47 protein-coding genes and 1 pseudogene (2 of these 48 cut by a window edge) are annotated in these 57,671 nt (G+C 70.6%); 15 read left to right on the top strand and 33 right to left on the bottom strand.

The features are described 5' to 3' along the window. Positions 1-305 carry the 3' portion of an FAD-dependent oxidoreductase gene (locus ACIBD9_RS18520; protein WP_396719205.1) on the top strand. 1,093 nt of this gene lie to the left of the window's left edge, so only the last 305 of its 1,398 coding nucleotides appear in the window; its start codon lies off the left edge, out of view; the stop codon is at positions 303-305. 4 nt (positions 306-309) lie between these two features. Beyond that, the gene (locus ACIBD9_RS18515) at positions 310-1,470 is read left to right on the top strand and encodes an epoxide hydrolase family protein (protein ID WP_396719134.1); all 1,161 of its coding nucleotides are present in this window, start codon (positions 310-312) and stop codon (positions 1,468-1,470) included. 63 nt (positions 1,471-1,533) lie between these two features. On the opposite strand, the gene ACIBD9_RS18510 is transcribed toward ACIBD9_RS18515, so the two are convergent. The 7 genes from ACIBD9_RS18510 to ACIBD9_RS18480 form a co-directional block, all read right to left on the bottom strand. Continuing rightward, complete coding sequence (locus ACIBD9_RS18510; RefSeq protein ID WP_238661018.1) at positions 1,534-1,899, bottom strand: YciI family protein; 366 nt, start codon at positions 1,897-1,899, stop codon at positions 1,534-1,536. A gap of 131 nt (positions 1,900-2,030) precedes the next feature. After that, positions 2,031-3,146 carry a serine hydrolase domain-containing protein gene (locus ACIBD9_RS18505; RefSeq protein ID WP_396719132.1) on the bottom strand — a complete coding sequence of 372 codons (1,116 nt, stop codon included), beginning with the start codon at positions 3,144-3,146 and terminating at the stop codon, positions 2,031-2,033. A gap of 178 nt (positions 3,147-3,324) precedes the next feature. Next, entirely contained in the window at positions 3,325-5,031 is a 1,707-nt protein-coding gene (locus ACIBD9_RS18500; protein ID WP_396719130.1) for an AMP-binding protein, read from the bottom strand. 15 nt (positions 5,032-5,046) lie between these two features. After that, complete coding sequence (locus ACIBD9_RS18495) at positions 5,047-6,027, bottom strand: methyltransferase (protein ID WP_396719128.1); 981 nt, start codon at positions 6,025-6,027, stop codon at positions 5,047-5,049. A gap of 54 nt (positions 6,028-6,081) precedes the next feature. Beyond that, the gene (locus ACIBD9_RS18490; protein ID WP_396719203.1) at positions 6,082-9,882 is read right to left on the bottom strand and encodes a type I polyketide synthase; all 3,801 of its coding nucleotides are present in this window, start codon (positions 9,880-9,882) and stop codon (positions 6,082-6,084) included. A 160-nt stretch (positions 9,883-10,042) separates the two neighbouring features. Then, on the bottom strand, positions 10,043-11,917 hold the full coding sequence (locus ACIBD9_RS18485) for a hypothetical protein (RefSeq protein ID WP_396719126.1): 1,875 nt from the start codon (positions 11,915-11,917) through the stop codon (positions 10,043-10,045). Next, positions 11,914-13,287 carry an acyltransferase family protein gene (locus ACIBD9_RS18480; protein WP_396719125.1) on the bottom strand — a complete coding sequence of 458 codons (1,374 nt, stop codon included), beginning with the start codon at positions 13,285-13,287 and terminating at the stop codon, positions 11,914-11,916. Before ACIBD9_RS18480 ends, ACIBD9_RS18485 begins: the two co-directional genes overlap by 4 nt. Positions 13,288-13,684: 397 nt before the next feature. Here ACIBD9_RS18480 and ACIBD9_RS18475 point away from each other — a divergent pair, with 397 nt between their 5' ends. From ACIBD9_RS18475 to ACIBD9_RS18465, 3 genes are read left to right on the top strand one after another with little or no spacing between them, the layout of a single operon-like run. Further along, entirely contained in the window at positions 13,685-15,247 is a 1,563-nt protein-coding gene (locus tag ACIBD9_RS18475) for a class I SAM-dependent methyltransferase (RefSeq protein WP_396719123.1), read from the top strand. A 34-nt stretch (positions 15,248-15,281) separates the two neighbouring features. Next, positions 15,282-16,112, top strand: a complete 831-nt coding sequence (locus ACIBD9_RS18470) for an SAM-dependent methyltransferase (protein ID WP_396719121.1) — start codon at positions 15,282-15,284, stop codon at positions 16,110-16,112. A gap of 11 nt (positions 16,113-16,123) precedes the next feature. Beyond that, positions 16,124-17,353, top strand: a complete 1,230-nt coding sequence (locus ACIBD9_RS18465; RefSeq protein ID WP_396719119.1) for an acyl-CoA dehydrogenase family protein — start codon at positions 16,124-16,126, stop codon at positions 17,351-17,353. Positions 17,354-17,507: 154 nt separating this feature from the next. On the opposite strand, the gene ACIBD9_RS18460 is transcribed toward ACIBD9_RS18465, so the two are convergent. Continuing rightward, positions 17,508-18,278, bottom strand: coding sequence for a DUF2306 domain-containing protein (locus tag ACIBD9_RS18460; RefSeq protein WP_387172886.1), 771 nt, complete (start codon positions 18,276-18,278; stop codon positions 17,508-17,510). Positions 18,279-18,471: 193 nt separating this feature from the next. After that, positions 18,472-19,854 carry an FAD-binding oxidoreductase gene (locus ACIBD9_RS18455; protein ID WP_396719116.1) on the bottom strand — a complete coding sequence of 461 codons (1,383 nt, stop codon included), beginning with the start codon at positions 19,852-19,854 and terminating at the stop codon, positions 18,472-18,474. Between the two features lie 175 nt (positions 19,855-20,029). Here ACIBD9_RS18455 and ACIBD9_RS18450 point away from each other — a divergent pair, with 175 nt between their 5' ends. Further along, complete coding sequence (locus ACIBD9_RS18450) at positions 20,030-21,286, top strand: RNA polymerase sigma factor (RefSeq protein WP_396719114.1); 1,257 nt, start codon at positions 20,030-20,032, stop codon at positions 21,284-21,286. On the opposite strand, the gene ACIBD9_RS18445 is transcribed toward ACIBD9_RS18450, so the two are convergent. The 3 genes from ACIBD9_RS18445 to ACIBD9_RS18435 are packed head-to-tail and all read right to left on the bottom strand — an operon-like array spanning position 21,270 to position 23,930. Then, positions 21,270-21,902: a dihydrofolate reductase family protein gene (locus tag ACIBD9_RS18445; protein ID WP_396719112.1), complete on the bottom strand. Its 633-nt coding sequence runs from the start codon at positions 21,900-21,902 to the stop codon at positions 21,270-21,272. The two genes, ACIBD9_RS18450 and ACIBD9_RS18445, sit on opposite strands and share 17 nt — an antisense overlap. After that, on the bottom strand, positions 21,890-23,137 hold the full coding sequence (locus ACIBD9_RS18440) for a cytochrome P450 (RefSeq protein ID WP_396719110.1): 1,248 nt from the start codon (positions 23,135-23,137) through the stop codon (positions 21,890-21,892). The genes ACIBD9_RS18445 and ACIBD9_RS18440 overlap by 13 nt, the downstream gene beginning before the upstream one ends. A 22-nt stretch (positions 23,138-23,159) precedes the next feature. Further along, the gene (locus ACIBD9_RS18435) at positions 23,160-23,930 is read right to left on the bottom strand and encodes an FkbM family methyltransferase (protein ID WP_387172877.1); all 771 of its coding nucleotides are present in this window, start codon (positions 23,928-23,930) and stop codon (positions 23,160-23,162) included. Positions 23,931-24,137: 207 nt separating this feature from the next. Here ACIBD9_RS18435 and ACIBD9_RS18430 point away from each other — a divergent pair, with 207 nt between their 5' ends. Next, positions 24,138-25,682 (top strand): NAD(P)-binding domain-containing protein, encoded by a 1,545-nt coding sequence (locus tag ACIBD9_RS18430; RefSeq protein WP_396719108.1) that lies wholly within the window; start codon positions 24,138-24,140, stop codon positions 25,680-25,682. On the opposite strand, the gene ACIBD9_RS18425 is transcribed toward ACIBD9_RS18430, so the two are convergent. The 5 genes from ACIBD9_RS18425 to ACIBD9_RS18405 form a co-directional block, all read right to left on the bottom strand. Further along, on the bottom strand, positions 25,666-26,265 hold the full coding sequence (locus ACIBD9_RS18425) for a nitroreductase family protein (protein ID WP_396719201.1): 600 nt from the start codon (positions 26,263-26,265) through the stop codon (positions 25,666-25,668). The genes ACIBD9_RS18430 and ACIBD9_RS18425 overlap by 17 nt on opposite strands. 160 nt (positions 26,266-26,425) lie before the next feature. Continuing rightward, positions 26,426-27,577, bottom strand: a complete 1,152-nt coding sequence (locus ACIBD9_RS18420) for a glutamate--cysteine ligase (protein ID WP_396719106.1) — start codon at positions 27,575-27,577, stop codon at positions 26,426-26,428. Positions 27,578-27,625: 48 nt separating this feature from the next. Continuing rightward, positions 27,626-28,789, bottom strand: a complete 1,164-nt coding sequence (locus ACIBD9_RS18415) for a M20/M25/M40 family metallo-hydrolase (RefSeq protein WP_396719104.1) — start codon at positions 28,787-28,789, stop codon at positions 27,626-27,628. 91 nt (positions 28,790-28,880) lie between these two features. Then, on the bottom strand, positions 28,881-29,456 hold the full coding sequence (locus ACIBD9_RS18410; protein ID WP_396719199.1) for a carboxymuconolactone decarboxylase family protein: 576 nt from the start codon (positions 29,454-29,456) through the stop codon (positions 28,881-28,883). A 301-nt stretch (positions 29,457-29,757) separates the two neighbouring features. Next, the gene (locus ACIBD9_RS18405; protein ID WP_396719102.1) at positions 29,758-31,035 is read right to left on the bottom strand and encodes a low temperature requirement protein A; all 1,278 of its coding nucleotides are present in this window, start codon (positions 31,033-31,035) and stop codon (positions 29,758-29,760) included. A 324-nt stretch (positions 31,036-31,359) separates the two neighbouring features. Here ACIBD9_RS18405 and ACIBD9_RS18400 point away from each other — a divergent pair, with 324 nt between their 5' ends. The 3 genes and pseudogenes from ACIBD9_RS18400 to ACIBD9_RS18390 all read left to right on the top strand — a co-directional run. Beyond that, positions 31,360-31,998 carry a maleylpyruvate isomerase family mycothiol-dependent enzyme gene (locus tag ACIBD9_RS18400; RefSeq protein WP_396719100.1) on the top strand — a complete coding sequence of 213 codons (639 nt, stop codon included), beginning with the start codon at positions 31,360-31,362 and terminating at the stop codon, positions 31,996-31,998. A gap of 75 nt (positions 31,999-32,073) precedes the next feature. Continuing rightward, positions 32,074-32,331, top strand: a complete 258-nt coding sequence (locus ACIBD9_RS18395; protein ID WP_396719098.1) for a hypothetical protein — start codon at positions 32,074-32,076, stop codon at positions 32,329-32,331. Beyond that, positions 32,240-33,010: pseudogene (locus tag ACIBD9_RS18390) on the top strand (AraC family transcriptional regulator); the annotation flags it as partial. The gene ACIBD9_RS18395 and the pseudogene ACIBD9_RS18390, both read left to right, overlap by 92 nt. 148 nt (positions 33,011-33,158) lie before the next feature. Here ACIBD9_RS18390 and ACIBD9_RS18385 read toward each other — a convergent pair. The 4 genes from ACIBD9_RS18385 to ACIBD9_RS18370 all read right to left on the bottom strand — a co-directional run bounded on the left by ACIBD9_RS18385 (position 33,159) and on the right by ACIBD9_RS18370 (position 37,091). Next, positions 33,159-33,689, bottom strand: a complete 531-nt coding sequence (locus ACIBD9_RS18385; protein ID WP_396719096.1) for a hypothetical protein — start codon at positions 33,687-33,689, stop codon at positions 33,159-33,161. 386 nt (positions 33,690-34,075) lie between these two features. Then, positions 34,076-34,672 (bottom strand): NADPH-dependent F420 reductase, encoded by a 597-nt coding sequence (locus ACIBD9_RS18380; protein ID WP_396719094.1) that lies wholly within the window; start codon positions 34,670-34,672, stop codon positions 34,076-34,078. Positions 34,673-34,959: 287 nt separating this feature from the next. Beyond that, on the bottom strand, positions 34,960-35,895 hold the full coding sequence (locus tag ACIBD9_RS18375) for a DMT family transporter (RefSeq protein ID WP_396719092.1): 936 nt from the start codon (positions 35,893-35,895) through the stop codon (positions 34,960-34,962). A 341-nt stretch (positions 35,896-36,236) separates the two neighbouring features. Then, complete coding sequence (locus ACIBD9_RS18370; protein WP_396719090.1) at positions 36,237-37,091, bottom strand: hypothetical protein; 855 nt, start codon at positions 37,089-37,091, stop codon at positions 36,237-36,239. A gap of 98 nt (positions 37,092-37,189) precedes the next feature. Between ACIBD9_RS18370 and ACIBD9_RS18365 the strand changes: the two genes are divergently transcribed. Together ACIBD9_RS18365 and ACIBD9_RS18360 are read left to right on the top strand one after the other, a co-directional pair. Then, the gene (locus tag ACIBD9_RS18365) at positions 37,190-39,886 is read left to right on the top strand and encodes a wax ester/triacylglycerol synthase domain-containing protein (protein ID WP_396719088.1); all 2,697 of its coding nucleotides are present in this window, start codon (positions 37,190-37,192) and stop codon (positions 39,884-39,886) included. Then, on the top strand, positions 39,877-40,626 hold the full coding sequence (locus tag ACIBD9_RS18360; protein ID WP_396719086.1) for an SDR family NAD(P)-dependent oxidoreductase: 750 nt from the start codon (positions 39,877-39,879) through the stop codon (positions 40,624-40,626). Before ACIBD9_RS18365 ends, ACIBD9_RS18360 begins: the two co-directional genes overlap by 10 nt. Positions 40,627-40,654: 28 nt before the next feature. Here the strand turns inward: ACIBD9_RS18360 and hpnH are convergent, their stop codons facing one another. The 7 genes from hpnH to hpnC are packed head-to-tail and all read right to left on the bottom strand — an operon-like array spanning position 40,655 to position 49,234. Next, on the bottom strand, positions 40,655-41,653 hold the full coding sequence (hpnH, locus tag ACIBD9_RS18355) for an adenosyl-hopene transferase HpnH (RefSeq protein WP_387173075.1): 999 nt from the start codon (positions 41,651-41,653) through the stop codon (positions 40,655-40,657). Between the two features lie 2 nt (positions 41,654-41,655). Then, positions 41,656-43,185: a 4-hydroxy-3-methylbut-2-enyl diphosphate reductase gene (ispH, locus tag ACIBD9_RS18350; protein WP_396719084.1), complete on the bottom strand. Its 1,530-nt coding sequence runs from the start codon at positions 43,183-43,185 to the stop codon at positions 41,656-41,658. Continuing rightward, positions 43,182-45,134, bottom strand: a complete 1,953-nt coding sequence (gene shc, locus ACIBD9_RS18345) for a squalene--hopene cyclase (RefSeq protein ID WP_396719082.1) — start codon at positions 45,132-45,134, stop codon at positions 43,182-43,184. The genes ispH and shc overlap by 4 nt, the downstream gene beginning before the upstream one ends. Next, positions 45,134-46,141 carry a polyprenyl synthetase family protein gene (locus ACIBD9_RS18340; protein WP_396719080.1) on the bottom strand — a complete coding sequence of 336 codons (1,008 nt, stop codon included), beginning with the start codon at positions 46,139-46,141 and terminating at the stop codon, positions 45,134-45,136. The genes shc and ACIBD9_RS18340 overlap by 1 nt, the downstream gene beginning before the upstream one ends. Next, positions 46,138-47,514 (bottom strand): hydroxysqualene dehydroxylase HpnE, encoded by a 1,377-nt coding sequence (hpnE, locus tag ACIBD9_RS18335; protein WP_396719078.1) that lies wholly within the window; start codon positions 47,512-47,514, stop codon positions 46,138-46,140. Before hpnE ends, ACIBD9_RS18340 begins: the two co-directional genes overlap by 4 nt. Next, positions 47,511-48,380, bottom strand: a complete 870-nt coding sequence (gene hpnD / locus ACIBD9_RS18330; RefSeq protein WP_396719076.1) for a presqualene diphosphate synthase HpnD — start codon at positions 48,378-48,380, stop codon at positions 47,511-47,513. Before hpnD ends, hpnE begins: the two co-directional genes overlap by 4 nt. Next, positions 48,377-49,234 carry a squalene synthase HpnC gene (gene hpnC / locus ACIBD9_RS18325; protein ID WP_396719074.1) on the bottom strand — a complete coding sequence of 286 codons (858 nt, stop codon included), beginning with the start codon at positions 49,232-49,234 and terminating at the stop codon, positions 48,377-48,379. Before hpnC ends, hpnD begins: the two co-directional genes overlap by 4 nt. Positions 49,235-49,542: 308 nt before the next feature. Here hpnC and ACIBD9_RS18320 point away from each other — a divergent pair, with 308 nt between their 5' ends. Next, complete coding sequence (locus tag ACIBD9_RS18320) at positions 49,543-51,813, top strand: glycoside hydrolase family 44 protein (RefSeq protein ID WP_396719072.1); 2,271 nt, start codon at positions 49,543-49,545, stop codon at positions 51,811-51,813. Between the two features lie 132 nt (positions 51,814-51,945). Here ACIBD9_RS18320 and ACIBD9_RS18315 read toward each other — a convergent pair whose 3' ends face one another. After that, a complete protein-coding gene (locus ACIBD9_RS18315; RefSeq protein WP_396719070.1) occupies positions 51,946-52,863 on the bottom strand; it encodes an NAD(P)-dependent oxidoreductase in 918 nt (305 codons plus the stop codon). Between the two features lie 84 nt (positions 52,864-52,947). On the opposite strand from ACIBD9_RS18315, the gene ACIBD9_RS18310 reads away from it, so the two are divergent. Continuing rightward, the gene (locus ACIBD9_RS18310) at positions 52,948-53,337 is read left to right on the top strand and encodes a winged helix-turn-helix transcriptional regulator (protein ID WP_396719068.1); all 390 of its coding nucleotides are present in this window, start codon (positions 52,948-52,950) and stop codon (positions 53,335-53,337) included. Between the two features lie 101 nt (positions 53,338-53,438). Here the strand turns inward: ACIBD9_RS18310 and ACIBD9_RS18305 are convergent, their stop codons facing one another. The 4 genes from ACIBD9_RS18305 to ACIBD9_RS18290 all read right to left on the bottom strand — a co-directional run bounded on the left by ACIBD9_RS18305 (position 53,439) and on the right by ACIBD9_RS18290 (position 56,902). Continuing rightward, positions 53,439-54,473, bottom strand: a complete 1,035-nt coding sequence (locus ACIBD9_RS18305; protein WP_396719066.1) for a hypothetical protein — start codon at positions 54,471-54,473, stop codon at positions 53,439-53,441. A 170-nt stretch (positions 54,474-54,643) separates the two neighbouring features. Then, on the bottom strand, positions 54,644-54,817 hold the full coding sequence (locus ACIBD9_RS18300) for a hypothetical protein (RefSeq protein WP_396719064.1): 174 nt from the start codon (positions 54,815-54,817) through the stop codon (positions 54,644-54,646). 253 nt (positions 54,818-55,070) lie between these two features. Next, complete coding sequence (locus tag ACIBD9_RS18295) at positions 55,071-56,321, bottom strand: FAD-dependent oxidoreductase (RefSeq protein ID WP_396719062.1); 1,251 nt, start codon at positions 56,319-56,321, stop codon at positions 55,071-55,073. A gap of 89 nt (positions 56,322-56,410) precedes the next feature. Further along, positions 56,411-56,902, bottom strand: coding sequence for a MarR family winged helix-turn-helix transcriptional regulator (locus ACIBD9_RS18290; RefSeq protein ID WP_396719061.1), 492 nt, complete (start codon positions 56,900-56,902; stop codon positions 56,411-56,413). Positions 56,903-56,967: 65 nt separating this feature from the next. On the opposite strand from ACIBD9_RS18290, the gene ACIBD9_RS18285 reads away from it, so the two are divergent. After that, positions 56,968-57,671 carry the 5' portion of a DUF3159 domain-containing protein gene (locus ACIBD9_RS18285; protein WP_396719059.1) on the top strand. Its footprint extends 16 nt past the window's final position, so the window shows 704 of its 720 coding nt (coding positions 1-704); its start codon is at positions 56,968-56,970; its stop codon lies off the right edge, out of view.

Genomic DNA, 57,671 nt, shown 5'->3' with positions numbered 1-57,671 from the left:
CCGAGATCGACTCACCGTGGGACTTCTCGGCCAGCGCCGACCTCGGTTACGCGGGAGTTCAGGGCCGTCGCACCGCGAAGGTCCGCACGATCAACGCCTATGTCGCCCGGTACCAGCGGGCCGCCGTACACGACGCGGAACTGACCAACGGCTTCATCCGGGTGGCCGGCCTGATCGACCCGCCGACCAGCCTGCTCCGCCCCGACCGGATCGTCCGTGTGCTGCGCAAGGCCGGTCGGCCCGTACCGCCGCCGGCGCAGACCCTGGCGGCTGCCCCGGTCAGCCGGCCACAACCCGAGAGGTAGGACGATGCGCCCGTACCAGATCGACGTTCCCCCGTCCGACATCGACGACCTGCGCCGACGGATCGCCGCGACCCGGTGGCCGGACGAGATCCCCGACGTGGGGTGGAGCCGTGGCGTACCGGTCGGCTACCTGCGGGAGCTGGCCGAGCACTGGCACTCCGGTTACGACTGGGCCGCCACCCAGCGTCGGCTCAACGAGATACCGCAGTTCGTCACCGAGATCGACGGCGCCCAGGTGCACTTCCTGCATGTCCGCTCGCAGGTGCCGGGCGCCACGCCGCTGCTGCTCACGCACGGCTGGCCGAGCACCGGCTTCGAGTTCGTCGACATCATCGACGCGCTTGTCGACCCGGCCGCTCACGGTGGCGACGCGGCCGACGCGTTCCACGTCGTCGTCCCCACCATCCCGGGGTACGGCTTCTCCGGGCCGACCCGGCAGGCCGGCTGGGACACCGAGCGCGTCGCCCGGGCGTGGACCAGGCTGATGGGGGACCTCGGCTACGACAGATACGTGGCCCAGGGCGGCGACTGGGGCTCCCCGATCTCGCTGCGCGTGGGTCTGGCCGACCCGGAGCACGTACGCGGGGTGCACCTCAACATGTGCGTGACGTTCCCGCCGCCGGACTTCACCGAGTTCGGCGAACTCAGCCCCGCCGACCAAGCGAAACTGGGCTTCGCGCTGGATTTCCAGCAGGACGGCATGGGCTGGCAGAAGATCCAGTCGACGCGACCGCAGACGCTCTCCTACGGGCTCACCGACTCCCCGGTCGGGCAACTCGCCTGGATCGTGGAGAAGTTCAAGGAGTGGTCCGCCGCCGACAAGGCACCGGAGGACGCGATCAGCCGCGAGCACATCCTCACCACGGTCACGATCTTCTGGTTGACGGCGACCGCGGGATCGAGCGCGCAGCTCTACTTCGAGTCGACGCATCGCGACGCCGACTTCGCGCGGACCTGGGGTGGCCCGTGGCCGCTGGCCATGCCGGTCGGCGTGGCGGCGTTCCCGGAGGACGCGGTACGACCGGTGCGGCGCTTCGCGGAGGGCATCCTGCCGACGCTCGCGCACTGGTCGGAGTATGACCGGGGCGGTCACTTCCCCGCCCTTGAGCAGCCGGCCCTCCTGGTCACCGACCTGCGGACGTTCGTCCGTGGGCTGCCGGACTGACCAGCGGCGCCGGCGAGGGCGCGGGCCGGGCCACAGCGGGGTGGCCCGGCCCGCAGCCCCACCTCACATCTCGGTTCCGCCGATGTCCATGATGGGCCGGACCTCCATGGCGCCGCCCTCACTGGCGTCCGGCCACCGGGCCGCGATGTCGATCGCGCGCTGCTCGCTGTCGGTCTCGACGATCAGGTAGCCGGCCAGGTGCTCCTTGGCCTCGACGAACGGGCCGTCGGTGGTCACCGGGACGCCGCCGGTGACGCGGACGACCTTCGACTGCGACACGTCGGCCAGGACCTCGCCGCCAATCAGCTCACCGGACTCGGACAGCTCCTTGGTGATGGCGTCGATCTCGGCGTAGACCTTCATGGTCTCGGCTTCGGACCGTCCCGTGACAGTTGCGGGGTTCGCGTGGATCAACAGGATGTACTTCACGGAAGAACTCCTTCGAAGAGGCTGTGCCGGATCGGCACCCTTCATAGTGCAGTCGGAGCCGCGCCGCCAAATGTGTCATCGATTCACGGGCTTCTCCACTTTTCCCGTGAGTGGGCCGGTGTCTTGAGGGCTCAGACGAACGCCTCGTCGGCGAGTTCGGTGACCCGCTGCACGATGTTCATCTCGATCGGGTTGAACCGGTTCTTGGTCACCGCGACGGTGACTCCGGTCGCCCGGTCGGCGAACGCGGCGCTGCCGCCGATGCCCACCATGCCGAAGACCGTCGGTCGGTCCGACGGGTCGGAGGTGCCCGGCCAGCCCAGGCAGTAGCCGAGCGCCCAGGTCGAGGTGCCGCCGGTCATCTCGTCGTCGAGGCCGGCGGTGGCCAGCGTGGTGGCCTCGCTCAGCCGTTCCGGGGAGATCAGCCGTACGCCGTCCACCTCACCGATGAGCGCCGCGTACATCTTCGCGATCGCCCGGGCGCTCATCGTCCCGGCGAACGGCATGTCCGAGGTCAGCACGTCCGCCCTGTTGCCGAAATCCGCGTTCGGCACGATCGCCGGTGGAACGGCCTTGAACAGCGGAAATTCCGGTGGCATCGAGGCGAACGCGGCTTTGCCCCCCGGGTCGTCGGTCAGTCGGGCCACCCGGCCGAGTTGCTCCTGCGGCACCCCGAAGAACAGCTCGTCGGCCATCCCGATGGGCCCGGCGACGCGTTCGGCGAGAACTGTCGAGATCGGTTTGCCGGTGGCCCGGCGGACGACCTCGCCGATCAGGTAGCCGAAGGTGGCCGCGTGGTAGCCGACCCGCTCGCCGGGCGCCCACCAGGGCTCCATGCCGGCAATGAGCTGACACATGCCGTTCCAGTCGGTGAGCTGCTCGATCGTGGTGTCCGCGGGGACTGCCGGCACACCGGCCGAATGTGTCAGTACGTGCCGGATCCGCACCTCGCCCTTGCCGTGCGCGGCGAACTCCGGCCAGAGGTCGGCGACGCGGGTGTCGTAGTCGAACACACCGTCGTCGACCAACGCGTGCGCCACGGTGGAGGCCGCGGCCTTACCCGTCGACGCCGAGTAGAAGAGGGTGTCCGGACGAACAGGTTGGCCGGCAGCCGTGTCCGCGACCCCTGCCACCACGTTGACCACCAGGTCACCGTTGCGATAGACGGCGACCTGCACGCCGTCCTCGACGCCGTCGTCCACCAGCCCGTCGACCAGCACCTGCACCTGCTTCTGAAGATCGCTCATCGTCTGCCTCCTACCCGGTCGTCATGGCACTCGAAGCGTGCCCCTCACCCTGTAGGTCGGAGCCACGACCGGCATTTTGCCATCAAAGCCACTTTCTACTCAGATCCGACTCTCCGGCGGGCACGACGACGAAGGCCGGCCGTACGTGAGTACGGCCGGCCTTCGGGTGCTGCGGGTGTCAGGTGCGCGGGCCATCCAGGCGACGCACGATGTCCTCGCGGAGCCACTGCTTGGAGATCTTGCCGATCGGGGTACGCGGCAACGCGTCCACGAACTCGATCCGCTCCGGCCACTTGAACCGGGCCAGGCCGAACTTCTCCAGGTAGTCCCGGACGTCGTCGAGCGTCGGCAGCGGTCCGCCCGGGCGACACACCAGGTAGGCGCAGGCGCGCTCCCCCAGCCGCTCGTCCGGCATGGCCACCAACGCCGCGTCGAGCACCAACTCGTGACCGAGCAGGATCCGCTCCACCTCCTCGGCGTTGACCTTCTCGCCGCCCCGGTTGATCAGGTCCTTGACCCGGCCCTCGATCGAGTAGGCGACCAGACCGTCCAGGTGGTGCGCGCGGACCAGATCGCCGCTGCGGTAGAACCCGTCGGGCGTGAACGCCGAGTCGGTGCCGACCGGGACGCCGAGATAGCCGGGCACGGTGTACGGACCCCGCGCGCACAGCTCACCGATCTCCCCCGGTGGCGTCGGCCGCAGTGTGCCGGGCTCCAGCACGACCACCTCGTCCAGCGGACTGATCGGCACGCCCACCGTGGTGGCGCGCACCTGCGGCGACGCGTCGCGGGGCGTGAACAGGAACAACCCCTCGGTCATCCCGAACGCCTGGGTGACGTGCACCCCGCGCGCCTCGATCGCGTCGAACAGCTCCCGGGACACCTTCGCCGCGGTCAGCACGCAATTGTGGACACTGGCGAAGGCGCCATCGAACCGTGGATGCCGCAGGTACTCGTTCATCAGGCCCGGCGGGCTCATGAACCAGGTGGCCCGCTCGTCGTCCATCAGGGCCAGCAGATCGTCGGCGACGGGTGTGGCGAGCAGCAGCGCGGCGCCCACCGAGTGCGCGGCGTGCACCGCGTTGGTGGCGCCGGCGTTGTGCACCAGAGGCAGGCCGAACCCGAGCCGGTCCTGCGGGGTGAAACCCCACCAGCGGGCGGTGGCGACCGCGTTGTACCAGTATTCCGGGTGCAGCCGGGGGATCACCTTGGGTACGCCGGTGGTGCCACCGGAGAGCTGGAGGACGGCGGGCGCGTCGAGGTCGGTGTTCGCGTCGATCTGCGCCAGCCGGGCCGCCTGCGCGTCGGACAGTGGGCGGTCGACGAGATCCTCGATCCGTTCCTGACCGGAGACGCCGGGACGGCCCCCGATGGTGGCCAGCAACCGGATGCTCGGCACCAACCGGCGGATCTCGTCGGCGAACGCCACCAGGTCGAAGCCGCGCAGGTCGGCCTGCACCAGATGGGCCGAGGCGCGGGTCTGCCGCGCGATCTCCTCGATCTCGTGGCGCCGGTGGATCGCCAGCGTGCACACCGGGAGCAGGCCGGCCTTGAGCAGGCCGTACCAGGTGGCCACGGCGAGAGCGCTGTTGGTGATTTGCAAAATCACCGACTCGCCCGGATGTAACCCGGCATCCAGCAGACCCGCCGCGATCGCGTCGGAGTGCCGGTCGAGGTCCGCGTACGTCCACCGAACGCCCGGCGTGACGACGGCCATGCGGTCCGGGTGGGCGCGTACGGTCTCCCGCAGCGCCCCCGGGATCGTGCGTGGCTGCCACAGACCCTCGGCGCGATACCTGTCCGCGGTGGCGGCCGGGTACGGCACGGTGTCCCACTGCTGACGCACGTCGGACGGCGGCAGTCGGTTGTCCTGTTCTGTGGTCATCGGTTCTCCTGAGCGCTACACGGGGACGGCGACGAGCAGACCGGTCGAGGCCGAGACCTCGCGTGTTTCGGCGAGCCGGAATCCGGCGCGGTCGAACACCGCCCCGAACTCGCGCTCGGTGCGCTCGCGCCCCGGGTGCAGCGCGAGCATGATGATGTCGCGCAGCTTGCCGTCGTGCGGCTGGTCGTCCTCCGGGATGACGGCGTCGACGACGAAGAGGCGGCCGTTCGGGTCGATCACCCGGCGCACGTTTGTCAGCACGGTGACGACCTGCTCGTCGGTCCAGTCGTGCAGGATCATCGACAGGAGGTACGCGTCGGCGCCGGCGGGCACCGCGGTGAAGAAGTCCCCGCTTTCGACGGTCACCCGGTCGGCGACACCGGCCGCGTCGAGCACCGCGCCGGCGTGCGCGACGACCGCCGGCCGGTCCAGGAGCACGGCGGTCAGCGTCGGGTACGACGTCAGCAGAGTGGCCACCAGACTGCCGGTGCCACCGCCAACGTCACAGACCCGGCGCACACCGGAGAAGTCGTACGCGGCGACCGCCTGGGCGTGGAGTTGGCGGGAGAGGTCACCCATGGCATCGCGGAAGACCGCCGCCTGCTCGGGTCGCCGTTCGAGGTGGGCCCACCAGGACAGGTCGTAGATCTGTTCGAACGGCGGACGTTCGTCGCGCAGGCCGAGCGTGAGGGCCGTGAGGGCTGCCTGACGTTCGGGCAGCCCCCACAACCGGGCCCACGCGTGAAGTGAGCCCGGCGCGTCCGTGCGGAGGGTGTCGAGCAACGGCGTCGGACCGTAGACGCCCGGCGCCGGTTGCGCGACCACACCGACGCCGGCCAGCGCCCGCAGAATCCGGTGCAGGGCCTCCGGACGGGCGTCGGTCTTCGCGGCCAGTGCCTCGACCGGTTGGGGCCCGTCGGCGAGCTGGTCGGCGATGCCCAGCTCGGCGACGGCGACCACCATCTGCGTGATCAGCGGCGCATGCAGGATCGCCATCATCCTGCTCTGCGGATCAGGCTCGGGCACGGTGGTCGTTCCCCTCTGTGACTGCTACTTGACGTCGGTGGTCAGTTCGTCGGTCAGGTACTCGGCGACCGCCGCGACGGTCGGTCGGTTCCACAGCAGCGTCGACGGGACCGGCGTGCGGAACCGCCGCTCCAACCGCAGCTGGATAGCCACCGTCATCAGCGAGTCCGCGCCCAGCTCCGCCAGTGGCCGGTGCACGTCGAGGTCCTCCAGCGGGATGCGTACCTCACCGGCGGCCACCTCGCGGACCGCGGTGAGCACGAAGTCCCGCAACTCCGGACCGGACAGCGTCTGCCAGAGCTGTTCCTCGGCGGTCTGCTCCTCCTCGGGACCGAGATCGATGAGCACCTCCTTGCGCACCGCCCCGAACCGGACGCCGGTGAACCGGGCGGCCAGGTCCCCGTCGAGGGTCCGCACCTCGACGTCGACCTCCACCTCGTCGTCGGACCCGGCGATCAGCCGTACCGCGATCAACGCCTTCGGTGGCGGCGGCAACACCAGCGTGGCCTCGGTCAGCCAGCCCGGCATCCGCAACAGCGGGTCGCCGGGGAAGATGACCGGCGCCACCGAGAGCGCGGCATCGGTGAGGGAGGCCCAGGTCCGTTCTGACTGGCCGCCGGTGGGGTCCGCGACGACTGTCGCGAGCATCCCGGACGGGTGTCGGCGTACGGCCTCGACCTCCCAGGGCCAGCCGATACCGACCACCCCGATCGCGGCGAGCCGGTCCCAGACACAGGAGGGGTCCAGCGTCTCCGGGTGCGCGGCGCGCAGCGTCTCCGGGTCGACCCGCTCGGCGGTCGGCGCCGCGTCGGCGATCTCGGCGCTGGCGTGGGTGAGCCAGGACTTGTCGTCCTGCTGTGTGGTGAGCCGGGAGCTGAGCCGCACGGTGCCGTCCTGACGGACGACCTGGATCTCGTGCGGCACCAGCACGCCGATCGGCACCCGCAACGCGACGTCGCGCAGCGGCGCGTTCTCGGCCGCCTGGAACAGCGTGTTGAGTGTCGCCGCCGCAGGGATCACCTCGGTGCCCAGCACCGCGTGCCCGCCGGGGTACGGCCGGTTGGTGTCGTCGAGGAACGTCCGCCACATCAGCACGGGCGTGGTGCCCTGCACGGCGGTACGGGCCCCGAGCAGGGTGTGGGTCTCGACGTCGTGTTCGAGGTTGGCCGCCGCGGGCCGGGCGCTGTCGATCCAGTATCGACGGTGCTGCCACGCGTTGGTCGGGGCGTCGACGAGGTCACCAGCGGGTTGCAGCCTCGCCCAGTCAACCGGCACACCCGCGCAGTGCAGGGCGCCGAGGTTCTCCAGCAGCGTCGGTCGCTGCGGGCGTTCCCGGCGCAGGCTGTGCGCGATGACCCCGTCCTCGACGCCGACCACGGCGAGGATGTCGATGACGGAGTGCTGCACGATCGGGTGTGCGGAGATCTCCAGGAAGACGCGGTGCCCGTCGTCGACCGCGGCGCGGATCGCGTGCTCGAAGCGCACCGGGTTGCGCAGGTTGGTCACCCAGTAGTCGGCCGACCGCTCCGCCGTGGAGCGCACATCGGTCAGGGCGGTGGTGTACACCGGTACGGTGGCCGGCCGGCTGACCAGGTCGGCGAGGTCGGCTCGCAGGTCGTCGACCAACCCGTCCATCTGCGGGCTGTGGAAGGCGACGTCGGAGTTGACCCGGCGGACGACCAGGTTCTCGGTCCGCCAGCGGTCGGCGATCTCGTCGACAAGTGCGGACGGGCCACTGATCACCGTCGACGTGGGGGACGCCGCGACCGCCGCCGCGACCTCGGGGACGTCGGCCAGCCGGGCCGTGACCGTGTCGAACGGCAGGTTGACCATCGCCATGCCGCCCTGGCCGGCGACCCGGCGCAGCAACCGGGACCGGCGACAGACCAGGTGTGCCGCCTGCGGAAGGTCGAGCATGCCGGCCGCGACCGCGGCCGCGATCTCGCCGATGGAGTGCCCGACGATCGCCGCCGGACGCAGGCCGTAGCTCTCCCAGACCCGTGTGAGCCCCACCTGGATCGCGAACGTCATCGCCTGCACACGGTCGACCTCGGTGAAGTCGTCCTCCAGCAGGGCTACGCGGGGATCGAAGCCCAGCTCGGCGCGGAACACCGGCCCCAGCTCAGCCATCGTCTCGGCCATCGCCGGCTCACTGTCTAGCAGTTCCCGGCCCATTCCGACCCACTGCGCCCCGTGCCCGGAGAACACCCAGACCGCGTCGGCGGCGGCGCCACGCGCGACCGTACCGGTGGCCACGCCCGCGGCAGCCGTGCCCGTGGCGAGCTTGCGGAGTCGGTCGACGAGTTCGGCGCGGTCCGCCGCGACGACCGCGGCGCGGGCGTTGAGCGGCTGCCGGCGGTGGGCCAGCGTGTGACCGATGTCGGCGAGGTCCGCGTCGGAACGCTCCACCCAGTCGGCCAGCGCACCCGCGTTCGCGGCGACGCCGGCGAGGGTCGCGCTGGAGAGCGGATAGACCCGCTCGCGCTCGTCGACACTCGTCGGGGCGCTCGGCTCCTGCGGAGCCTCCTCGAGGATGACGTGGGCGATGGTGCCGCCGTAGCCGTAGTTGCCGGTGCCGGACCGGCGGGGGCCGGCGTTGTCCGGCCACGGCGTCAGCCTGTCGACCACGGACAGGCCGGAGGTCTCCCAGGGGATCTCGGTGTTCGGCACGGTGGCGGACAGCGTGGCCGGGATCGCGCCGTGCTGCATAGACAGCACCATCTTGATCAGGCCGGCGACACCGGAGGCGGCCTCCAGGTGCCCGATGTTGGTCTTGACCGAGCCGACCAGCAGCGGAGCCTCGGGTGAACGGTCGGCCCCGGCAACCGTGGACAGGGCGCCGATCTCCACGAGATCACCCAGCCCGGTTCCCGTGCCGTGCGCCTCCACGTAGTCGAGCGAGGCGGGCGACACGCCGGCGGCCCGGCAAGCCCGGCGCACCAGCTCCTCCTGCGCCTCCTGACTCGGGGCCATGATGCCGTTGGTGCGCCCGTCCTGGCAGACCGCGCTGCCCCGGATCAACGCGTGGATCCGGTCCCCGTCGCGCCGCGCCTGCGACAGCCGCTTCAGGGCGAGGACTCCGCAGCCCTCGCCTCGGCCGTAGCCGTCGGCGGACGCGTCGAACGCCTTGGACCGGCCGTCCGGCGCGAGCGCGCCGGCAGCCTCGAGCACCAGCAGGTACGCCGGGCTGGCCACCAACATCACGCCGCCGGCCAACGCCAGGTCCGTCTCGCCGAGCCGGAGCGCCTGGCAGGCCTGGTGAATGGCGACAAGCGAGGCGGAGCAGGCCGTGTCGACCGCGACGCTCGGGCCGCGCAGGTCCAGCACGTACGACAGCCGGTTCGCCACACCGCACATGGACGAGCCGATGCCCATCCACGCCTCCAGCCGGGGTAGGTCCTCCAGCATGCGGCGGCCGTAGTCATCGGTGCAGACACCCATGAACACGGCGGTGTCACTGCCGGCGAGCGAGTGCGGCAGGATGCCGGCGTGCTCGAGCGCCTCCCAGGCCACCTCCAGGGTGATGCGCTGCTGCGGGTCGATCAGCTCGGACTCGCGCGGGGAAACCCCGAAGAACTCGGCGTCGAAGCCCGCCACGTCGTCGAGGTAGCTGCCGTACTTCAGGGCCCGCCGGGTCGCCGCGGCGTGCGCCGGGCTGATCGCGGCGTAACCGTCCCACCGTTCCTGCGGCGCCTCGCGCAACGCATTGCGCTCGGCGACGAGGAAATCCCAGTACGTCTGCGGAGAGTTGATGCCCCCGGGAAAACGCAGACCCATCCCGACGATCGCTATTGGTTCATCGCGGTCGATGTCGACGGAACTCATACCCACCACTAACCCCTTTCGGGTCCGACCGAATCGGGTGGTCCCGGGAATCGACCGGATGAGGAGATTCCCGGGACCGCACTTCATCGTCACAGCCGATGGGAGATGCGCCATCTTCGAAAGTGCGGGCTGCACTCCGAAGGTGCTGTTTCTCGGCCCTTTACTTCAAGAGATACGCGTGGATAATCGTGAGTTCCGTCTTGTTGCCCAGGCTGTCGGTGGCGCTGGCCCGCAGCGACACGAATCCGGTCGTCGCCGGATGCGTGACCGTCGCGGTGAAGCCGGTGGCGGTCTTGACCACGGGCGCCGCCTGCCAGGTCGCGCCATCGTCGTACGACGCGTCGAGGGTGACGTTGCCCCACTCCCCCAGGACAGCGCCCTGCTGCGCCTGCAGATACAGCGGGATCTTGAACCGCTGACCGGCTGCCGCCCGGTTCTGCTGATCGAGCGCGGGCGCGAAGCGCAGCGCCGCCATCGGTAGCGCCGCCTCGTTGGCCGGGCCGCCCGCGACGTGCCCGGACCGGAACGTCCAGGCGCCCCGCACCTCCGTCGAGAACGGCGAGGTGTCCCGGGTGGACCGGGTCTCCAGGCGGTAGGTGGCGGTCGCCGGTGGCACCGTGAAGATCCCGAACTCGGAGTCCTGGGAAATCAACGGCTGCCCGTTGCGGAACATCCGCATTTCCTCGGCCAGCGTGCCGGAGAACCCGAAGTGGTCGGGATTCTGGTCGGAAAAGTGCGGAATCTCGAAGTTCATCTGGTCACCGAAACGGCCACACCACACCACGGGCAGCACCGGGCTGGTGGCGAAGGCCGGCCCGAACGGCCCGACATTCCACTTCTCGGTACGAGTGCTGCCGGCGATCCCGGCTTGTCGGGGCAGGTCGGCGATCTGCCAGTTGAGGTTGTTATCCGCATCCAGTTCGTACACGTCCTCGAAGAACGCCGCGCCAGGTGAGGTGAATTCGGTGATGGTCGCCGGTGGCTGCACGTACGCCGAATAGAGCTTGCGGTCGACAGCGCCGGGCACCTGCGCGGCGATGACGTTGCGCACCTTGGCCAGATCGGCGTCGTGGAACACGCGGTGCAGGTTCGCCGGTACCGTGCCGTCCTCGCTCCACTGCAGGTGGTACTGGTACGGCGAGCCGAGGAATCCACCGTTGCCGTCCGGTCTGCCCAGGTGCGCGGCGACGGTGAAGGTGAACTGGCCGGCGGCGGCCGTCCGTGACGGACGGACGCGGATCTCATCCTGCGGGCCGTGCACCGTGGAGCCGACCGCCGCGACGCCGGTCTGGCGGCTGGGCATCACGTCGAGGATGCCGGTGGCGCCGCGCCGGTCCAGGCCGAACGTGAGCGGTTTCGCGTCGCGGGCGTCGAAGGTCAGCGCCAGGTCTCCGGTCGCCGCGATGTCCGGCTCCACGAAGAAGTCGAACGGCACCACGTCGGTGCTGCTGGCACCGCTGACGCCCGCCTCCAGGTAGTAGTGGCCGGCGGGAACGGTCACGGTGGTGGTACCGGACTCGTGGTAGCCGCTGTACTCCTGCTGCGAGACCGTGTCGAAGAGGCTGACGAAGTAGTCGGCCGTCGGGATGCCCCGCCGGTCGAGGAAGGTGAGCGTGAGCGCGACACCATCCGTGGCGACCGCCTGGCGCTTCACGGCCCGGCGCGGCAGGTCGGCGGCGCGGGCGTCGGAGACACCCGACCGGGCCAGCGCCGACACGGCGAAGAGCCGCTGGTCGAGCTGCCCCGACGCGACCCGCGCGAGTTGGTCTGCGGGTACGACGTACAACTCGCCGTCCTGCCGGTACTGCCGGAACGGGGTGCCCACGCGGCCGGGCGCCGGGGTGATGGCGACGACGCGCTCCCGGTCGAGCGCCACCTTGTCGCCGGTCACCAACGTGACCGTGCCGGTGCGTGCGGGCGAGGGCGCCGGTGCCGATCGCGAAGGCGCGGCCTGCCCCAGTCCCGGTACGCCGAGGGCCAGGACGGTGCACAGGGCGACACTGCCGGCACCGAGCCGTGAGATCAGTCGGTTCATCGTTCGGTGCTCCTTCGCGTCGCGTTGACGTCCTGCGGCTCGGCCCGGTCGGCGGAGCGGGCGTCGTCGGCGGGCGCCGTGGCGTACCCGAGTTCCAGTGCGGAGATCGGAGCGTTGAAGACGTGCCGCAGGCGCAGGGCCGGACGCTCGACCACGTAGTAGCTGACCAGCGTGAAGAGCGCCGTGCCGACGATCACGTAGAGGACGAAGCCGACCAGCTCACCGAAGGGCAGCGTGGGTCGGGCGTCGTTGAGCCCGAGTGGTTGGTTGCCGAAGATCGTTCCGTACTGGAAGTAGTAGTACATGACCGGGACGTTCCACAGGTAGACGCCGTACGAGAGGCGGCCGATGTAGCGGATCGGCGGGTTGGTGAGCACCGCGTCCATGAACCGTGAGCGCACCTCGGGCACGGTCAGTGGAACGACCGCGAGCAGGCCGAACGCGAAGAACAGGACGTACTCCACCAGGTGCTGGGCCATCGCGGGCCAGGTGCCGACCACGACCTGCGGGGCGAACGGCTTGGGGATGTAGAGCAGCAGCGCCGCGAGAGCGCCCAGCCACCACAGCATCGGGCGCTTGGCGACCGCGCGGTGCAGGGCCGGCACCACGCCTGTCACGTCCCGGTACGCGGAGAGCGTCGCGAGTGCCATGCCGGCGGCGAAGAACCCGGCGTAGCCCAGCGGCCAGAAGACGAAGTAGTAGGTGTGCTCGGCCTGCGACGGCAGGTAGCAGAAGACCGTCCAGGCGGTGCCGATCACGGTCATGACCACGAACGGCACGATGATGCGGCGGGCCCGCGCGGCCGGGTCGGTGCCCCGGCGGGCGCTTCGGTTGATCAGCCAGGCCAGGATCGGCAGGGCCAGGTAGTACGACATCTCGACCGGCACGGTCCAGGTGTGCTCCATGCCCGGCCACCACTGAGCCATGTCCGGCGTGAACCAGTAGTGCAGCAGGATGAACGGCTTGATGACCTCCCACGCGCCGTCGACCGCGGAGAGGTTGAGGGTGAGCATGACCACGACCGTGAGCACGTAGAAGGCCGGCAGGAGACGCAGCGCCCGGCCCACGATGAACGGGCCGGGCGCGGGGCGGGGCGTGCCCGCGATGATGGCGCGCGCGAACGGCCGGTAGAGCAGCAGGCCGGACAGGACGAAGAACGGCGGAAGGAAGATCCGGAACGCCGGTACGAGGCTTCCCAGGATGGGAACCCCGTCGTGGCCGGGCAACTCGCTGATGCCGGACTGGTAGCCGATGTGGTAGATCACCACGAAGATCGCGCAGATGCCGCGGAGGCCGTCGTATCGCGCGTACCGCCGCTTGTGCTGTGTGCCGATCTCGGCGTCGGAGTGCGTCGCCTCGGTCGCTGTCATTACACGCTCCCCTCACGATTGCCTGACAAACGCCCTACGTGTTGCGTGGGCCATCCGCGGCGCAGCCGAAGATCGCCCACCGGCCCGCCCCCCCCTGACCGGACGGTGGGTGGAGATGATCGAACGCCTCCACGCCCGGACGGCGCCGGGCATGAGGTCGTGAGTCGTTCGAGAGCGGAAAGTTCAGGCAGTTATTTTTCAGGCGATCATCGGCGGCTGCATCTTCCAGATTGCTGGATTCCCAGCAACCTGTCCGAAGTGGACGGCCGACCGCCGCCGGCCGTCTGCAGCGCAACGTCAGAGGTGCTTCGCCCCCGCGCCGGGTGGCAACCTGTCGGGCAGCCGGCGCGTACGCGCCTTGCCGCTGACCTGGACACGGCCGAGACGGGACGGGCACATGACCGAAACCGCGGAAATCACCTTCAACGAGTTGCTCGGCTCGTACCGAGACGCAGCTCCCCATCAAATCGACGACGCCTTCCACGACCTGGTCGACGCACTCTGGACCGACGGCGCGGCCCGGCCCACGGCGGCGTCGGCCGTACCGGAACTGATCGGCGCACTGGACAGCGTCGACGGCGACCGGCGGGGCTACCTGCTGGTGCTGCTCGGGCTGCTCGCCGAGGCTGAGCACCCGGCGACCGACGGACCGGTGGCGACGGCGGTGCGCGAGGGTATCGACGGCTACCTCGACGCGGCCCGCGGCGCCACCGAGCCCGACGCGCCGCTCACCCTCGCGCTGCTCTACCTCCTGGCGCACTTTCCCACCGACCGGGCGCGGATCCTCGACGCAACCCGACACCTCGGGCTCGACGCCCCGGACCGCACCCGCTTGGAGCGCGCCCTCGACACGCTCGACGAGGCCGACCCGAACATCGGGCGGGCCTGGCCGTCGCCGGCCGAGTGGAACATCAGCGAGGCGGAGCGCGAGTTCGACAGGCGGTGGATCCGCGCACTGACCCCCACCCAGATCCGGACGACCTGGGACGGCGACACCCGCTCGGTGCTGGCCACGATGGGGGCCAAGGCGCTGTGGGCGCAGGGCAACGGAAAGCCCGCGGCGGCCGTCGACCCGAGCCCGCACAACCTGGTCGTGGAGACCAACCCCCGCGACCTCGACCCGGCCGCCTTCGAACGGCACCGCGAGGCGCTGAAATGCCCGGCCTGCCGGGGGTCGCTGACCTTCGACACCACTGTCGCCCGGTGCGGGCAGTGCGACGCCGCCTACGGCATCACCCACGGCGTGCTCGACCTGTCCCAGCGGCTGCGCCCCGGCGCCGGCAAGAGCGACTCCAGTGACGACGCCGAGGCCGACGTGCTGCAGAACGCGGCGGTGCTGGCCGGCATCGGCTTCCACTACGAGCAGGGCATGCGTCCGAACTTCCTCCGCATCATGGGCCGCAACTGGTCCGGCGAGGTCACACCGACCGACGAGGACGAGTACATCGCCGCCCACCTCTGGCACCGGGGCGGCACCGTGCTCGACCTGGCCGCCGCCGCGGGCCGCTGGACCGCCGTCGTCTGCGAGGCGGTCGGCACCGAGCGGGTCCTCGCGCTGGACCTGAACGAGGCGATGCTCTACGACCTGCGCAGCAGGTTGACAGACGTGCCGGCCGTCCGCGGAGACGCGCTCGACCTGCCGTTCCCCGACGCCAGCCTCGACGCGGTCAACTTCTGGAACGCATTGCAGGCGGTGCCCGACGCCGGTCGGGCGATCGCCGAAATCGGCCGCTGCCTGCGCCCCGGCGGCACCCTCACGCTCATGACGTTCCGCTGGGACGATTCGCCGGTTTACCGCTACTACCAGCGGTCGCACCACTTCCCCGCCCGCCCGGACGGGTTCGTGCTCTTCGAGATCGCCGAGATCAAGCAGTGGCTCGACGACGCCGGCCTGACCATCATCGCCGAGTCGTACCCGGGCACGTTCGTCTTCGTCACCGCCGAACGCCGCCCGTCCTGACGGTCGGCGGCCCGACAAGGAAAGTGGGAGAGGGATGGAGAACACCACAACCGCGCCGATCGACATCGCGACGATGTACGACGAGTCGACGCCGATGTCCAACGCGTTCAACGACGGGCAGGTTCATCTCGCGTACTGGTACGACGCGGTGGACGAGGCGTCCATGCGGGAGGCGTCACAGCGGATCACCCGCCGGGTCGGCGAATCCCTCGGGCTGCGTCCCGGCCAACGGGTCCTCGACATCGGATGTGGCCTGGGCACGCCCGCGCTCGAGTTGGCGCGGGATTACGGCGTCACAGTGGTCGGCATCAACATCAGCACCGTACAGGTCGAGGAGGCGACCAAGCGCGCCGTCGCGGCGAACCTCGGTGACTCGGTCACCTTCCAGCACGGCGACTGGAACACGCTCGACTTCCCCGACGGGTCGTTCGACGCGATCGTCGCGATGGAAACCCTGTTGTACGCCACCGACCTGGACCGAGTGCTGCGCGGCCTGTTCCGCGTCCTACGGCCCGGTGGCCGGCTCGCGGTGACCGAGACGACCCGTGAGAGCAGCATGGGCATCGAGGAGGCCGCCGAGTTCGCGAAGACGTTCAACGCGCAGTTCCTCAAGTCGACCGCGGAGTGGGTCGAGGCGTTGACGGCCGCCGGGTTCGAGTTCCACGAGTACCTGCAGTGCGGGCCGCGGGTCTTCGGCAAGGGACCGAAGTACGTGGCCGAGGCGGAGAGCCAGCGCACCCACCTCACCGAGAAGTTCGGCGCCGAGGCGGTCGACGAGCTGGGCAAGGCGCTCGGTTACTACTTCGAGGCCGGGGCGGGCAAGGTCGGCTACGCCGTCATCACCGCCGGAAGGCCACTCGGATGAGGAGGCCCGCGTTGACCGATCCAGGATTCCCCCCGGTGCCCGAGCCGGATCTCACGCCGGCCGACCTGATCGCCCGCGCCGAGGCGATGGTTCCCGAACTGCTGGCCCGGCAGTCCGAGGTGGAGCGTCGGACGTTCTACGGCGAGGACGTCCACGAGATGTTCCGGGACGCGGGCTTCTACCGGATCACCGTGCCCCGGCGGTACGGCGGGTACGAGTTCGAGTTCGAGACGTTCCTGCGGGTGGTGATGATCCTGGCCCGAGGCTGCCCGTCGACCGCCTGGATGTTCTGCCTCGGCGCAGCCCACTCGCTGGTGACCGCGATGCTGTTCGAGGAGAAGGCACAGGACGAGTTGTTCCGGGGCGGTGACTTCATCGCACCGGCGGTGATCGCCCCGGGCGGAACCGCCACCCGCTCCCCCGACGGTGGCTGGATCATCGACGGAACGTGGAACTACTGCTCCGGCATCCCCTACGCCACCCACTTCATCGGCCACGCCATGGTCGCCGGCGACGACGGCGAACCGCCCCATCCGCTGCTGTTCATCGCACCGCGGGGCACCTGGACCCGCCTCGACGACTGGGGCGGGCAACTGGGGCTCAAGGGCAGCGGCTCGCACAGCGTCCGCTTCGACCGGGCCGAGATCCCGGACCACTTCGGCCTGGACCATACCCACCTGGGCGAGGTCTCGGTGACGTCTGGGACCAGTGGGAGCGCGCTGCACGCCCACCCGCAGTACGGCGGGGCGCCGATGAGCTCGATGTGTCTGGAAGGCGCAACGCTCGGGGTCGGGATCGCGCAGGGCGCGCTGGAGGCGTACGGCGAGGTTCTCTCCACCCGCAAGACCTCGACGCCGCCGATCACCCTGCGCGTCGACGACCCGGACTACCAACGGTGGTTCGGCCAGGCCACGGCCATGATCTCGGCCGCCGAGGCGATCACGTTGAGCGCGATCCGTCAGTGGCACGACCTGACCACCCGCGAACCGGCCGCCTTCACCCTGGAGGAGGACCTGCGGATCGCGATGATCTGCCGCGAGGCGGCGGAACTGGCCTGGCGCGGCGTCGAGGCGGTCATCCAACCCACGGCCGGGACCAGCTCGGTCACCGGCGACGGGCGCCTGGAACGAGTCTGGCGTGACCTGTCCACCTGTCACAGCCACGCGGGCTTCGCGGTGCTCCTGACGACGGCTCTCCCCCGCGTCTACACCCAGGCGCACTTCGGTCGGCTCACCGCCTGACCGCCCACCGACGAACGACGAATGGCCGGATACGTCCGGCCATTCGTCGTTGCCACCACCGTCGTCCACAAACCCTCGGAACAGGCCCGCGGACACGACGAAAGCCGCCCCCGGGGGCCGGGGGCGGCTTTCGTCTCGGGTGGGTGCGGGGGCCTCAGGCGGGAGCGGGGTACGTGACGACCTCGGTGCCGTCCGGCGTGTGCCGGCGCTTGGCCATCCGTTCGATGATCCAGTGGGCGACCACCAGGTTGAGGACCCAGCCGAGCCAGTTGGCGAGTTCGACGATCACGCTGATGGCCAACGGCATCGTGGGCCAGATGGTGAACATGCCGACCAGGATGCGGCCCCAGGTGGTGCCCAACGCCAGCGCGAAGCTGTACGCCATCCAGCGGCGGTGCTCGGCGTAGCGTCCCTTGCGGACCATCACCAGACCGGTGATCGTCGTGGCGAGCCAGGCCACGCCCATCGTGACGATGCCGATGCTGCCCTGGTGGTCCGCGCGCAGCGGGATCAGGGTGAACACGCCCAGGGCGGCCGACGGGAGGGCCCCGCCGAAGATGTAGACGCGGCCGCTGATCCGGTGGACCTTCGGGTGGTTGCGGCGCAGCCAGCCCCAGAACTGGAGGAACACCGTGATCATCGCGATGTTCCCGGTGATGACGTGCGCGACGACCAGGCTGTAGTGCACAGGGACGCCGGGGTCGAGGATGCTGCGGCTGTTGGCCGAGTCCGTGCTGAAGTAGCGCGGGAACGCGTACAGCAGGTTGAAGACGACGGCGCCGGCGAGGACGACGAGCCACAGGTAGGGCTGACGCCAGATCGACGACGACGGGGCCGACGGTGGGACCGATGGTGATGGTTCGATCGCCTCGTGCGCCGGCGACCGGCCCACCCGAATGGTGGCTTTCTCCGCGTTCTGCGTCATGGAGGGGTCCCTCGGGTCGTAGGTCGTCAAGGGGTTGGCGGATCGCCGTGATCCACGGGATCGCCGGCGCTCCCCGAGGGGGCGGGGAACGCCGGCGAAACTTCCACCCGTTAATCGCCTACGACTCTGGCACCCGTCGAAATCGGTCGTCATCTCCGAGGATGCGGTATGCACGACCGCTCGCGCGGGTTGCTCAGGAGGGCGAGATGTTGCCGTTGAGCTTGAACAGGTTGTTCGGGTCGTACGTGCGCTTCAGCTCCACCAGCCGCGCGTACGTGGCGTCGGGGTAGGCCTCGTGGATGCGCTCGGCGGCGTCGTCGTAGAGGAAGTTGACGTAGCTGCCGCCACCCGGCCGCTGCACGACCTTGGCGAACTCGTCGACCCAGGCGCGGTGCTCGGCGGCCTCCTCCGGCTTCTCGAACACCACAGCCGCGGTAAACATGATCTTGCGGTCGCGGTGCGCGAACGCGGTCGCGTCGGACGGCACCCGCGCCATCGCCCCACCGAGCGGACGCAGCTGGGCGACGGGCATCATCGCCGACGAGGTCTGCAGCGTCTCCAGGATCCGACCGGCCGTGGCCACGTCGACCTCGTCGACGAAGTTGGTCCGGCTGAAGGTCAGTGGGTGGTAGTTCGGGTCCTCCGGCTGGTAGATGCCACTGAAGGGCATCGGCTGGACCATGTCGGCCAACACACCCAGCTCACGGATCGGCGCCAGCACCTTGGCGCCCTCCTCCGGGTCACCGGCGTAGACGATGATCGCGAGGATCACCAGCTGACCGACCGCCTCGTCGGGCACGCCGGGCATCGGAGGCGCCGGCATGATGTTGATGATGCTGGACAGCTCGTCGGGCGCCTCCAGCGAGATGCGCAGGTATTCCGCCACGACCTCCGGGGTCGCCGGCAGCACCAGCAGGCCGCCGAGCACCGTCGGCACGGAGTGCAGCCGGTAGCGGAACTTCGTGACGACACCGAAGTTGCCGCCGCCGCCACGAATCGCCCAGAACAGGTCGGGGTGGTTGTCGGCGTCGACCGTGAGGTGCCGGCCGTCCGCGGTCACCACGTCGGCGCCGATCAGGTTGTCGATGGTCAACCCGTGCGCACGGACCAGATAGCCGATGCCACCGCCGACGGTCAGGCCGCCCAGGCCGACCGAGGCGGTGTCGCCGAAACCGGTGACCAGGCCGTGCTCGGCGGCCGCCTCGGTGTATTCGCCGGCGAGCACACCGGGCTCCGCCCAGGCGGTACGACTGTCGGCGTCGATCTCCAGGGCGTTCATCTTCGAGAGGTCCAGGACGATCGCGTCGTCCCAGACGCCGTAGAGGCTGTGGCCGCCACTGCGAACCGCAAGCGGCAGCTCCGACCCGCTGGCCACCGAGACGACATGCGCGACGTCGGCGGCGTTGACCGCCTTGACGATCACGGCGGGTCGCCGATCGATGCCGCCCTGGAAAATCGTGCGGGCCTGGTCGTAACCGGGGTCGTTCGGCTCGATCACCTCGCCGACGACGCCCGCACGCAGCTGCGCGGCCACGGCGGTAGCCGTGTTGGTCGGCGTCACGATCTCGTCCTGCATGGAAGATACCTCCTGGTTATGGCGGTGCGGTCCCACCAGGGCCGCGTACCCTTTCGCAGTGAAGTCGGAGCCGTACCTCGTTTTTCGACATAGCCGCCGGTAATCAGCAAACGTTCTCGTCCACACGCTTCGCCCGTGGGTTTGCCGCCCAGGGCACTGGAGGAACCCCGGCACCGTGGCTGATGAGGGTAACGTGGCCTCCCGCTCGGAGGTCGAAAGTCTGCTGCGCCAGCTCGCGCCGCAGGTCCTGGGCGCGCTCTACCGCCGCTACGGCAAGTTCGAGGCGTGCGAGGACGCGGTGCAGGAAGCCCTGCTGGAGGCGTCGCTACGCTGGCCGGACCAGAAGTTGCCGGACAATCCCCGCGGTTGGCTGCGCACCGTCGCCACCCGCCGGTTGGCTGATCAGTGGCGCAGTGACCAGGCCCGGCGCAATCGCGAGGTGATCGTCGCGGTGATGGGCCGCGCCGACGAGGCGGTCTCCGCCGCCGTCGACGACCTGCCCTACCAGCATGACGACACGCTGATGCTGCTGTTCATGTGCTGCCATCCCGCGCTGTCCGCGCCGTCACAGATCGCGCTGACGCTCCGCGCGGTCGGCGGCCTGACCACCAGCCAGATCGCCGCGGCGTTCATGGTGCCCGAGTCGACCATGGTGCAGCGGATCAGCCGGGCCAAGCAGCGGATCCGGTCGACCGGCACCCGGTTCCGGATGCCACCGCCGGCCGAGCGACACGAACGCCTGCGGGTAGTGCTGCACGTGCTCTACCTGATCTTCAACGAGGGTTACACCGCCACCTCCGGCCCGGACCTGCAGCGCGGCGAGCTGACCCGGGAGGCGATCCGGCTGACCCGCGAGGTGCACCGGCTGCTGCCCGACGACGGTGAGGTCGCCGGGCTGCTCGCGCTCATGCTGCTGACCGACGCCCGGCGCGACGCCCGTTCCCGCCCGGACGGCACGCTGGTACCGATCGCCGAGCAGGACCGGCGGCTGTGGCACCGGGAGTCGATCCGCGAGGGCATCGCGTTGGTCACCCGCAGCCTGAGTGACGGGCCGGTGGAGTCCTACCAGATCCAGGCGGCGATCGCCGCGCTGCACGCCGAGGCGGGGACCGTCGACGATACCGACTGGCCGCAGATCGCCGCCCTCTACGAGCTGCTGGAACAGCTCGATCCGAACCCGATGGTGACGCTCAACCGGGCGGCCGCGACCGCCATGGCCAAGGGTCCGGAGGCCGGGCTGCGCCTGCTCGACGGCCTCGACGACCGCATCGCCAACCACCGGCTCGACGCGGTGCGCGCCCACCTCCTGGAGATGGCCGGCGATCGGAGCGAGGCCCGGGTGCGCTACCTGCGGGCGGCGCAGCGCACCACGAGCCTGCCCGAACGCCGCTATCTGGAGTCGCGCGCGGCCCGGCTCAGCGACCCGCGCTGACCGCCCCCGGGGCCAGCCACAGGTGCACGACCTGGTCGGGCTGCTCGACCCGGCTGATCGGCAGCTCCACCTGGCCGTCGCGGGTGCGGTCGAACAGCCGCACACCGTCGCCCATCAGCACCGGGACCACGTGCAGCACCAGTTCGTCGAGCAGGCCGGCGCGCAGGCACTGACGGATCACGCTGGCACCCCCGAGCACCGACACGTCCCGGCCGCCCGCGGCGGCCAGCGCGCGGCTGACGGCGCTCTCGACACCCTCGGGTACGAACTCGAAGCGGGTGCCGCCGGCCAGCTCCAGAACCGGTCGGGGTTCGTGGGTGACCACGAAGACCGGGAGCCCGAACGGCGGCTCGTCGCCCCACGGCTTCTCCCCGTGGTCGTACATCCGCCGGCCGATCACGTGGGCCCCGACGGACGCGAACCCCTCGTCGAGGATCTCCGCGTCCCGGTTGGCCCGGCCTCCGTCGAGGCCGACCCGGGCCCGCCAGGTGGCCAGGTCGTAGATCCACTGGTGCAGACGGTGGCCGTCCACGCCCATCGGCAGGAGGCGACTGTCGTCGGGGCCGGTCACGAAACCGTCCATCGACACCGAGATGTCGGCGGTCACTCGCGCCATCGGGGATTCTCCATTCCCAAGAGCACGGGCAGCCAGGCGGGCGCGTTCATGGCGAACGTCCCCTGGGAGGTCAACTCGGCGTCGGGCACCGCGAGGCGCAGCCCCGGAAAGCGCCGGAACAGGGTGTCCAGACCGATCTCCACCTCCAGCCGGGCCAGCGCGGCCCCGAGGCACCGATGGAGGCCGTGCCCGAACGACAGGTGCCGCTTGTCGGCCCGGCCCGCGTCGAACCGGTCCGCCTCGGGTCCGTGCACCGCCGGGTCGCGGCCCGCCCCCGCGAAGTGCATCAGGATCGGTTCACCCTTGCCGATGCGTACGCCGGCGATCTCGACGTCCTCGACCGCGAACCGGAACGGCAGGTGCGCGACCGGCGCGTCCACCCGCAGCGTCTCCTCGATGACGTCGGTCCAGCCGGCGGCGCCCGAGCGGACTTGGCGCAGTTGCTCCGGCGCGTTCAGCATCGCCCGGACGGCGTTGACCAGCAGATTCATCGCCGGCTCGGTGCCGGTGTTGAGCAGCAGAAGCAGGGTGCTGACGATCTCGTCGTCGTCGAGCCGTGCGCCCTCGTCGCGGGCGGCGATCAGGTCGCTGGTCAGGTCGTCGGCGGGCTCCCGGCGCTTGCGGTCGATCAGGTCGTGCATCTGTGCCCGTAGCCGGGCGAAGGCGGCGGCGGCCTCCTGCGGCGTGATCTTCGCGCTGGCGGTGGCGTAGCCGCCGCCACCGCCGACGATGCCCACCCGCTCGGCGACCGGCAGACCGATCAACTCACCGATCACGTGAGCCGCCAGCGGGTGCCCGAACCCCGCCTTCAAATCGACGATCTCCGTGGGCGGGTGCATGGCGAGATCGTCGAGCAGGTCAACGACCAGCCGTTCGATCGCCGGCCGCATGGTCTGCACCCGACGCGGCGTGAACGCCGTGCGGATCAGCCGCCGCTGACGGGCGTGATCGGGCCCGTCCGAGCTGGTCAGGTTCTCCATTCGGGCCCAGGCGATCAGCGGGAAGTCGGGCCCGATCTCGCCGTTGGCGTACGCGATCCAGTGCTGACGCGGATCCTTGGAGAACCGGTCGTCGGCGAGGATCTCCTTCGCCGCTTCGTAGCCGGTGACCGACCAGGCGGGCACCCCACCCGGCAGCATGATCCGCGCCACCGGCCCGTGCGCGCGGATGCGGGCCGACTCGGCGTGGATGTCGGCGCCACTCAGGTCGAGCCTGACGGGTGATCCGTTGTCCATGGCTGACTCCTCGACGGGTGTTTCAGACCGCGCGGACGGCGAAGGTCAGGTGCAGGTCGGTGTCGGCGAGGCGGCGCTCCTGGGTGTCGGTGACGTCGAAACCCCGCTGGCGCAGCAACGCCTCGATGTCCCCGAGACGGCCGTCGATGTCGTGCACCTCGACCACCAGCTCGCCGATCTTCGCCCAGTCGTCGTCGGCGATGCCGGCGATCACGTCGGCCTCGGCCTTCTCGACGTCGATCTTCACGAGGTCCGCCCGTTCCGCGCCGGAGTCACGCAGCAGCCGGGAGAACGTCATCGTCTCGCACTCCACATAGGACAACTGGTGGCGGGATGTGGCCAGGTGCTCGGCGTCGCGTACCGGAACACCGCCCTCGATGAGCAGTTTCCTGGCAAGGGCGGTCTCGCGGACCTGCTCGGTGTACAGCCCGGACTCCGCGGGGGCCTTCGGGTAGTACCCGAACCGGGCGTGCCCGTCCGTCGCGGTGATCGCGACGTTGCGGGCCAGCCCGTCCGGCACGTGCCGCGCGAAGTTCTCCTCCAGCGCGCGGTAGGTGTCCGGACCGGGCTCGGCCGCAACGATGAACGCGGCCGGGTAACGGGACTTGAAAAACATCGAGGCCAAGCCGATGTTGGCGCCGATGTCGAAGATGACACCGGGTGTCGGCCGAGCGCCACCGGGACGACGGTAGGACTCCTCGACGAAGATCTCGCGGTAGAGCAACGCCGCTTCGGCGGCATCGACCTGGGTGACATCCTGCCCGTTGGGCAGCCGACGCCGGATCAGGCCCATATCAACTCCTCGCGCTGGTCGGGGACACCACCTGAGAATGAGTGCGGGGCACCGCTGCGGTCACCTTCCCGGTTGCGCAGGCTGCTCCACGAAGCGTCAGGCGGTGGCCAGTCGGCCATGAAGTGGTTTGACCGCCATCAAGCATTGACACGTCCCGCTATCCATTCCATGGTCGATGGACTCATCACTACGTCGAAGGGTCACGGGATGGTCGGCAACGAGCACAGGTACGTCATCGTTGGGGCGGGGCCCGCCGGGCTTCAACTGAGCTACTACCTGCAGCAGCACGGTGCCGATTACCTGACGCTCGAAAGTGGTGACGAGCCGGGTGGGTTCTTCCGGCGGTTCCCCCGGCATCGCCGGCTCATCTCACTGAACAAGGTGCACACCGACAGCACCGACCCCGAGATCCGCCTGCGCTGGGACTGGAACTCCCTGCTCAACGACTCCCCGGATCTGCTGTTTCCGAACTTCAGCGAGGAGTACCTGCCCGCGGCCGACGACCTGGTGCGCTACCTCGCGGAGTTCCAACGGGTCCACCAGCTCAACGTCCGGTACGGCACGACCGTCGAGCGGATCACGCGGACGGGCGACGGTTTCACCGTGAGCACCGGCCAGGAGGAGGTCCGGGCGCGCTGCCTGGTCGTCGCGACGGGCTGGGGCCAGCCGTTCGTGCCAGCCATCAAGGGCATCGAACATGCCATCGGGTACGAGGACATGGTCGTCGACCCCACGGCGTACGAGGACCAGCGGGTTCTGATCATCGGGAAGGGCAACTCGGCCTTCGAGACCGCGTCGGCCATCCTCGGCCGGGCCTCGATGGTGCACCTCGCCAGCCGGCAACCCCTGCGGCTCGCGTGGAACACCAAACACCCCGGCGACGTCCGTGGCCAGTACGGCGCGATCCTCGACAGCTACCAGTTCAAGACACTGCACTCGGTACTCGACTGCACGATCGACGAGATCCGGCCCGTCGACGGGCGCTTCCAGGTGTCGATCACGTACACCCACGCCGAGGGTGAGACCGCCGTGCTCGACTACCACACGGTGTTGCGGTGCACCGGCTTCCGGATGGACACCACGGTGTTCGACGAGACGTCCCGTCCCGACATGGTGCGGGACGGCCGTATGCCCGGCCTACGCCCCGACTGGCAGTCGAGCAACATCGACGACCTCTACTTCGCCGGCACGATCGCCCAGGCCCGGGACGTCAAGCATGCGTCGTCGCCGTTCATCGACGGCTTCCGGTACAACCTCCGCACGTTCACCCGGATCCTTCGGGAGCGGTACGACGACGTGCCGTTGTCGTACACGACGACGCCAGCGGACGCCGCGTCGCTGGCCAAGCTGATGCTCGACCGGGTGAACTGGTCCTCGGCGCTGTGGACCCAGTTCGAATACCTTTGCGACGTCCTCGTGCGCGACGACGCCACCGGCGACTTCCACCACTACGAGGACCTGCCCGAGGACTACGCCGTGGAGCGTTTCGCGGCCGCCACGCAGTGGTACACGCTCGCGCTACGGTGGGGCCGCGACGACTACGGTGACGTCTTCGCCATCGACCGGCACCCGACCCCCGACCGGGCGCGGGAGAGCGCCTTCATCCACCCGGTGATCCGGCGGTACCGAGGAGCGGAACTGCTCGCCGAGCAGCACCTGCTGGAGGATCTACTGGCCGAGTGGCGACGCCCGGACCGGCACGTCGAGCCGTTGGTCGAGTTCCTGACCAGGGACCTCACCAGCGGATCATGACCTCGTCGAGGGGCTTGCGGGTCAGGTCGGGGACGTGAGCGTCCGGCGTGGGATATCCGACCGGCATGACGACGTACGGGCGCTCCTCCGGCGGCCGCTCACAGACCTCGTTGAGGAATCGCATCGGGCTGGGCGTGTGGGTCAGCGTGACCAGGCCGCAGTGGTGCAGAGCCGTGATCAGCAGACCGACGGCAATGCCCACGGATTCCTTGACGTAGTACGGCTTCGGGCTGTGTGGCCCCTGGTGTATCTCGAACACGACGATGACGGCCGGTGCGGTCTCCAGGAACGGCTTCCGCCAGTCGGTGCCGAGCCCGGCGATCGCATCCAGCCACTCCGGTGAGGCGCGGCGATCGTAGAACGCACGTTCCTCGGCCTCCGCGGCCTCGCGCAGCCGGCGCTTGCGGGCCGGATCGGTCAGGACGACGAACCGCCACGGCTGGACATTGGCACCACTGGGTGCGGTCGAAGCGGCCCGGATCGCGGCCTCGATCACCCCGTCGGGGACGGGGTCGGTGGTGAAGTCCCGCACGGAACGGCGCCGCGCCATCCGTTCCGCGAACGCCTCCGCCTCGCGCACCATGTCGGCCGGCCGCATCGGGGTGTGTTGGATCGGAACCCTGGATTGCAGGTCTACCTCGGTCACCTGTGGCCTCCACTGATCAGGTGTGCCGGTTGCCGTGGCAGGGCAGACTGCCACGGCAACCGGTTCCCCCAGCATCTCTGAGACCAGCGGTTCCTCGTTACGCCGTCGTGCTGTCTTCACCAGAAGGCACGTTCGGGGCGGTCCGGTTGGCGATCTCGTCGACCACGTCGGTCAGACGGCCGCGCAGTGCCGCGGCGGCCCGCTGGCGGGTCGCTCCGTCGCCGTTTGCGGCGAGGTTTGTCAGCCAGTCCTCGACCCGCTCGCAGTCGCCCGCCTCGTGCAGCGCCGGTCGGGCGAGCTCGACCAGCCGACCGGCGAGCACCGCGGCGGGCAGCAGCCGACCGGTGACGACGTCGACGCCGTGCCCGCCCATCCCGTCGCGGGCGGCGCGCCAGTACGCGAGCCGCATCAGCTCGGGGACTAGTGCCGGTCCCTCGTCGCCCCGGTCGACGGCGTCACCGGCGATGACCACCAGCGCCCGCACCAGGGCGGCCAAGGCTGCGGACTCGGCGGCGGTGAGGGGCACGTCGGCCACCCTCACCTCGAGAGTCGGGTGGTTCGTCGACAGGCGGAGATCCCAGAAGATCGTGCCCCGGTCGACCAGTGCACCCGCCTCGAGCAGCATGTCCACGTGGTCGTCGTACTGCTGGGCGGACCTCAGCAACGGAGGCGCGCCGGCCACCGGCCACCGGCCCCAGGTGACGCTGCGCCAACTCGCGTATCCGGTGTCGCGCTCGGACCAGTAGGGCGAGTTGGCCGTGAGTGCGAGAAACACCGGCAGGTGCTGGCGCAGGTGGTTGCCGATCAGCACGGCGCGGTCCCGGTCGGGCTCCTCCACGTGGACGTGGACGGCGCAGATCGCCAGCTCGTCGTGCAGCCCACGGAAGGTGGCGGTGCCGCGATCCTGGCGCGGCCCTTCGGTGATAGGCGGTGGCACGGCACGGCCGAGCACCGGCGAGCCGCTCGCGATCACCCGCAGACCCGCCGACAGCGCTGCGGCCTGGACGGCGGCCCGACCTTCGACGAGCTGCGCGCTCAGGGCGTCCAGGCTCCGGCACGGGTCGGTGCGGGTCTCGACCTGAAGCTTGGTGATCTCGCCACCCACCCGGGTGCCGAGGGCCAGACGCGCGCGGTCGACGACCGTGGCCGCCTCTGGCACGACCTCACCCCGGTCGACGTCGACGACGAGGAACTCCTCCTCGACCCCGAGCAGGGGAATGGGCGATCCCGAGCGCTGTTCCGTAGTCATGCCGACGCCGGCCCCTCGCTGCCGGTCGTTCGCCGGCGCTGAGCCAGACTATGGGATGTCGTCAATGGGTCGTGGTCCGAAACGCTCCATCGCGGACAACACGTCAACGAGTCCGGCCAGAAGCGCCGTGCGCTCCGGCATCCGGTCGAGGCAGACATACTCGCCGGCGGCGTGCGCTCCACCGCCCACCGCGCCCAGGCCGTCCAGGGTCGGTACGCCCAACGCGGCGGTGAAATTGCCGTCGGACGCGCCGGACGCGTACGCACCGACGAGGCCCCGGATGCCGAGCTGGTGGGCGACCGACTGGGCCAGCTTCAGGAGCGGTCGCGCCAGCTCCTCGGACATCGGGTAACGGTTGATCCCGCCCTGCACGGCCAACGTCGCCTCGGGCAGGAACGGCACCAGCCCGCGGATGGCGTGATCGACGCGTTCCAGCTCGTCCCTGGTCCAGGCTCGCACGTCGACGGCCAGGCTGGCGCGCTCCGGCACCGTGTTCGTCGTGGTGCCGGCGGAGAGCAGGGTCGGTGTGACGGAGGTGCCGCCGCTGTCCATCGCGCCGAGCGCACCCAGCGTGAGAACCTGGTGGGCGACCTCGACCGTGGCGTTCACTCCGCGCTGTGGTTCGGTGCCCGCGTGGGCGGCGCGACCCTCGACGATGACGCGGTAGACCGACCCGCCCTTCCGGGCCACCTTTACCTGCCCGTCCGGGGTGGCCGCCTCGCAGACGAGAACCGCACCCGAACGCCGTGCCTCACGTTCGATCAGTGGCCGTGACGTCACGGAGCCGGTTTCCTCGTCGCAGGTGAGCAGCACGCCGACGGACGAGGTGTCCTCGATCAGGCGCAGTGCCGTGAACATCTGCACGATCCCGGCCTTCATGTCGCAGACGCCAGGTCCCGTCGCCACGTCTCCGCGGACGGTGAAGGGCCTGGATCGGATCGTGCCGACCGGGAACACGGTGTCGAAATGGCCCAGGAGCAGCACGCGCTGGTCGGCAGCCGGCCACAGCAGGTGCGGCAGGCCGTCGATCACGACACGACGGGCGGGCCGGCCGAGCGCGTCCGCACCCCAGCGGGCGAGCAGATCGGCACAGGACTCCAGGTGAGGCAGCGAACCCGGTGCCGACTCGGACGCGACGAGCGTGCCCAGCCGGTCGACCATGTCTGCTTTGAACTGCGTCGCGGCGTCGAGCAGACGGCGTGGGTCTTCCATCGATCCCTCCAACCTCACGGGTGACGGGCCTGGCCAGGCGTGTCCGTCGACCATCGCAGGGGGATCGGGGTGTGGTCACCCTTGTCTGTGCTCAGGCAGCCGGTTCATCCGCCGGCTGGGGGATGGCCGAACCGTAGCCGAACTCGACGATCCGCCGCGTGGACTCGGCGTATGCGTCCTGCCCCTCGGGCGCGAAAGTGCCGAGCCCGTCGACGTACCGGTTGAACATGCAGAACGCGGCAGCGATCAGGACCGTGTCGTGGATCTCCAGATCGCTGGCACCCTCCGCGCGGGCGTTGGCGACCAGCTCTGTGGTGACGTTACGGCCACTGATCTGTACCGCACCGGCGATGCGCAGCAGCGCCCGCAGTTTGGCCGAGATCGGAGCGCTGTCGAGGTCGGCGCGCACCTGGTCGACGAGGGTCATGCCCTCGTCCAGCTGCGCCGCGGCGAACGCCGAGTGCGACGCGCAGCAGAAGGTGCACTCGTTGCGCCCGGAGACGTACGCCGCGATCAACTCGCGCTCGCCGGCCGGGAGCGAGTGAGGGGCGCGCAGCAGCACCTCGGCCAGCTCGTTGAGCGGCTTCGCGGTCTCCGGGCGGTACCGCATCGGACCGGATATGCCGGGGAACTGCTTCTCGTCGATCCCCAGGTCGATGTGCGCCATGGTCGTCATGCCTCTCAGCCGTGAGTCGTGGACCGGTCGGGCGGCGCTCGTGCCGAACACGACTGCCGGCGCCCCGGGCGGCGCGGCCGCCGCCGCGTCGCGCCGCCACGATCTCATTCCGTCCGCCGGGCGCGCTTATTCAATCGTGCTCTGTTCCACCACCAGCCGCGCGATGCCTGGCTCAGCCGCGATGAGTACGCGGTCGCCAGCGGCGAGACGGCACCATTGACGGACCACCGCCGGCAGTCGAACGTGGCCGTCCTTCGTCACATTTGCCTGTCAGCCGGGATGACGGTACGTGTCAGCGTGGCGGTGAGGCCTCCTCGAGTGGGCGTCCGTGGGCTCGGGTCGTGTCCGACACGGCGACGCCGAGCAGGACGGCGGCAGCTGCCGCGGCGACCCCGAGTGGTGGCAGGCCGACCATGGTCGGCGCCAGGACCGCGAGGACGAGGATCCCGATCGGCCGTGGCCAGGACACCCGGGCGAAGGCCACGTACTCGAATACCGAGCGCCCGGCGAGGTAGAGCGCAGGCCCGCCGAGGATGGCCCCGACCCAGGCGGGTTTGGCGTCTCCGGACGGATCTACGAGGACGAGTTCGGAGCCGGCCGAGGTCGCGAGGATGCCGGAGACCATGAGCAGGTGTGCGAACTCCGCCAACCGACCGAGCCGGCCGGGGTCGGTGGATGTCGCGATGGCCTCGCCCAGGATTTGACCGGCTCGGTAGAAGTAGATCCGCCACAGCAACACCGTGGTGAGGAACGCCAATGTTAGGGCCAGCGTTCGTTGAGCCACGATCGGACCGCCGAGAAGACTCGACCCGGAGGTCAGGATCGTCTCACCAAGCGCGACGATGACGAGCTGCCAGTAGCGTTCGGCCAGGTGCTCGCCCGCGCCGGCCCACGGAGACACCTGTGAGCGACCAAGCCCCGGTACCGGCCAGCCGAATCTGGCCCCCAGGTAGTCGATCGCCAGGGCGAGCGTCCACAGTGAATTACGCGTCACCTCGGGCGCGAACGCTCCGGCGAGCCACGGCACAGCCGACGCGACGAACCAGACGAGCGCCAGCATGTTGACGCGACGCAGGTGGTGACCCCGCACGATGGCAACGAAGAAAAGTGTGCGGCCCACCTGGATCGCGACGTAGGTGCTCGCGAAGAGCAGGCCAGTCTCGGCGAGAGCCCCCGAAATCGCGACCGCCAGGAGCAGGCTCCCATACATCGTCGCGAGGACAACGAACTGGATCGCCGGCTGGAACGGATCGAATCTGCTGGTCATCCATGCTGTCTGGGTCCAGATCCACCAGACAGCCAGGAGCAACAGCAGAGTCTCACCGTTCTCCGCGAGGGAGGTGGTCAACCGCTCCGCGACGTGACCCCTGGTGTAGTCCAGCACCAACTCGTTCACGATCCGGGTGAGCGCGAAGACGAACACAAGATCGAAGAACAGTTCCAGGAAGGTCGGCCGCTGCGAGCTCTCACGCCTCCGCAGCAAATTGGCCACTCTGTTCCTCGTCACCAGTCCGCCCGCTTCGTCGGCTTTGTCGCTCAAGCAGTCGTACCACGTCGCCGCGCCGCCCACAGACAAGACGCACCCCAATGACTGAAGAGCCTGACGGCCGACGAGAGATGCCACCGTGCTCCCCTATTCAGGCCACGGCCAGCTGACCGACGTGCTAGGCGGTTGCGTGGCAGGGCCGACGCGGCGGGCAACGACTGCAGGACGCGGCAGAGCTGGCACGCTGGTGCCGATGCCGGCGATCGGCCTGCCGAGTCGCAGGACGGCGGGCGTCGCAACTCTCCAGCGGCGAGCCGCACGGCCTGTTCGGTGTGTACTGATCCAGGAACAGTTCGACCAAGGGGTCAATCGCACCCACCAAACGGATCCAACCGAAAGGTCAACGCCATGACAGGCGGAACCGAGGCTCGGCTCTGGGGTCTCACCCATGCGGCACGTCGAAGCCTGGCCGACGATCTGTCCGTTCTCAGCCAGGACCAGTGGCGTCGACCGACGTTGTGCGGCGGCTGGGACGTGGAACACGTCGTCGCCCACCTCACCGCCGCCGCCACCACGGGCCGATGGCGGTGGATCCGGAGCATCGTGAGCGCCGGGTTCCGCCCGGCCGTCCACAACGAGCGTCGTCTGCGCGAGCATCTGGGCGCCACCCCCGCCGAAACGCTCAATAACTTCGAAGCCGTCATCGACGCCACCACGGCCCCCTCGGGAGACACCGCGGCCTACCTTGGTGAGGTGCTGGTACATGGCCAGGACATTCGGTACCCGTTGGGAATCAGCACAGAGCCGGACGTCGAAGCGTTGACGGCGGTGGCGGAGTTCTACGCCCGGCGCAACTTCACTGTCGCCAGCAAGACCCTCGCGTCAGGGCTACGGATGCAGGCGACGGACGGTCCGTTCACCACCGGTGCGGGTCCGGAGGTGGCCGGTCCAACACTGGCCCTGGTGATGACGATGGCAGGTCGACGTGCGTACCTCGATCAGCTCGAGGGCCCGGGCCGCGACACCATCATCGACCGGATCAGCTGAGTTGGGACCGACGATGCGAGCAGTCAGGAGATGAGCGGCCCTCACCGGGGTGATGCTGGTGAATAAAATCTGGGGATGGCAGCAGCAGAGAAGACGGACAAGACTCAGTCCAATGCCTGGGCGTGGCCGGCCGGCATCCTGCTCGGTCTGGTGATCGGCATTTCCTCGTTCGGCGCGGCGGTCGGCGTGCCCTTCGGCGTCGCCATCGGCATCGCCTTCGCGATCGCCTTCGGCGGGATCCGGAACCGCACTCAAGGACACACCGACGCCGGTGACCCGCAGGGCGACGGCAACACCAGACGCCACGACGCCGGGCAGGGTGGCGAGGCATAGCCCGCCGAAGCCCTCGACGGGGCGACCTCGGTGGCCGCTGTCGTTCGAGATGACCCAGCTGGGTGTGCGGACGTGGGGTAACGGGCTGGACGGGTCGACGATCCTGCTCACCGGCACGTACACGATGCACGGCGCGGTTGGTCAGCGGCTGCTGGGCGCGCTGCCGCCGCTGGTGGTCGTCGGGCGCGAATCCTGGGACACCCCGCTGGTCCCGCTCCTGGCCACCGAGATCGTGAAGGACGACCCCGGTCAGGAAGCCGTGCTCGACCGCCTTCTCGACCTGCTGCTGATCGCCACGCTGCGTGAATGGTTCGCCCAACCGGGGGCCAAGGCCCCTGCTTGGTACCGCGCACACAGCGACCCCGTGGTCGGCCGGGCCCTGCAGTTGCTGCACAACAACCCCGCGAGACCCTGGACCGTGGCATCCCTGGCTGCCCAGAGCGGGGTTTCCCGGGCCGCGCTGGCCCGCCGGTTCACCGCGCTGGTCGGCGAACCACCCATGACGTACCTCACCGAGTGGCGGCTGGCCCTCGCCGCCGACCTGCTCCGCGAACCGGACGCCACCGTCGGTGCGGTCGCCCACCAGGTCGGGTACGGCAGCCCTTTCGCCCTGAGCACCGCCTTCAAGCGCCGCCGAGGCGTAAGCCCACGGCAGCACCGGGTGGCTGCCCGCGGGTAAGAGCGAGCTGGCAGCGAATGGCCTGTGCGCGGCATGCCTCGACGCGCCGGGCACTGAACGGCACATTGCCAGCCATCGCGGCGCGGGCGGGCGTCTGAGAGATGCCGACAGCCGGGACGGTCCGGTCTGGACCGCCCCGGCTGGGAATTCACTCGGGGATGATGAATTGGGCGGTACTGGTGGTGTCGTAGTTGACGCCGTTCTTCTCGGCGTGGTGGATGCAGTTGACGGTAACCGTGCGGGACTGGACGGGAACACCGGTGACGGGGACGGTCGGAGACCAGAAGGTCACGTCGACGAGGGCCCCGTTGTTCTCCGAGTCGTAGTCGTGCGTGGAGTAGCTGAGCGCGGTGGCCGAGCACCGGACGTTGATGTAGTTGGCGTCCACCCGGTCGTTGCCCCAAGTGGCGAGGCGGGAGTATCCACGGACCTTTATGCCACCCTGGCGCAGTGGCCAGCTTCCTTCGTGACCGGTGTCTTCCAGCTGGATGACGCCCTGCAGGTTGTAGGTCGGGGCGGGTGAGGTGCCGCCGCCACCCCCCTCACCGCCACCGCCACCGCCACACTCCGAGTCGATGGGGCACTCGGGGAGCCATGCCTGCGCCGGCATGGCGGTCACGCCGGTGAACGCGAAGCAGGCCAGCAGGGCGACCCCCAGCGTGGAAACGCGTCTAAGCACGTCATCTCCTGTCAGCAGAGCCCCGGGCAACCACCCGCGGCGCCCGATTGGATGCGTAGAATATGGCCGCAAGAATAGCGAGCGCAATAGGCATCCGTCATTACGGCGCGACAGCTTGCCCCCTTGTTTGCTTATCGGATGTCGTCGGCCTTGCCCTCGCTGATCATTGGGTGCAAGGACACCCCGATCGCTGTGGAACCTCACCCTTCGAAGGAAGCGGCGTCAGCCGAATAGCGCCTTTCGAGATCGGTGCGGATCGACGGAATGGGCGGAATGGCCAGAGCCCGGCACCACGGAGAGCTGGACCGGCAGCATGCCCTGATCGGGCCTCGGTTTCGCCGGTCCGAGCCGCACGGCGGCTTGCTCGCCGATTGCTCGACCCTGACTCAGCCGGTAATTTCGTTGACGCCGAGGGCGAAGTCCCAGTGGCCAACACCGTTGCCGGCGAGGCCCACCGTCACCACGCCCATTCCTTCCAGCCAGTGCGCCATTTTCAGGCCGCCGACGTCGAGCGGGCGCAGCCCGAGGCTCTCGACGAATGCCGCCACACCCGCCTTTGCCTGCGCACTTTCACCAGCGATGAAGACGTTGGGCCGGCCCTTCTCCAGGACATTACGGAAGATGGTGTTGAACGCCTTCACCACGCTGGCGCTGGCCGGGGCCACCTTGGCGACCTCCTGCGCGATCGAGGTTTCCTCGCTGTGGGCCAGTCCGTCGAACGTGGCGTTGAAGGGGTTGCTGATGTCGACGATGACCTTGCCGGCGAGGGCGTCCCCGTACTTGGCGACGACCGGGACGACACCGTCGTACAACAGGGCCGTGATGACGATGTCCCCGGCCGGGACGGCGCCCCACGTGCCCGACGTCGCTCCGCCACACCCCGCATCCAGTACGCACGCGACTGCAAGACCGCCATCGCCGCCCGGCTCACCGAAACCGCCCGCGAAGCCGGCGCCACCGACCCCGAGCAACTCGGCGAACAACTGGCGCTGCTCATCGACGGCGCCTCGGCCCGCACCCGAGTCCTCAACAGCGAGTCCTTCCCCACCGCCGCCACCATCGCCGCCGTTCTCATCGACAACGCCATCCCCGCGTCATCTCCTCGGCAGCCCAGCAACGACCGCGGAACCGGGTCTGCTCCCGTTCCGGTGGGAGGCCAGTGACGGCCCGGTGGGTCCGGTAGGCGTGCTCCTGCCGGGAAGCAACATCTCCTGGTCGCTCCTGGCTGACGCGCTGAACGGCCGGTGCGGCACACGATCGTCATCGGAACCTAGGCGCCCTTGACGTGCGGCGCCCGCCTGGCGAGCAGGAAGACCGCGATCACCACGAGGGCCAAGGCGAGCGCCTGACCAAGAAGAGGCAACGGGCCCGTTTGGATTGCCTCGTCTAACCAGAGCAGCCCGACCAGGATGGCCACCAAGGGGTCGGTGACCGTGATGGCGGCCAGCGCGGGTGCGCCCATCGGGCCGGCCTGGTAGGCATTCTGGCTGAGCAGCACCCCGAACGGGCCAAGCACGGCGATGGCGTACACCTGCCACTGACCGAAGATCGCCGCCGGGCTCTCTTCGAGGTGGAACGCCAGGCTGCTGATCAGGCCGGCCGTCACGCCGTAACAGATGCCGGACGCGATTGCCAGGGGCAGCGGTCGCCAGCGCCGGTCCAGCCCCAGCGCGGCCACCACGCTCAGTCCCACGCCGACGACCACGGCAACACAGAGCAGGAACGCCGACGAGAACGATTCGAGTCCATGCCCCTGACCACGGGTAGGCCGGGCAATCACCAGGAAGGCGGCGAGCCCGAGCAGGCAGAGCATCGACTCGAGGAGCAACGTGCGGTCGACGCGGGCGTGCCCGGCCGCGGCGAACAGCAGGATGTACCAGACCAGCCCGGTCACAAGCAGTGGCTGCACCAGGATCAGTGGGATCAGGCTCAACGCCACAACCTGGAGGGCGAACGCCGCCGCCGCGAGCACCACGGACCATCGCCAGCCCCGCAGGCGGAACAGCGCCAACAGGAGGCTCGGCCGGCCGGCCGGCGCCTCGGGCACCTGGTGGGAGGCGCGAAACTGCAGGACCGACGACCCGGCGAACGCCGCTGCGGCGCCGAGGGCGATCGGTATCCCGGCCGCCATCTCCCACGCCGCGTTCATCGTGCGCCAGTCGGTCCGCTCACCTGGGCTGCCTCCTCCACCACGGATTGTCGTCACGTGTCGGTCCGCGCTGACGCAGCAGCAACGCGACCAAGCCGTCGAGTCGGCCGCTCGTCCGCGTTTCCGGTGGCTCGCGGTTTCCCTGTTCGTACCGGGTCAAACGGGTCGTCCGGTGCCTGTTCGCCGAACATCCGGACCGCCCCGTGGTGCGGGGCGCCTCGCTGCGATGGCTCGGCTCCGTTGGTCCGCCTCGCAGCCGACGCCGAGAGTCGAAATTACCCCAGTAATCCGCAATTGGCTCGTTAAGCTGACGATCGTCTTGAAAAGGGGCGAAGCCCCTTTGCCGCGTACCGCCTGGGAGCGCCCACATGTCAGCGACCGCGTCCGCGCGTCCCGGTTCAGCACCGGCTGCGGATCGCCTCTTCGTGCTGCGGCGGGTGCGGCTCAGCGTGCCGGGCGAGCGCGACCGCCCCGGCGACGGCCAGCGCGAACCCCACCGCCGCCACGGGAACGGACCCGGGCCGTACCCCATCATCGAGCAGCAGCCAGCCGGCCGCCGCCGGGCCCACGGTCTGCCCGAGGATCGTCGACGCGGAGGCCACGGTGACCGTGCCACGCTGCAGGGCGGTGGCGTAGAGCAGCAGGCCGGTCAGCCCCGCCAGCACCACGGCGTACGTGGCCGGGCTGGCCAGCACCTCACCGACGGTGCCGGCCCCGCCGAGCAGCCGGGCGCCGAGCGCCGCGCAGCCGAACGACAGCCCGGCGAGGAGACCCGGCACTGCCGGCCCGGACATTCGCGGACTACCCAGGTACGCCAGGACGGCCAGGGCGAGCACCGCCACGAGCAGCCACCAGCCGGCCGACGCCGGCACCTCGCCGGGTGGCCGGCTGGCCGCCGTGATCACGAGGAGCACCAGACCGGCCACCACCGCGCCGATCGCCGCCCAGTCCCGGGCGCCGAGCCGGATCCGCAGCACGAGCAAGGCGATGAGCGCGACCATCCCCAGGTTGGTCGCCTGCACCGCCTGCACCGCGAAGAGCGGCGTGGTCCGCAGCGCGGTGAAGGTGAGCAGCGAGGACGCGCCGTCCAGCGCCAGACCCGTCGCGTAGAGGCCGTTGCGTACCAACCGCAGCAGAAGGCGCGGGTCGAGGTGCTCGGTGGCCGCCACCCGACGGGCGCCGACCGACTGCACGATCGCCGCGGTGGCGCTGCACGACGCGGCGATGATCGCGAGCACGAAACCGAAAGCCATGACGGGTTCCCGTGGTCCTGGACGCCGGACGGGACCGCCCGGGGCACCTGCGCATACCCGTCTTCGGCCGGGTATCGCCCCGGACCTGCGAGCGGCTGGTGAAAGCGGCGAGTCGGCCGGCGCCGCCCGGCGGGTCCGAGCCGGCCGAGCGGACCGCCCGGCGGGTGCTGGTCGTCTCGGCCGACATCGGCGGTGGCCACGACGCCACCGGCCGGGCGCTGGAGGAGCGCGTACACGCGCTCTGGCCGGGGAGCCGAGTCGGCTGGGTGGACACGCTCAACGCCATGGGGCCGGGCGTCGGCCGTGGCTTCCGGCGTACCTACGTGACAAATGTCGCGTTGACACCCTGGTTGTACGAGTTCTTCTGGGCCTCGCTCTGGCGGCACCGCTGGTTCGCCGCGGCCTCGAAGTGGTTTACCGGCGCCTGGGCGGGCCGCCGGCTCGTGGGGGCCATCGAGGCGTTCGACCCCGACCTGATCGTCTCGACCTATCCGCTGGGCAGTGCCGGGCTGGCCTGGCTGCGCCGGCATCGCGGGCTCGACGTGCCGATGGGCGCCTGGGTCTCCGACTTCGCCCCGCACCCCTTCTGGGTCTATCCGCAGCTCGACCTGAACATCGTGGTGCATCCGTCGGCGCTGCCGGTGGCGGCGGTCGCCGCGCCCGGAGCACCGCTCGGCGTCTGCGCCCCACCGGTACTCGATCGGTTCCATCCCGGCGACCAGGTCGAAGCAGCCCGGCGCTGCGGCCTCGACCCGGAACGACCACCGGTGGTGGTCGCCTGCGGCTCGTACGGCTTCGGTGCGGTGGAGGAGGCGATCGCCGCGCTGGTGGGCATCGGGGACGCGGTGCAGCTCCTCGCCGTCTGCGGGCGCAACGAAGGGCTCGCCGACCGGTTGGAGGCGTTGAACACTCCCCCGGGCCGGCTGGTGGTCCGCCGGTGGGTCGACGACATGCCGACCCTGCTGCGAGCCGCGCAACTGCTGGTCACCAACGCCGGTGGGGCCACCGCGCTGGAGGCGTGGGCCACCGGCACGCCGGTCGTGATGTACCGGCCCATCGCCGCGCACGGGGCCGCCAACGCGGCGCTCATGACCGCCGCGGGGCTCGCCGAGACCGCCCAGGATCCGGCTGCTCTCGTCGCCTGCGTCCGCACCTGGCTGGTCGATCGACCGCCGGCCCGCCTGGTCGAGGTCCCACCCGGGTCGTTCCTGCCACACCTCGGGCTGCCGGCGCTGGCCCATGGGCGACCGCCGACAGAGGCGGCGGCGCCGGGCGGTTCGCGGCCCGGTGGACGGGGGCCGAACGGCAGGCCGCCGAGCTGGCCGCTGCGCGCGCAGGACGCGTTCTTCCTGCACGTGCAGTCGCCCACGGTGGCCCAGCAGATCGGCGCCGTGCTGGATCTGGACCCGCACCCAGACGGCCGACCGCTCACCCGGGCGGACCTGACCGCGTTGCTGGTCCGGCGGCTGCCCGCGATTGCGACCCTGCGACGCCGCCTGGTGTCGCGCGGCCGGTGGCGCCGGCCCGGTTGGGTCGTCGACCGGCACGCCGACGCCGCCGCGCACCTCGACGAGGTCCGGGTCGGGTCCGACGACGACGGTGCCGTCGTGGTGGACCGGTTCTGGTCACAGCCGCTGACCCTAGACCGCCCACCCTGGCGGATGCTGCTGGTCAGCGGTCTTCCCGATGGCCGTACCCGGGTCGCGGTCAAGCTGCATCACTGCCTCGGGGACGGGCTCTCCGCGATCGGCGTCCTGCACCGCCTGATGGACGCGGCCGGCGACCGGACCCCACCGCGGAGCACCACGCCCGACACCGCTGCCCCGACGCGGGCTGCGGCCGACGACCGGGCCGACGCGGCCGTGGACCCGGGACGTGCGCCGGACCGGCGCGGCCGTCCGGGCGATCGGTCCCGGGAGGTGGCTCGGCAGGCCCGGCTCACCGCGCGTGGACTGATCCGCCTCGCCACGCAGGGGCGTGCACCGGGCAGCCCGCTCAACCGGCCCCTCAGCTCGCCGCGTCGGCGGCTGGTCACCGCGAGCCTGCCCGCCGCCGATGTCCTTCGCGCGGCCCGGGCCTGCGGCGCGCACACCAGCGAACTGATGGTGGCCCTCACGGCCGGAGCGCTGGGCCGGGTCCACCCGGCGCCGGCGCCCCGACGGCTGCGGGCGATGTTCGCGGTCTCCGTCAGCCCACGGCGGCGGGCGGCCACCCACGGTAACTGGACCGGCGCCGTCAGCCTCGACCTCCCGCTGGAGCGGGCGGCGACCCGCGACCGGGTCACCGCCGTACGCGAGTCGCTGCGCGCCGCGCTCGTCAGCGGAGAGGCGGAGGCCGCCGGCCTGGTGATGCGGGCGATGGGCGCCCTCCCCGCGCCGCTGCACGCGGCGGCGGCCCGGCGCGTCTACACCAGCCGGAACCTCAACGTCATCGTCTCCTACATGCCGGCACCGTTTCGGACACACCGGCTGGCTGGTGCGTCGATACGGACGGCGACCCCGGTGGTCGCTCTGGCCGACGGAGTACCGGTGGGCATCGGCGTGCTGCGGTGCGGCCTCGCCTTCGAGATCGGCGTGCTGCTGGACGAGTCGCTGGCCGACAGCGGCACCGCCTTCGTGGCTGCCCTTCACGCCGACCTGGCCGAGTTGCTCGCCGACGTCGCCACGGTCCGGGGTGGGAACGCTGTGGTCCCGGGTGGGGACGACGGCGACGCAGCCGTGGGCGGCGGTGACCCGGTGGCTGACGTCGCGGTGCCCGCCGGTCCGGCGCCGTCGGGGGTACGCCGGTGCGTCTGACCGGGTCGGTGGTCCTGGTCACCGGCGCGTCGTCCGGCATCGGGGCCGCGCTGGTACGGCGGCTCACCCGGGCGGGCAGCCACGTCCTCGCGGTCGGCCGGGACCCGGACCGGCTGGACCGGATCGCCGCCGAGACCGGCGCGATCCCGTTGCGGGCCGACCTGGCCCTGCCCGGCGCCGCCCGGGATCTGGCGGAGCGGGCGATGGAACGGCACGGCCGGGTGGATGTGTTGGTCAACAATGCCGGCGTCGGCTGGGCGGGACCGTTCGGCTCGATGCCGACCGAGCGTGCCGAGGAGGTGCTCGCGGTGAACCTGCGGGCCCCGGTCGAGTTGACCGGGGCGCTGCTGCCCGGAATGTGTCACCGCGGCGGACACCTGGTCTTCGTCGGCTCGATCGCGGGCCGACTGGGAGTGGCCGAGGAGGCCGTCTACGCGGCAAGCAAGGCTGGCCTGGACGCCTTCGCGCGGAGCCTCCAACTGGAATCCGCCTGCCCTCGGGTCGGCGTGACCGTGGTCGTGCCGGGCGTGGTGCGGACAGCGTTCTTCGCCCGTCGGGGCCGGCCCTACCACCGGAACCGGCCCCGGCCGATACCACCGGACCGGGTGGCCGAGGCGGTGACCGACGCGATCGCCCGCAACCGGGCGGAGGTCTACCTGCCGGCTTGGCTGCGGGTGCCGGTGGCGGTGCAGGGCCTGCTGCCGGCGGTGTACCGCCGCCTGGCCAGCCGGTTCGGCTGACCCCGCCGATCTGCCGCGGTCGCGCCGTTCAGTTCATCCGGGCCGCCCGCAGCGACTGACGCAGCGAGGACATGGTGGCCAGCACCGCCGTCGGCTCGTAGCCGCAGTGCGCCATGCAGTTCGCGCAGCGGGGATCGCGCCCCCGGCCGTAGCTGTCCCAGTCGGTCGAGTCGAGCAACTCCCGGTAGCTTTCGGCGTAGCCGTCGGCCATCAGGTAACACGGACGCTGCCAGCCCAGCAGCGAGTACGACGGGATCGCCCACGCGGTGCACGGGAAGTCGACCCGGCCCTCGAGGAAATCCAGGAACAGCGGCGAGTGGTTGAGCCGCCAGCGCGCCCGCCGGCCGCCGGCGAATGCCTTGCGGAACAACTCCCGGGTCTCCGTGACGCCCAGGAAGTGCTCCTGGTCCGGCGCCTTCTCATAGGCGTACGCCGGCGAGAGCATCATCTCGTCCACGCGCAGGTCGTCGTTGAGGTAGTTGAGCACCTCGATCACGGTCTGCGGGGTGTCGGTGTTGAAGAACGTGGTGTTGGTGGTGACCCGGAAGCCGCGCCGCTGCGCGTCCCGCACGGCCGCCACGGCCTCGTCGAAGACCCCGTCCTTGCAGACCGACGCGTCGTGCCGGTCCCGCAGCCCGTCGATGTGCACGGTGAAGGCGAAGTATGGCGATGGACGGAATTTCTCGATCTTCTTGGGCAGCAGCACCGCGTTGGTGCAGAGGAACACGAACTTCTTGCGCCGCACGAGTTCGGCGACGAGGGTGTGGATCTCCGGGTGCATGAGCGGCTCGCCACCCGCGATGGAGATCATCGGCGCCCCGCACTCCTCGACGGCGGCCAACGCCTGCTCCACCGGCATCCGGCGCTTGAGCAGGCTCGCCGGCTGCTGGATCTTGCCGCAGCCCGCGCACTTCAAGTTGCAGGCGAACAGCGGCTCCAGTTCCAGCAGCAGAGGAAACTTCTCCCGCCGGCGCAGCTTCTGTCCGACCAGGTATTGCGCGACCCGCAGGCTCTGACGCAACGGCATACTCACGGCTGACGTACCTCCTTCGGCAGGGTGAAACGCACGTCCTCCACGGCAGCGGTGTGCTCACTCACCTCCCCCGCCCCGAGTGCGGTGAGGGCGGCGACGAGTTCGTCGACCAGCCCGGGGGGCGCCGAGGCGCCCGCGGTGACGCCGACCGTGGCCGCCCCGTCCAGCCAGCGCAGGTCCACGCAGCCCACGTCGTCCACCAGATACGCCCGGGACCCGGCACGCTCTGCCACCTCCACCAGGCGGCGGGAGTTCGAGGAGTTGGCCGACCCGATCACGAGGACCAGGTCGGCCTGCCCGGCGACGGCGGTGACGGCTCGTTGTCGGTTGGTGGTGGCGTAGCAGATGTCGTCCGAGCCGGGACCGGACAGCGCCGGGAACCGCCGCCGTAGCGCATCGATGATCTCCGCCGCCTCGTCGGTCGCCAGCGTGGTCTGCACCAGGTACGACACGCGGGCCGGGTCGTCCACCCGCACCGTCTCGGCCGCGGCCGGGTCGGGCACCAGACGGATCTGCTCGGGCGCCTCGCCGAGGGTGCCGTCGGTCTCCTCATGTCCGGAGTGCCCGATCAGCAGCACCGTGTCGCCCCGGCCCACGAACCGGCGTGCCTCGGCGTGCACCTTCGTGACCAGGGGACAGGTGGCATCGATCACCGGCAGGCGCCGGTCGGCGGCTTCCTGGCGTACGGCCGGCGCGACCCCGTGCGCCGAGAAGACGGTGAGCGCCCCGTCGGGGACCTCGTCCAGTTCGTCGACGAAGACCGCGCCCTGTGCCCGCAGGTCGTCCACCACCCGGGCGTTGTGCACGATCTGCTTGCGCACGTAGACCGGTGGGCCGTGCCGGCGCAGCGCCTGCTCGACCACCGCGATCGCCCGCTCGACTCCGGCGCAGAAGGATCGGGGAGAGGCCAGTACGACCCGCTGGACACTGTGCGCCGCCGCCCACTCGGCAAGCGCCGCCGCGACCGCCGGCAGCACGCGCAGCGCGGTTCGGACCCGGCGCACGGTGGACGGCCGGTACAGGGCCCCGGCCGTGGTGTCGGCGACCACCCGGACGCAGGCCGTCGGTGCCGAAACGCCGGCCAGCAGCCACGCCGATTCGAGGTCGGCGATCAGTGCGCCGGTCGCCGCGAGTCGGGCCCGGGTCGCGCCGTCGGCCAGTCGGTGGGTGGTGACCACCGGGCCGACGTGCACCCGCAGGCCACGTCGGCGCAGCGCGGCGGCGAGCAGGGCGGCGTCCGGCATTCGCAGTACGGGCGGCGGGCCGTACGGAGTCAGCGGGTCGGCGCGTACCTCGCTGGCCACCACGACATCGCCGGGGGCCAGTCCGTGGGCCAGTCCCCCGCCGATGCCGGCGACGGCGACCGGGCCGGATCCGCCGCGCCGGCCGGCGACGGCCGAGCGAGCGCGCCGCGGTCCGACACCGGTGCGGCGCAGCGCCAGTCCCGGTCGGTCGGGCAGGCCGCGCCGCAGCGCGGCGGTCTCCAGGCGCATCGGCGCGTAGAGCATCCCGTCCGGGCCGGTCACCGGGTCACCGTGGCCCCGACACCGGTCTCCCGCGCGTCCAGGATCCGGCCGAGCGCGCTGACCGGGAAGACCAGCCGGTACAGCCCGTAGTTGATGTAGAAGTCGCCCGGGAACCCGGTGCCGGTGTACTGCGGCTCGTCCCAGCCGCCGTCCGGGCGCTGGGTGTCGACCAGCCAACCCACGCCGCGACTCGCCGACTCCCCCGCGCCGTGGCCGGCGGCGTGCAGCGCGAGCAGAGCCCAGGCGGTCTGCGACGCGGTCGACTCGCCGCGGCCGATCCAGGCCGGGTCCCGGTAGGAGCGCAGATCCTCGCCCCACCCACCGTCCGGGTTCTGGTGGGCGAGCAGCCAGTCGACGGCCCGGCGGAGCGCCGGGTGACCGGGCGGCAGGCCGGCCGCGACCAGGGCCGGCACCGCCGCCCCGGTGCCGTACACGTGGTTGGCGCCCCAGCGGCCGAACCAGGAGCCGTCCGGCTCCTGGGCCCGCAGCAACCAGCGCACGGCGCGGCGCAGCGGCACGGTGTCGGCGAGATTCTCCGCCGCCAGTGCTTCCACGATGTGCGCGGTCACGTCGGCGCTGGGCGGGTCGATGACCTCGCCGAAGTCGCAGAACGGCAGGTCGCCGACGACCGCACGGGTGTTGTCCGCGTCGAACGCGGCCCAGCCGCCGTCGCGGCACTGCATGCCCAACAGCCACCGCGTCGCGCGCAGCACAGCCGGCTCGACCGGTACGCCGGTCCGCCGCAACGCCATGATCACCTCTGCGGTGTCGTCGGTGTCGGCGTACCCGTCGTTGTCGAATTCGAAGGCCCAGCCGCCGACCGGGGTGTGCGGCCGGCGGACGGCCCAGTCGCCGCGGACCTGGATCTCCTCGTCGAGCAGCCAGCCGCCCGCCCGGACCAGCGCGGGGTGCCCGGCCGGCAGGCCGGCGTCGGAGAGCGCGATGACGGCGAGCGCGGTGTCCCACACCGGCGACTGACACGCCTCCAACCGGCGGATCGGGCCGTCCGGGGTCTGCTCCCGCACGGTGAACCGGTCCAGCCCGGTCAGGCCGGCCCGCAGCACGGGGTGGTCCAGTGGGTAGCCGAGCAGGTGCAGTGCCATCAGCGAGTAGACCCAGGGCGGCTGGATACCGCCCCAGGAGCCGTCGGCCTCCTGTCGGGCCACCACCCACTCGGCGGCGCGCCGTAGGGCGTGCCGGCGGATCGGTCCCCGGGCGATCCGCTCGTAGCCGTTGGCGAGTCGGTCGAGCCGGTGCAGCAGTCCGGGCCGCGAGGTGAGCCGGGGCGGTCGCGGTGCCATGGCCGGGCTGTGCAGCTCGTCGACGGCGAAGCCGAGGTCCCGTACCGGGCGCAGCGCGCGGACGATCGACAGCGGAACGATTGTCTGCCGGGCCCAGCAGGCGAAGTCGTAGATGTTGAACGGCATCCACGACGGCAGCAGCACCAGCTCGGGCGGGACGGCGGGCAGCCGGGACCACGGCCAATGGCCGAAGAGGGCCAGCCAGAACCGGGTGAACACCCGGCTGGCCGCGATCCCGCCCTGTGCGCGGACGAAGCGGGCGGCGGCTGCCATGTGCGGCGCCTCCGGCGAGTCGTCGGCCAGTCGCAGCGCCACGTAGGCCTCGATGGTGGTGGAGAGGTCTCCCGGACCACCGTGGAATGTCGCCCAGGATCCGTCCGACCGTTGCTGGGACCGGATCCACCGGGCCGACTCGCTGGTCCGCTCCGCGGTGCGGATGCCGAGGAACTGCCGGAGCAGCAGGTCCTCGGCGTCCATGGTGACGTTCGTGGCGAGCTCGCCCTTCCACCAGCCGGCCTCGTCCTGCAACCCGAGCAGGTGGTCCCGGGCCCGACGCAGCGCCTCCCGGGCGTCGCCGGGCGGATGCGTGCCGGTCCGGGGGCCGAGTGAGATGGACGCGGTGGGTTCCGGAGACAGCAGCTCGGTCATCAGTGGTCCCGCCCGGTGGTGAAGGCGGCGACGTGGGTCAGTTCGTCGCGTACTTCCTCGGGCAGGTCCAGGGCGGCCAGTTCTGCCTGTGCCCGCTCGGTCTCCTGCCGAGCCCGCTTCCTGGTCCACTCGCGCGCCCCGGTCGCCTCGATCAGGTCGCTCGCCCGCGTCACGTCCTCGGCGGCCAGCGGCGCCGGCGACCGGTACAGCTCGGCCAGGGCGCGGCCGGCGCTGCCCCCGCTGGTCAGCGCACGGACGACCGGGATGCTGCGCTTGCGGGAGCGCAGGTCTGACCCGACGGGTTTGCCGGTGCGCTGCGGATCGCCCCAGATCCCCAGTAGGTCGTCGACGAGCTGGAAGGCCAGACCGAGGTGCAGGCCGAACCGGGACAGCCCGTCGACCACGGTCTGCGGACCGCCGCAGAGCAGTGCCCCGAGCGCGCAGGAGCTGGCGAGCAGCGCGGCGGTCTTGTTCTGGGCCATGGCCAGGCACTCGTCGAGGGTGACGTCGTCGCGCCGTTCGAAGCCCAAATCGGACGCCTGACCTGCGAGCAGCGCCCGGACGTCCAGGGCGAGGCGCCGGACCGCGGGGCACCCGCCGGGCACCTCGACGAGCGCCTCGTACGCCAGACCGATGAGGGCGTCGCCGGCGAGGATGGCCGGACCGACCCCGAACACCGTCCACGCGGTCGGGCGGTGGCGCCGTTCGGTGTCACCGTCCATCACGTCGTCATGCAGCAGTGAGAAGTTGTGCGCCAACTCGACCGCGGCGGCGGCCGGGGCACCGGCCTCGGGCTCGGCGCCGGTGGCCCGAGCCGAGAGCAGCGCCAGCATGGGACGCAGCCCCTTGCCCTGCCGGGTGGTGGGTGAGCCGTCGGCGTCCCAGTACCCGAGCTGGTAGCCCGCCACCAGACGATTGCCCGGGTCCAAGCGGTCGAGCAGCGCGCGGATGGCCGGCTCCACGTGGCTCTGGACCTGGTCGGTACTGCTACTGCCTACAACAGTCATCGTGCGGCCTCCGTGTGGTGTCGAGGCCGGGACACGAGTTGGCGGGCGACGACGTCGGCGGCCTCCCGGCCGCTGCGCACCGCGCCCTCCATCGTGTCCGGCCAGCCGGTGTCGGTCCATGCGCCGGCCAGGACCAGCCCGGGCAGGCGGGTGGTCGGCACCGGCCGGTACGCCCGGGTACCAGGGGTCTGTCGGAAGGTGGCGCGCGGCTCCCGGGTCACGAACGCGTCGCGCACCGGGGTACGCCGGGCGGCCGGGAACAGGTCGGCAAGGGCTTCCCGCTGCGTCGCCACCAGCTCAGCGGCGGGACGGTCGACGAGTGCGTCGGCGGCCGACAGGGAGACCACAAGGTGCTGGTCGTCGGCGCCCGGCTCCGTCCGGTCGAAGATCCACTGTGCCGGGGACTCCACCGCGGCGGCCATCGTCAGCGCGGTGACCGGCCGTTCGTAGCGCAGGTGCACGTTGACGATGGGAACCGCTCCCAGCCGGTGCCAGTCGCCGGCGGTGGGCGCGGCGGCCGGCGGCACCAGCGACGCGGCAACCTGGTGCGGCACGGCCACCACGACCGCGTCCGCGGTCAGTTCGCCGTCGTTCAACCCGATCCGGAAACCCGCGGGTTCCGGATGGATCCAGCGCACCCGGGACCGGGTGTGCACCGCGACGCCGAGCCGGGCCAGCAGCCGCCGGGCCGCGACCGCGTGCAGGTCAACCAGGGGGACCAGGGCCCGGCCGATGTCGCCGGCGTCCGCGTCGTTCAGCAGCCCGGTGCGGAACACCTGGGCCGCGAGCGCCAGCGACGCCTCGCCGCACGGCAGGTTCAGCGCCGCCACGCAGATGAGGTCCCAGAGCCGCCGGCGGCTGCGTTCGCTCTGGCCGTGCTCGATCAGCCAGTCGCCGAAGCTGCGCGCGTCGGTGTCGGGCCGGTCCGGGTCGACGTGCCGCAGCGCCGCGCAGGCGCGCGCCGCGGCGAGCCGCTCGCCGGGTTTGAGCAGTCGGTAACTGGCGAGCGCGGGCAGCAGATGCGCCGGTGCCGGCAGCCGGCGACGGGCCAGCAGGTGCGGTGCCCGTCCCGGGAGCAGCACCGGCACCGCGAAGCGCCGTTGCAGGTCGGTGCCGGCGGTGGTCCCGAGCCTGTCCAGCAGGCCCCGGTAGGCGTGGTAGCAGCGCAGGAAGACGTGCTGCCCGGTGTCGACGGTCAGGCCGTTACGGCGGAAGGAGTAGGTGGCCCCGCCCAGCTCCGTCCGGCTTTCGAGCAGCGTCACCGGCAGGCCGAGGTCGGCAAGCCGGATGGCCGCCGTGATGCCCGCCAGCCCGCCGCCGATCACGCAGACCCCGCCCGTACCGGTCGGCGGGGTTTCCAACGACCCGGTCATATCGACCGCCCGACGAGCGCGCGGGCCGCCACCCAGGCCTTTTCGTGCCCTGGGAGCGACACCCGGCGGTGGGTGACGGCCAGCGGGTCGGCCGCGATACGGGCGAGCAGCCGACGGTAGATGCCGGCCATCGCGGCGGTGCACGCCGCGCTGCGCCGGTCCAGCATCGGCAGGAGCCGCAACCCGATGCCGTACCAGTGATCGGCCCGGCTCGCCTCGAAACGCACCAGCTCGATGAGCCGCGCGGGCGGGTCCGTGAACCCACCGTCGTTCAGGTTCAGCGTGCAGCCGAACCGTTCCAGGTCCTCGGCGGGCAGGTAGACGCGCCCGTCGGCCCGGTCCTCGACCAGGTCGCGCAGGATGTTGGTCAGCTGCAACGCCACGCCGAGCGCGTCGGCCAGCGGCGCGGCGCGACCTGGGTCGCCAGTGCCGAACACGCCGAGAGAGAGCCGGCCGATGGAGCCCGCCACGCACCGGCAGTACCAGTGCAACTCCTCGAAGGTGGCGTACCGCCGGCCGGTCACGTCGGCGGCGCAGCCGTCAATCAGCTCGTCGAACGCCTCCAGTGGGATCGGCATCCGGGTCGCGGCGTGACCCAGCGCGGTGAGGACCGGGTCGCCGCCGGCGTCGCCGGGCAGCCGCCGCAGTGCCGCCCGGATCTCCCCCAGCCCTTCTAGCTTCTCTGCCGGCGGCAGGTGGCCGTCGCCGATGTCGTCGATACGGCGGGCGGTGGCATAGATGGCCGAGAGGACGCGGCGTTTCGCCGGCGGCAGCAGGCGGATGCCGTAGGCGAAATTGGCGGCCTGGCTGCGGGTGATGTGCTCACAGCGTCGGTAGGCGGCCGCCACGTCCATGGTCGCGGTCATCCGGCGCTCCGCACGATCGCGCTCAGCCAGCGACGGAGAACCCGGCGACTCCGGGGACGGACAGTCACCGGCAGCGGGTCGTGGTCGGCGCCGGCGAGCGCGTCGAGCGTGGCCCGTCCGCCGGCGATGTAGCCGCCCACCGCCAGCCGGGCCCACCCGTGCAGGGCCGCCACCAGCGGGGCGCCGGCGTCGAGCCAGGCTCGGGCCCGTTCCGCCTCGAAGCCGATGAGCTCCCGCAGCCGCCGGTCGGCGGTGGGGCCGGCAAGGTCGACCTCGGTGACGCCGAAGCGGTCGAGGTCCTCGGCGGGCAGGTAGACCCGGCCCCGGCGGTAGTCCTCGGCGACGTCCTGGAGATGTTCGACGAGTTGCAGCGCGGTGCAGATCCGATCGGAGAGCGCGAGCCGCGCAGGCCCTACCTGCCCGAAGACGTGCAGGACCAGCTCCCCAACCGGGTTGGCCGAAAGGGTGCAGTAGTCGACCAGCTGCGCGAACGTCGCGTACCGACTGACGTGCTGGTCGACCCGGTTGGCCTCGACCAGGCGGAGCAGGGGCTCGAGCGGCAGCCGGCACTCAGCCACGGTGGGCGCGAGGGCATGCACCACCCGGTCGGTCACCGGCTGGCCGGCATACAGGGCCCGTAGCTCGGTCTCCACCTGGTCCAAGGCGGTGAGCCGGTCGACTCCGGGTGCGAGGGGCTCGTCACCGAGGTCGTCGACGTGGCGTGCGTACCGGTAGACGGCGAGCAGGTGACGGCGGTGCCGACGGGGCAGCACCCGCAGCGCGACGGGGAAGTTCTCCTGCGCCCGCGCCTGCTCGATCCGGCGGGTCGCCAGGGCGACGGAGGGTGGACTCATCCGGGGTTGCCTTCCTCTGGGGCCTGGGGCGTCCGGACGGCGGGTCATCGCGCAGCATGCTGCGGATTACGACGGCCCGACCGTCGCGGGCCCTGATGACGCCACGACCGAGCGAGATCACCTCAAACCAGCATGAAATGACCCTAGTCGGTCTTGCACCCCTCGCTACCGAAAATCCGAGCGAATGCTCCTTGGCGGGATCGAATCGACATGATCCACATGGCTCTTCCGGCGTTGACTCGGAGCCGGGAAGGCGCAACGCTGTGGAAGCGCTCCCATCGTCGAGCTTCTATCCGAGAGGAATGCTCGTGCGTCCCACCACCGCTCTACTCCCCGTCGTGCTCGCCACGGCCCTCGGCGGTCTCGCCCTGCCAGAGCCCGCCCTGGCCGCGGCCGGCCCGGCCCTGGCCGTGGACACCACCGCCGCCCGCCACCAGATCAGCCCGTACATCTACGGCATGAACTTCGCCGACCAGGCCCTCGCCCGCGACCTGCGGCTACCGGTGCACCGCTACGGCGGCAACGCCACCACCCGCTACAACTTCCGCGCCGACACCACCAACCGCGCGGCGGACTGGTACTTCGAAAACATCCCCAACGACAACCCGAGTCCGGACGACCTCCCGGAGGGCTCCGAGACCGACCGGTTCGTGCAGGAGAACAAGGCCACCGGGGCCGCCACGATCATGACAATGCCGATGCTCGGCTGGATCGCCAAGGACCGGTCGCGGGCGTGTGGCTTCAGCGTCGCCAAGTACGGCCCGCAGCAGTCCACCGACACCTGGGCACCTGACTGCGGCAACGGCATAAAGCCGGACGGGTCACCGGTCACCGGCAACGATCCGGAGGACACCAGCGTCGCCGTCGGTCCGGAGTACGCCACCGACTTCGTCAACCACCTCAAGGGGCAGTTCGGCGCCGCCGCCGACGGCGGGGTCCAGTTCTACAACCTGGACAACGAGCCGGACCTGTGGCACTCCACCCACCGCGACGTCCGCCCGACCGGGCTGGGCTACGACGAGCTACGCGACCGCACCTACGAGTACGCCGCCGCGATCAAGGCTGCCGACCCCGGTGCCAAGACGCTCGGTCCCGTCGGCTGGGGCCTGAACTCGATCCTCTATTCGGGCCTCGACCAGGACACCTGCTCGCGCACCGGCTGCTGGTCGAACCCGCCGGACAAGGCCGCGCACGGCGGCCAGGACCTCGGCCCGTGGTACCTGGACCGGATGCGCGAGTACGAGCAGCAGCACGGCACGCGCATCCTCGACTACTTCGACGTCCACCTCTACCCGCAGCAAGCCGGCGTGTTGGGCGACGCGGCGGGCGACGCCAACACCCAGGCGTTGCGACTGCGCTCGACCCGCCAGCTCTGGGACCCAACCTACGTGGACGAGAGCTGGATCAACAGTCCCGTCCGGTACATCCCGCGCCTGCGCGAGCTTGTCGACCAGCACTACCCGGGCACGAAGATCGCGATGACCGAGTACAACTGGGGCGCCCACGGGTCGCTCAACGGCGCGCTCGCCCAGGCCGACGTACTCGGCATCTTCGGCCGCGAAGGGCTCGACCTGGCCACCCTCTGGACCGCACCCCAGGCCGACCAGCCGGTGGCCAACGCCTTCCGCGTCTACCGCAACTACGACGGCAAGGGCGGCGCGTTCGGCGAAACCTCCGTCCAGGCGACAAGCGCCGACCAGGGCAAGCTGGCCGTGTACGCCGCCGAGCGCAGCGCCGACAAGGCGCTCACCCTGGTCGTCGTCAACAAGACCGGCGACGACCTGACCAGCCCGGTCGCCCTCACCGGCGCCTCCGCCAGCACCGCTCAGGTCTACCGCTACAGCGGGGCGGACCTCGCCGGCGTCGTCCGGGAGGCCGACCTGCCGGTGACCGCCAGCGGCCTCACGGCCACCTTCCCGGCCAACTCGATCACCCACCTGGTGCTGCCGCGCGGCACCACGCCCGGCGACACCCAGGCGCCGACCGCCCCGGGCAAGCCGGCCGCCGGCACGATCACCGGCGACAGCGTCGCGCTGACCTGGACGCCGTCCACCGACGACACCGCCGTCACCGGCTACGACGTGCACCGGGTCGACACCATCGGCACCGTGAAGGTGGGCAGCGCCACCGGCACCGCGTACACCGTGACCGGGCTGACGCCGGACACCCCGTACACCTTCGTGGTAACCGCCCGCGACGCGGCGGGCAACGTCTCGGCGGCCTCGCCCGGCCTGACCGTGCGGACCGCGCCCACCGCCCCGACCGTCGGCTGCACGGTCGGCTATACGGCGAACAGTTGGCCGGGCGGCTTCACCGCGACCGTGACGATCAAGAACACCGGCATCACCGCGATCGACGGCTGGAAACTCGCCTTCGACTTCCCCACCATCGGCCAGAAAGTCGGCCAGGGCTGGTCGGCCACCTGGAAACAGAACGGAACGAGCGTCACCGCAGACAGCATGAGTTGGAACGGCAAACTCGCCCCGGGAGCGTCCACCAGCACCGGCTTCAACGGCACGTGGAGCGGCACCAATCCGGCGCCAACCGCCTTCAACATCAACGGTCAGCGCTGCGGGTGACCTGAGAGACCCCTGCTCCGTGCCACACCGGCGGAGCAGGGTGGAGGGGTCCGGGGCGCAACTGCACCTCGGACCCCCGCTCTCGATCGGCGGCCGGGCCAATCCCGCGACAGGACGGCTCAGAACCGCACGTCAGCTGATGAGACGCCGCCGCTTGTCCCGTGGCTCGCGGATGCTGTCGATGATCCGGGTCCAGTTGTCGCCGCCGTGCCCATTCTCGATCGCCTGCCGATAATGTGCTCGCACGGCCAGGGGAAGCGCGAGGTCGAGGCCCAGTGTCGTGCTGGTCTCGACGATGTGGTCGGCAGTCGCGCCCATCATGGTGACGGTGCTGAGGTCGCCGGGGTGTTCTCCGGCGTCCAGCGCGGCGCCGGGAGTTTCCTCGCCGGCGCGGAGAATGGCGCCGATCGACTCGGCCGAGGCGATCAGCTCCGGTAGTGCCTGCGTGGCCCTCATTCCCGTGGCGCCCAGCATCGCGGTGGCGTGCATCAACGCGGACAGAGTGCCGAGGAATACCGCGAGCTGGGCTTGGTACATCATCTGGGCGAGACCCGGGTCCTCGCCCAGGTGTTTCGGTGCGCCGAGCTGGGCCAGCGCCTCTCGGCTGCCGTCCAGCACCTCGCCGGGGCCGCTGTAGTAGACGTACGCCGCGTCCGTGCCGACCATCGGCGCTGGGACCATGACGCCGCCGGTGAGGAAGGCCGCGTCGTGGCCCGCCGCCCAGGATGCCGCCTCGCGGCTGCGGTCGGGGGTGTCGGAGCTTAGGTTGACCAACGTCCGGCCGGCGAGAGACGCGGTGGCCGGGCCGAGGATGTCGTACATCGCTTGGTAGTCGGTGAGGCTGAGGATGACGAGGCTGCTCGCCTCGACCGCCTCGGCGGGTGTCGCCGCGAGCGTCGCGCCGTCGGCGACCACGCCCTCGGCCCGTCCGGTGGTGCGGTTCCAGACCGTGACGGGGTGGCCGGCGGCGAGGAGGGTGCGGGTGATCGCCTGGCCCATCGGGCCGAGCCCGATCACGGTGACGGCGCTGTTCTGCTGCTGGTTGTTCACCTCTCCATGCTCGGCGACGCGTCACTATTCTCGTAAGTACCCACTAAGTTCTGCGGTACTTACCTTTAAGTAAGGGGATCAGCGATGGCCAAGGCACCTCGACGCGGGCCTTACATCTGCGGCATCGACGCGGCGCTCGACGTGGTCAGCGGCAAGTGGAAGGGCCTGATCCTCTGGGAACTCGAGGCCCATGGCGTACGCCGTTTCGCGCAGCTGCGTCGGGGTCTGCTCGGAGTGAGCGAGAAGATGCTGACTCAGCATTTGCGCGAGCTCGAGGAGGACGGCCTGGTGCACCGGAAGGTCCACGCCGAGGTGCCGCCGCGGGTGGAATACTCCTTGACCGAGCACGGGCGCACGCTCAACCAGGCGCTAGGGCCGCTCGGCGCCTGGGGGAGCGAGCGGATCCGTCGCGAGGGCGCCGAAACGGTCGACGCGGCTCCCACTGCGTCGTCGAGGGCCGACCACGCCCCCTGAAACGCACTTCCCGACTATCAGCCGCACCTAGTTGCTCGCACCACAGCATCTATGCCCCAGGCACAGGAGACACGAGACACAAGCGGTGGCGCCGACTGTTTTCAACAGTTGATCCAGCGTGCTGGGCGCAGTCGGGAGCCGTTCACGGAGCCTACGATGAGGCCGTTATCGGCGATCCCCCAGCCGAAGGAATCTTGGACACCGGGGATGGCGCCGCCTAGGGCGACGAGCCGGTCGCCGTGGTCGACGGCTCGGTCGCCGAGCACTGTGCCCCGGCTGTTGACGTCCTGCGTTGATACCAGCGCCGGGTTCACGGCGGACGCCACGCCAGTCCGCAGGTCCCAGCGCACCAGGGTGCTGTCCCCGCCCTCACTGCCGGTGCCGATGCGGCCAACTGCCCAGGTCCCCTGGGCCGCGGATATCCCCGACCACTGGGCCCCGGGGGCGGTGAGCCGGTCGGTCCTTGCGTCGGGATGGCGTACCCAGCCGAAGCTGCCGGCGGTGCCGATGATGGTGCCGTCGTCGAGGATCTCCCTCGCGCTAGCGTAGGACGGGGCGTCGATCACCTCGACGGTGCCCGGCCGGTCGGCGGGCCAGAGCAGCGGCAGGGTCGTCTCGGTCTCTTCGACGGCGCCGTGGCCAACGATGTCGCCGCGTGAGTTGATTCCCAGCGCCAAGGTGTTGGAGACCGTCGGCAGGACGGGTAACCACTCCAGGCGCCCGTTGCGGTAGCGCCAGGGGCGGTAGACGTTGCCGACGAAGGCATTGCCGACGGCAACGCCGTACCGATTGATGTTCTCGACTTGCCCCGGCGCTTCTATGGTGACGACGGTGAGGCGGGGTTCGTCCCACACCCCAGGCCCGGGTCGGCGCGGCGTTCCGGCCCAGAGCAGCAGCAGCGGCTGCGTATCGTCGTCATCGATTCGGTAGCCGATACCGGCGATGAACCGACCAGTCGGGTCGACCGCCAAAGCTCGACCATTCATGTCCGCTGGTAAGGGCAGTGGTCGTAGCGCGCAGACCGGGACGGGCCGGCGCTTCGGCTCGGCCGTGGCGACGCCGGGCAGGCCCAGCGTTGCGGTGAGGGCGCCAGCGGTCAGACTGACCAAGAAGCCTTTCCGAACAGACCGGCTCATCTCTACTCCCAGTGACGTGCGGTGGTGGTGTGCTTACCGAAGCACGTCGATGTCACCACCGGAAGTACTCTGCCGGCGGCTGGGCGGCGCCGATTTCCGACACCGCACAGCCGCGATGGTGCGGAAGCCGCCGTTGCATCGGCTGGTGCCGCGCTCGTTAGCGGACGGACCTATGCCGGCTCGCGGACGCCGCCGGCATTGCCACCATCGTCCGGCATAGGTTCGGCCGGGGCTTCTGGCAGTTCGTCCGCCGCGCCGGGCAAAAGGACGGCCGCGTCGTCGGGCACCGGTTCACGCGGGTCGATGGGCGGATACTGTTCGGGGTCGAGTTCCGGTCCAGTCATCAGGCGAGTATCCGTCGTCTCCCGGACCGCCGCTCGTCGGGCCCGCGAGCTGAGCGGCCTACCCCTGGTCTTAGGCGACTGGCGGCACTGGTTCGTTGGCTGCCTGCCACCTCGGACAGTGCCCATCGGCGTCGCCAGAGCCCACTCGCCCCGATGACCACGGTGGCGGGTCGCGCCGTGAGGCCGACCGCCGGTTCGGTCGCCGCTCCGGCTGTCGCGAAGCCAGGATGGCCCTCAGAGATGCCCTGGTCGATTAGATCGACGGCCCGAAGATCTTGCGCCGTAGGGCGGGGATGGCCGCGCTGGCACGGAGAAGCGCACGGAACGCGGTCCGGTTCGCCGGTGTGGCGAGGGCGGCGTTGGTGGCGTTTCGGGTGGAGAGGGCTAGGGCTTGGTTGGCGTAGTGTCGCATCGCTGTTTCGTAGACACCGATGCTGTTCACCGGGTCGGTGCCGGTCGTGAGGGCTTGGCGGAGGTGGTCGGCGTCGCGCAGGGCGGTGTTGGCACCGATGCCTGCCATGGGTGTCATGTTGTGGATGGCGTCGCCGAGGAGTGTGACTCGCGAGGGTGCCCACTCAGGGAGCTGAGGCATGGTCCGTAGCGGCACGGTGGTGATGGTCGCGGCGTCCGTGGCGTCGACCAGGGTCCGCAGCGGTGCTGCCCAGTCGTGGACGCGTTCGGCGACGAGTCGCTTGAGCTGAATTCCGTCGAGGTTCTTCACTCCCGGCGGGTACGAGTTTTCCGATCCGGCCCAGGCCCAGACGACGTACTCGGCGGCACCGTTGCTGACGTCGGTTTTGTCGGGATCGCCAGTGGGCCAGGTGGAGAGGAACATCCACCCGTTGCGGGCGGGGACGACGTTGTTGATGCCGCCATCGGTGAGGTCAGCCGTCAGGGCCGCGGCGACGGCGCCTGCCAGGGAGACACGCCCGGCGATGTTGATGATGCCGAGTTCCTGACGTTGCAGGCCGGGAAGACGTTGGTGGCGTACCCGGGAGTTACTGCCGTCGGCGCCGACGAGGATGTCGCCGTCGGTGTGGGAGCCGTCGGCGAAGAACGCACGGACGCCGTCGCTGTGCACCTCGTAGTGGGTGAACTTCTTGTCCCAGTGCACGAGAGGTTCCGCGTCGTCTTCGGTGCCGGTGTTGTGCAGGAGGGCTTCGTGGAGCTTGCCGCGGCTGATCGCACGGCGTTTGGTGATCGGGTCGGTGGTGTGCTCGGGCAATCTCTTGTCGATGGTGGCCAGGACGCCGCGGCGGGGGTCGTGGAACCGGATGATCAGCGGCACGGGAGTTCCGGCCGCGTCGATCATCTTCCAGTTCTGATCGGGGAGGCAGGCGTGCAGGGCACGCAGGCCATCGGCGTTGAGGTGGATTCCGTAGCTAGCCGGTTGCTGTGCGCGGTGCGCCGATCGTTCGAACACTCGGGCGTCGATTCCTGCGCTTCGTAGTCCGTGCAGGAGAGTGAGCCCGCCGAGGCCCGCGCCGATGATGAGAACACGCATGAGGTGCTGCCTTTCGTGCCAGCGAGCTGACGGTAAGGGCCCGCCGGACGACATCGGTCGGCCTGAGACGGGTGGTGAACGGCCGGGTATCAGTCCGGTGGGCTCACGGGAGCGACCATCGTGCGCAGGAGCCGCTGGAGTTGCTGGGCCTGCGCAGCAGTGAGGGGCGCCGTTGCGGCCGAGGCCGCGGGTTCGGCAGCCTGGTGCGCCTGGGCGAAGACCTCACGGCCGTGCTCGGTCAGGGTGACGGCCCGCAGCCGCCGATCACCGGGCACCAGCTGGCGTGAAGCGAGGTCGAGTCGCTCGAGGTCGTCGACAATCCGGACGATCGAGGCTTTGTCGTGGTTTGTTTGCGCAACGAGGTCACGTTGGCTGAGCGGACCCGAGGCGTGCAGCCGCATCATCACCATCAGGTGGCGCCGCTCGATGCCGAACGGCGCCAGAGCGCCGTCCATCGCCGCCGCCACGCGGTCGTGCGCCTGACGCAGCAGCAGCCCGATCGCAAAGGGTGACCCCTCCTCCGGGTTTTCCGGAGTGCCGGACGTAGCTGACTGGTCGGCGAAAGCTTGTTCGTTAGGCACCCCCGAACACTATCTCACGGGACACAGGTTTGCAAGAAACCGTTTCACGTGTAACCATTTTGGCCATGAGCAACCAACGAGCCACCCTGACGATCGGCGATCGAATGCCCGAGTACGACGCCAGCCGTGACCCCGAACCACGGCCCCAACCTGGCCCGCGGCAGGGCAGCCACCAGGGACCGGAGTCAGGATGGGCGGCGATCAGGCAAACCTGGAGTGACCCTGAGCGCTGGGTCGGGATCCTCGTGGCCGCGGCCCCGGGCCTGGTGTTTGTCGCGGCGAATGTGGTGTTCTCCCTCTACCCGGCGATCACCGCCGCTGCCATGACCGCTCTCGCCGGCCTGGGCTACCGGTTGGCGCGCCGACAGTCGCCGAGGTCGGCACTGATCGGCATCCTGGTGGTGGCGGTGTGCGCGGTGGTCGCCGCGGTCACCGGCGAAGCGCGGGGCTTCTTCCTGGTCCCGACGCTGATCCCGTTCGCCGTGATCATGGTGTGCCTGGCCAGCATCATCGCGCGCCGCCCGTTGACCGGTCTGCTGCTCAACCGGGTCACCGGCGGCCCGCACGACTGGTACCGCAACGCCGCGCTGCGCCGCGTCCACCTGACCGCTACCAGTACGGCGATCGGAATCAACGTCATCAACGCCACCGTGCAGGTGATCTTCTACGACCGGGGCGACACCATCGTGCTCGCCGTCGCCCACGCGGCCACGGGACCGGTTTTCGCCACCCTCGTCGCGGTCACGATCGTCGCCGTCCGCAAGACTCT

The organism is Micromonospora sp. NPDC050784 (genome assembly GCF_044456765.1).
In the GTDB taxonomy this organism is placed as follows: domain Bacteria; phylum Actinomycetota; class Actinomycetes; order Mycobacteriales; family Micromonosporaceae; genus Micromonospora; species Micromonospora foliorum.
The sequence above is the reverse complement of the archived record's forward strand: the minus strand, read 5'-3'. Positions and strand labels throughout refer to the sequence as shown.

Coding starts and splice junctions, on each gene's coding strand:
- ACIBD9_RS18490 (WP_396719203.1), bottom strand. CDS start 9,882: ATGAGTTCCGTCGACATCGACCGCGATGAACCAATAGCGATCGTCGGG.
- ACIBD9_RS18400 (WP_396719100.1), top strand. CDS start 31,360: ATGACAGGCGGAACCGAGGCTCGGCTCTGGGGTCTCACCCATGCGGCA.
- ACIBD9_RS18370 (WP_396719090.1), bottom strand. CDS start 37,091: ATGGCTTTCGGTTTCGTGCTCGCGATCATCGCCGCGTCGTGCAGCGCC.
- ACIBD9_RS18395 (WP_396719098.1), top strand. CDS start 32,074: ATGGCAGCAGCAGAGAAGACGGACAAGACTCAGTCCAATGCCTGGGCG.
- ACIBD9_RS18485 (WP_396719126.1), bottom strand. CDS start 11,917: ATGAACCGACTGATCTCACGGCTCGGTGCCGGCAGTGTCGCCCTGTGC.
- ACIBD9_RS18305 (WP_396719066.1), bottom strand. CDS start 54,473: ATGAGCCGGTCTGTTCGGAAAGGCTTCTTGGTCAGTCTGACCGCTGGC.
- ACIBD9_RS18420 (WP_396719106.1), bottom strand. CDS start 27,577: ATGACTACGGAACAGCGCTCGGGATCGCCCATTCCCCTGCTCGGGGTC.
- hpnH (WP_387173075.1), bottom strand. CDS start 41,653: ATGCCGTTGCGTCAGAGCCTGCGGGTCGCGCAATACCTGGTCGGACAG.
- ACIBD9_RS18435 (WP_387172877.1), bottom strand. CDS start 23,930: ATGGGCCTGATCCGGCGTCGGCTGCCCAACGGGCAGGATGTCACCCAG.
- ACIBD9_RS18440 (WP_396719110.1), bottom strand. CDS start 23,137: ATGGACAACGGATCACCCGTCAGGCTCGACCTGAGTGGCGCCGACATC.
- ACIBD9_RS18430 (WP_396719108.1), top strand. CDS start 24,138: ATGGTCGGCAACGAGCACAGGTACGTCATCGTTGGGGCGGGGCCCGCC.
- ACIBD9_RS18500 (WP_396719130.1), bottom strand. CDS start 5,031: ATGACCACAGAACAGGACAACCGACTGCCGCCGTCCGACGTGCGTCAG.
- ACIBD9_RS18480 (WP_396719125.1), bottom strand. CDS start 13,287: ATGACAGCGACCGAGGCGACGCACTCCGACGCCGAGATCGGCACACAG.
- shc (WP_396719082.1), bottom strand. CDS start 45,134: ATGACCGAGCTGCTGTCTCCGGAACCCACCGCGTCCATCTCACTCGGC.
- ACIBD9_RS18495 (WP_396719128.1), bottom strand. CDS start 6,027: ATGGCGATCCTGCATGCGCCGCTGATCACGCAGATGGTGGTCGCCGTC.
- ACIBD9_RS18460 (WP_387172886.1), bottom strand. CDS start 18,278: ATGACGCAGAACGCGGAGAAAGCCACCATTCGGGTGGGCCGGTCGCCG.
- ACIBD9_RS18295 (WP_396719062.1), bottom strand. CDS start 56,321: ATGCGTGTTCTCATCATCGGCGCGGGCCTCGGCGGGCTCACTCTCCTG.
- hpnC (WP_396719074.1), bottom strand. CDS start 49,234: ATGAGTCCACCCTCCGTCGCCCTGGCGACCCGCCGGATCGAGCAGGCG.
- ACIBD9_RS18470 (WP_396719121.1), top strand. CDS start 15,282: ATGGAGAACACCACAACCGCGCCGATCGACATCGCGACGATGTACGAC.
- ACIBD9_RS18425 (WP_396719201.1), bottom strand. CDS start 26,265: ATGGTGCGCGAGGCGGAGGCGTTCGCGGAACGGATGGCGCGGCGCCGT.
- ACIBD9_RS18310 (WP_396719068.1), top strand. CDS start 52,948: ATGGCCAAGGCACCTCGACGCGGGCCTTACATCTGCGGCATCGACGCG.
- ACIBD9_RS18340 (WP_396719080.1), bottom strand. CDS start 46,141: ATGACTGTTGTAGGCAGTAGCAGTACCGACCAGGTCCAGAGCCACGTG.
- ACIBD9_RS18515 (WP_396719134.1), top strand. CDS start 310: ATGCGCCCGTACCAGATCGACGTTCCCCCGTCCGACATCGACGACCTG.
- ACIBD9_RS18410 (WP_396719199.1), bottom strand. CDS start 29,456: ATGGCGCACATCGACCTGGGGATCGACGAGAAGCAGTTCCCCGGCATA.
- hpnE (WP_396719078.1), bottom strand. CDS start 47,514: ATGACCGGGTCGTTGGAAACCCCGCCGACCGGTACGGGCGGGGTCTGC.
- ACIBD9_RS18475 (WP_396719123.1), top strand. CDS start 13,685: ATGACCGAAACCGCGGAAATCACCTTCAACGAGTTGCTCGGCTCGTAC.
- ACIBD9_RS18505 (WP_396719132.1), bottom strand. CDS start 3,146: ATGAGCGATCTTCAGAAGCAGGTGCAGGTGCTGGTCGACGGGCTGGTG.
- ACIBD9_RS18300 (WP_396719064.1), bottom strand. CDS start 54,817: ATGACTGGACCGGAACTCGACCCCGAACAGTATCCGCCCATCGACCCG.
- ACIBD9_RS18415 (WP_396719104.1), bottom strand. CDS start 28,789: ATGGAAGACCCACGCCGTCTGCTCGACGCCGCGACGCAGTTCAAAGCA.
- ACIBD9_RS18445 (WP_396719112.1), bottom strand. CDS start 21,902: ATGGCGCGAGTGACCGCCGACATCTCGGTGTCGATGGACGGTTTCGTG.
- ACIBD9_RS18455 (WP_396719116.1), bottom strand. CDS start 19,854: ATGCAGGACGAGATCGTGACGCCGACCAACACGGCTACCGCCGTGGCC.
- hpnD (WP_396719076.1), bottom strand. CDS start 48,380: ATGACCGCGACCATGGACGTGGCGGCCGCCTACCGACGCTGTGAGCAC.